Origin of the sequence: Pseudoalteromonas sp. S3431 (assembly GCF_000690035.1) — a bacterium.
GTDB classification, from domain to species: Bacteria; Pseudomonadota; Gammaproteobacteria; order Enterobacterales; family Alteromonadaceae; genus Pseudoalteromonas; species Pseudoalteromonas fuliginea.
In genome coordinates, this window is record NZ_JJNY01000024.1 from 1 (window position 1) to 57,671 (window position 57,671).

Sequence of the window (57,671 nt, forward strand, 5' to 3'; positions counted from 1 at the left end):
CCGCGATTAAATCGCCCCTAGTTTGAACAAATTTTAATCCGCAAAGATCAACAGACCCTAAACAATAAAATTAGCTCTATTGAGTCAATCACTTAACTTTTCAAGCTGTGGTTTTCCACATGTTTTTACGTAACATCACCAATAGTTTCACTTCAATACTTACTCTAGGATAGTTACATACGCAGTTTCTCGGCGTTATTCATTAAAAATGAAAGTGTTAACAATCTTATTTAGCTTAATTGAGGGTACTATCATGGCTTACGCAACAACAAATCCATATACAGGTGAGGTTGTAAAAACCTTTCCTGATGCTACTGATGCTGAAATCACTCAAGCAATAGAAAATGCCGATTCGGTATTCCAATCTTGGAAGCGAACATCTTTTTCTTCACGCGCAAAAATAATGCAAAAAGCGGCCGACTTATTACGCAAAAATGTTATTAAATACGCTAATTTATTAACCCTAGAAATGGGAAAAATAACATCAGAAGCAAAAGCCGAAGTAGAATTATCAGCCGCTATTTTAGAGTACTACGCTAACAACGCTGAAAAACTTCTTGCACCTACAAATTTACCCGTAGCAGAGCCTGCTGAAGGTGAAGCAGTTGTTGTACACGAACCGCTTGGTGTACTACTTGCTGTTGAACCATGGAATTTCCCGTATTACCAGGTTGCTCGTATCATTGCGCCACAATTATCAGCGGGCAATACGATGCTACTCAAGCACGCTGGGATTGTTCCACAATGTGCAGCAGCATTTGAAGCACTTATGCTCGAAGCAGGCCTACCTAAAGGCGCTTTTAAAAACCTGTATGCCGCACACTCTCAAACAGAAATGATCATTTCTCATCCACGAGTTCGTGGGGTTGCACTTACGGGTTCTGAAAGTGCTGGTGTAATAGTGGCTGCAGCCGCTGGTAAAGCACTTAAAAAGTCTACATTAGAGCTTGGTGGAGCCGATGCGTTTGTTGTACTTGCTGACGCTGAAATGGAAAAAACAGTTAATTGGGCGGTATTTGGTCGCCACTGGAACGGTGGACAAGTATGCGTATCATCCAAGCGTATGATCATCGAAGATAGCGTTTATGATGAATTTGTTGAACTTTACACTGCAGGTGTTGCTAAGTTGCAGGCAGGCGATCCGCTTGTTCCCGCCACTACGTTAGCTCCGCTGTCATCACAAAGCGCTGCTGATGAGTTAAAAACAAAAATCAATGAGGCTATTAAGCTTGGTGCAACAGCCACTGAAGTGGGCCCTAAAGTACCGAGTCAAGGCGCCTTTGTACAACCCACCATTTTAACAAATATTAGCGAAGATAATCCTGCGCGCAACTGGGAATTTTTTGGTCCTGTATCAATGCTATTTCGTGCAAAAGATGAAAAAGACGCAATTAAAATTGCAAATGACTCTCCATTTGGCTTAGGTGGATCAGTATTTACCTCAAATCCTGAACATGGCTTAGAAGTCGCTAAGCAAATATCTACCGGGATGATCTTTGTCAATCATCCAACAATGGTTAAAGCAGACCTACCATTTGGTGGCGTTCGTCGCTCTGGTTTTGGTCGTGAGTTAATTGGCCTAGGGATTAAAGAGTTTGTTAATCATAAACTTATTGATGTTGTTGATATTGACGCGCCTTTTTAAAGGCGCTGTTAAATAGCATACAGAAAAATTATTTATATAAATATCTATAAATTCAAGTCTAGAGGACATTTTTATGAAAAATATAAATGACAAAGTAGCACTTGTGACTGGAGCTGGTCAGGGTATTGGACGCGGTATTGCATTACGGCTTGCAAGCGATGGGGCTGATATTGCAATCGTTGATATTAACGAAGAAAAAATGGCAGTAGTCGCTTCAGAAATTGAAAATCTTGGTCGTAAAGTAACGACGTTTAAAGCTGACGTAAGTAACCGCGATGAAGTATATGCTGCCGTTGAACATACTCAAAATACACTAGGTGGATTTGATGTCATGGTTAACAACGCAGGTATCGCACAGGTTAACCCTATTGCCGATGTAGAACCTGAAGAAGTCTCGCGCATCTTAAAAATAAACATTGAAGGTGTGCTATGGGGAATTCAGGCTGCAGCAGCTAAGTTCAAAGCTCTAGGACATTCAGGAAAGATCATTAATGCTTCATCGATAGCCGGACATGATGGTTTTGCTATGTTAGGTGTTTATTCTGCAACAAAATTTGCAATCCGAGCTTTAACACAAGCATCTGCGAAAGAGTACGCCAGCGATGGTATCACCGTAAACGCCTATTGTCCTGGGATTGTGGGTACTGATATGTGGGTAACAATTGATAAACGCTTTTCAGAAGTTACGGGGGCTGCTGTTGGTGAAACCTACAAGAAGTTCGTGGATGGCATTGCGCTAGGCCGCTCAGAAACACCTGACGATGTTGCAAGCCTAGTTTCGTATCTCGCAAGCCCAGACTCAGACTACATAACTGGCCAGGCAATCATTACTGATGGTGGTATCGTCTACCGATAAGGTCGCGGACAAGGTGTTCGATTAAGGAAAATTGGCTTACGGCAGCAAGTGAATGAAATGCAAGCTACATCACCTTGTAGTCAGTGAGATGGGGAGCTGTTCTCTATATTATTTCGTGCAAAAGATGTAGCCGACTTAACATTTAATGTTGTTGATATTGACGCGCCTTTTTAAAGGCGCTGTTTCTAGCTTTTTAATATTATAGGAAAAATTATGAACCAAAAAATGAAAGCAGCCGTTGTAGAGCAATTTGGTAAACCTTTAGTTCTACGTGATTTAGATATTCCATCACCTAATGCAGGGCAAATATTAGTTAAAACAGAAGCCTGCGGTGTATGCCACACCGATTTACACGCAGCAAATGGTGATTGGCCATTAAAACCAACCCCACCATTTACGCCTGGTCATGAAGGTATTGGGCTAGTTACTAAAGTTGGTGAAGATGTTACTAGTGTAAAAGTGGGTGATAGAGTGGGTGTTCCGTGGCTTTATTCTGCTTGTGGACACTGTGAGTTTTGCTTAAGTGCCTATGAACCCGTTTGCCCTGATGCTGAGTTTGGTGGTTACACTAAAAATGGCGGCTTTGCCGAATATATTATCGCTGACCCTAATTACGTAGCGCATATTCCTGATGGTTTATCAGCAGTACAAGCAGCCCCTATAATTTGTGCTGGCATTACAACGTACAAAGGTATTAAAGAGACCGATGCTAAACCAGGTGAGTGGGTTGCAATTTCAGGCTGTGGAGGGCTTGGTCATTTAGCAATTCAGTATGCTAAAGCTATGGGTCTTAAAGTCTGTGCCGTTGATATTGATGATACAAAACTTGAACATGCCACCTCATTGGGCGCAGATGCGGTTGTTAATGCAAAAAAAGCGAATGCCGCTGATACAGTCAAAGAAATAACGCAAGGTGGTGCGCATGGCGTGCTTATTACAGCGCCTTCACTGCCTGCATTTGAGCAAGGGGTTAACATGACCCGCAAACACGGTACATGTGTTTTAGTTGGCTTACCACCAGGCGAGTTTCCGACGCCGCTATTTGATGTAGTAGCAAATTGTATCACTATAAAAGGATCGTTCGTTGGTAATCGCAAAGATATGGCCGAGGCATTGGCTTTTGCAGCACAAGGCAAAGTTAAAGCTGATATTGAATTACAGCCTTTGAGCGCTATCAATAACATTTTTGAAAGGCTCGAAAATGGCAAGGTCCCTTCTCGCGTAGTTATTGATTTTACACTTTAAATAGCAATAAATACGGTGGACACGTGCCAATAAGCAACAACCACCACCGTATTACTGATTCCACGCCCTAAAACACTAATCTCTACTCTTGGCATTAAAATCTGAGGTATAAAATGAAAATCGGTGTTCCAAAAGAAATTCGCACAGGTGAGCGCCGAGTCGCAACAACCCCTGATGCTGTAAGTAAATTAATAAAACTTGGTTTTAATGTCGCCATTGAAGCGGGTGCAGGTATGGCGGCTAATTACACAGATGATGCGTATATCGCAGCAGGTTGTGAAGTAGTTAACTCAGCACAAGATATATGGGCACAATCTGATATTGTGCTCAAAGTACAAGCACCTGAAGTTGATGAAAATACATTACTAAAAAGTGGACAAACATTAATCTGTTTTTTATGGCCTGCACAAAATCCAGAGATACTAAAAGATTTAACTCAACGCGGCATCACCGCCATTGCAATAGATAGCATTCCTCGTATTTCTCGGGCACAAAAAATGGATGCCCGAAGCTCAATGGCTAATATATCTGGCTATCGTGCAATTGTAGAAGCAGCCCAACATTTTGGTCGCTTTTTTACCGGACAAATTACAGCGGCAGGAAGAGTTGCTCCCGCCAAGGTACTTGTAATTGGCGCAGGTGTTGCTGGTTTAGCCGCTATTGGGGCTGCAAAAAGTATGGGCGCAATTGTTCGCTCATTTGACACGCGCGCTGAAGTAAAAGAGCAAATTGAAAGCATGGACGCTGAGTTTTTAATGCTCGACTTTAAAGATGAAGACGGCTCAGGCGAAGGCGGTTACGCTAAAGTAATGAGCGATGAATTTATCGAAGCCGAAATGGCATTGTTTGCAGCGCAAGCTAAAGACGTTGATATAATTGTTACTACCGCGCTCATACCCGGAAAACCAGCGCCTAAGTTGATCACCAGCGAGATGGTTGCATCAATGAACAGCGGCAGCGTAATAGTCGACCTCGCTGCTGAACAAGGCGGAAACTGTGAATTAACAGTCCCGGGAAAGGTTGCCGTGTGTCATGGTGTGTCGATCATTGGTTACACCGATTTACCAAGTCGCCTTGCTACGCAATCGAGCCAATTATACAGTAATAACTTATACAACCTGTTAGCCGAAATGACCCCAGAAAAAGACGGCGAACTCTTTGTTGATATGACAAACGACGTTGTATTAGGTGCAACCATATGCACAGAAGGAAAAACAACCTGGCCGCCACCAGCGACCACACTATCTGCAACCCCTAAAAAGGTAGCCGCAACACCAATTTCTACCCCCACTATTGTTGAGAAGAAGAAATCGGTATTTGGACCTATTATTGGCGCTGCTATCGGTGCATTAGCACTGCTTGGTCTTGGTGGCGTTGCACCCGGTGATTTTATGTCTCATTTTACCGTTTTTGTTTTAGCCTGCTTTGTAGGTTATATGGTTATTTGGAGTGTATCGCCTGCGCTGCATACGCCTTTAATGAGTGTAACCAATGCCATTTCAAGCATTATTGTTATCGGTGCTTTAATTCAAATAAGCTCAACAGACGACACCATTAAATGGTTTGCCGTTTTTACCGTGTTAATTGCGAGTATTAATATTGTTGGCGGCTTTGCTGTAACACATCGCATGCTCAAAATGTTCCGTAAGTGAGGTTGTCATGATCAGTACTGGTATTGTAACCGTGGCATATATTGCTGCGATGGTTCTTTTTATTTTGGCTTTAAACGGCCTATCCAATCAAGAAACTGCCCGTAAAGGTAATTGGTATGGTATTTCAGGCATGGTTATTGCGCTTTTTGCGACTGTTTTGGGCGTTGTTACCAATAACTATATTGAATTGATGATTGCACTATTAGTGGGTGGCAGTATTGGCCTACTTGTAGCCAAACGCGTGCAAATGACTGAGATTCCAGAGCTGATTGCTATTTTGCACAGCCTTGTTGGGCTCGCGGCTATAATGGTTGGCTATGCTAATTTTGCTGACGCTTCCAGCCACTTTTCGGGTATTGATTTAACTATTCATGATATTGAAACCTATGTAGGAGTTTTAATTGGCGCTATTACATTTTCAGGTTCAATTACCGCTTTTGGTAAATTATCTGGTCGAATAGGCAGTAAGCCTTTAACACTACCAGGACGACACATATTTAATCTTGTTTTATTAGTTGCTGTAGCGTGGCTTGGGCAGCAATTCGTTGTGCAGTCTGCTGTTGGTAATGGCATGTTGCCGCTGGTTATTATGATAGCGCTTGCTTTAGTTTTTGGTGTTCATATGGTTATGGCAATTGGCGGTGCCGATATGCCCGTTGTTATATCTATGCTTAATAGTTACTCAGGCTGGGCCGCTGCCGCGACAGGCTTTATGCTAAATAACGACTTACTTATTGTCATTGGCGCATTAGTAGGTTCAAGCGGAGCTATTTTAAGCTACATAATGTGCAAAGCTATGAATCGAAATTTTTTATCTGTCATTGCCGGCGGCTTTGGTGGTGGCAATGTAAAAGCCTCATCTGGTGAGGTTCAAGATCAAGGTGAAGTGCTTACCATAAGTGCAACCGAAACAGCTGCACTACTTATGAGTGCAAAAGAAGTAATGATTATTCCGGGGTACGGGATGGCCGTTGCAAAAGCACAGCAAATAGTATGCGAACTCACAAATAAATTACGTGAAAAAAATATTAATGTGCGCTTTGCAATACACCCTGTTGCAGGACGCATGCCTGGACAAATGAATGTGTTACTCGCTGAGGCTAAAGTTCCTTACGGTATTGTGTTTGAAATGGATGAAGTAAATGATGATTTTCCACAAGTCGATGTTTCACTTGTGATTGGTGCAAACGATATTGTTAACCCATCTGCACTTGATGAACCAAATAGCCCTATTGCGGGAATGCCTGTACTTGAGTGTTGGCAGGGCAAAACATCCATTGTTTTAAAACGTAGTATGGCAACTGGTTATGCTGGGGTACAAAATCCACTATTTTTTAAAGAAAACACTCAAATGCTCTTTGGAGATGCCAAAGATACGTTAGTTGAAGTTGTTGCTGCACTATAAAAGTAACGTTGCAAAGCCGTGGGGGACTCCATGGCTTTGTTATTTTTGCATTACTTATATTTTTGAGATCAGCTTAATTGCCGTGATTACAAATAGTTAAACTACCTACTAAATTTTTGAATCAAAATTGATTTATTATCCAGCTTTTAGATTAGGGCGTGTTGAGTATTATAGTACTTGTTTTTTTTATAAAACCATTTTTTAAGTCAAATGTGGTGGTATTAGGCTTTTATCACTTATCTGGAGCGCTTTAGCGGCTATATTTTATCTACCTAGACTACGCAGTCTTTAAACACTGAATAATAATGCGATATAACTCTGCGGCTTTTGTTGGCTTAGCCACATGCGCATTCATACCTATTGATAGATAATACATAATATCCTTTTCCATAACATTAGCTGTTAAAGCGATGATTGGAATATTGGCAATCGTTTTATCGCTGTCATTTCGTATCATTTTACTCGCTTCAATACCATCCATAATTGGCATATGGATATCCATTAATATTAAGTCGAATTGTTGAGATTTATGGGCTTGAATACATTCAAACCCATTATCGACTAAATGAATTACCACACCTTTTTTCTCCAACATTGCGGTAATAACTAATTTGTTAATCTCGTTATCTTCGGCTACTAACACCTTTAAACCAATTAAAGATGGGTGATTAGCTGAATTTTTTGAATCTAAAATACTGGTTTGAATTGAATTGAAAGAATCTGCAATAACAATTTTCTTATTAACTTTTACTTTTACTGATGCGGTAAATTCACTGCCTAAATGTTGCGTACTTACGACAGAAATATCGCCTTCCATTAACTTACACAAACGTCTACTTATTGTTAAACCTAATCCTGTGCCGCCAAAGTTTCGGGTCGTAGAGCTATCTTCTTGCGTAAATGCATCAAATAAGTGAGATACGTTTTGAGGTGCGATACCAATGCCTGAATCTTTAACAATAAAGTGTATTAATATTGATTCATCATCGTTCAGTATTTGCTCTGCATGAATGCAAACAGACACCTTCCCGTGTGAAGTAAACTTTATTGCATTAGAGCATAAATTTAATAGCACTTGATTAATGCGAACAACATCTCCGACTAAATCAGGTGGAACATTTGACGCTACATTAACTATAAATTTAATGCCCTTGTCCTGAGCTTGGTTTTCAAACGTTGTTTTTATGTAATCTACAACAGCGTTAACCGAAAAAGGAAATTCTTCGAGGTTAGTATTTCCTGATTCAATTTTAGAAAAGTCTAAGATATCGTTTATCACGATTAACAATTGATCCGAAGAGTATTTAATTTTATCTAGGTACTGCCTTTGTTTTAGTGGCAATTCACTTTCAAGTAAAATATTGGTGAGGCCTATAACTCCATTCATTGGGGTTCTTATCTCATGACTCATATTAGCCAAAAACTCTGATTTAACCAAAGCTAAATGCTCCGCTTCATCTTTTGCTGTTAATAACTCTTTGGTTCGTTGCTCAACACGAAATTCTAGTTTTAATTTTTCGCTATCTAACTCTTTTAACAGCTGTACGCGTTTGCTATTCAAAATTAAAAAAAACATTAAAAAACTACTTAGCGTTAATATAATAATAATTGCGCTATAAATAAGCATTTTGTTTTCTTCAAAATAGGTAGGTTCGTAATAGGAAAGCATCGACCCTTGGGGTAAACGTTGAGGATCTATTTTAAACTTTTTTAATTGTCTCCAATCATAATAGTGCGCACTGAGTTTTTCATCATCAATCGGTTTTAAGCTTTTATTTTCCTTAAAAAATATGATTGATTCTGCGATACGATTACCAATGGTTTCGCCCGATAATAAGTACCCGCCAACAATACCAGAACCTAATAACGCATGCCAATAACTAAAAATAGGAGCTTGGTTATCACTTGTTAGCAATTTTACAAACTGAAAAGGACTTAACTGCTTCCCCTTATACTTTCGAAAAATAGGAGTAAACAATACAATGGCATCAGATGGGGCATTATTTATTTTATTTATTAAGGTCTCGGTTGGCACATCAAACCATTTTTCTATCCTCAAATGAGGAAAATCATTACCAATAACCGGAAGAAGATTTTGATAAAAATTACGCCCCATGTCATTCGTCGTATCTAAAATAACAATGAGCTCTTTTGGGTTTATTAAATTAACTGCATCTTGAGTTGCCTGCTTGTAGTCTAATTTAGCATTTATTGTGACCGTATTGATACTCTCAGGTACTGTAAAATTAGCGCCTGGCTCTAGATATATTTTTGGTACATCTGGGAAAAAACCATAAAATTCAGTCAATAACGCTGCAGCTGATACCGATTGAGTAACAATGATATCAATTTTTCTGTTCTGATACTTTTGCTGTAAATACAGTTTCATCACTTTTTTTTGCTGTACTTCATCAAAGCGACCAACATCCATATTTTCAACAAAGAGATCAAAGTCAAAAGCTTGTCTAGTTAATTCTGCACGTAATCCAACCTCAACACTTTTCTGCCATGGCATATCTTGATTTATAGAATTAATTAATAGAACTTGCGTAGTCTCGGATGATACTTGAGCATGCAAATTAGCACTAAAAAGCTGAAAAAATAGAAATACTGTTACGATATGAGTCTTCATATTTCCCATAGCTTCATTTAAAAAAGTCTGTAGAGGATAGATTGCAATCATTTATATATCAACTAATACAAATTACATAAAATAAAATGAGCAACTGATACGATTGGCAAATACTTCTACAACAGAGAAGAAACAAAGTAGATAAGTTATTTAGCTCGCAAGAATGAGTCATATTTTAATAATATTGATATAAACATTAGCTTCAGTTACGTGGCTAATTGTTTAGATAATAGTGACATAGTGTTTTATAGATACACCATGTCATTTTTACATCTTTTTAAAAACAAAAAACCCAGTTTTTACACTGGGCTTGGTTTAACACTTTAATTAAAAGCGATTTATATTTACACTTTTAAATTATACGTAAGCTAGAACGGAATATCGTCATCAAAATCAATGGTTGGTTCCATTGGGTTTGATGCGCCACCTTGCGGAGCACTTTGTGGTTTAGGAGCGAAACCACCTTGTTGCTGCGGTGCACTATTTTGTTGTGGTGCAAAGCCGCCTTGCGGTTGTTGGTATTGGTTATTTTGTTGTGGTGCTGGCGCTGACTGAGGTTGCGCTGCAGGTGCTGCTTGCTGTTGTGGAGCATAACCACCTTGTTGCTGGTTATTTTGGCCTTGATTATTTTGACCGTAACCACCACTTTGTTGAGCACTTTGCGCTTGATTACCTTGGTAACCACCACCTTGTTGCCCACCTTGCGGCTGATTACCTTGGTAACCACCACTTTGTTGATCGCCACCACGTGCGCCCAACATTTGCATTTGACCAGTAAAGCCATCTACAACTATTTCTGTAGTGTATTTTTCTTGGCCTTGTTGATCGGTCCACTTACGTGTTTGAAGCTTACCTTCAACATAAATTTGTGAACCTTTACGACAATATTCACCAACAATTTCAGCTAACTTGCCAAAAAATACAACACGGTGCCACTCAGTTTTATCAACCATTTGGCCAGTGTTTTTATCTTTATAGCTATCTGAAGTTGCTAAGGTAATATTTGCTACACCGTTGCCGTTAGGCATATAACGAACTTCAGGATCTTGCCCTAAATTACCAACCAAAATTACTTTGTTCACACCGCGTGCCATGGAACCATCTCCTATAAATGTTAGATTAAACCAGCTACTTTACGCGCTTGGTCTAGGTCAAATTCTTTATCATTAATCTTTAAATAGCTGCGACTTTCATCGCAAACCACAGTTGCTTCTATTACGCCTGGTAAAGCAACTAACTGAGAAGCAAGTGTTTGAGCATGCTCTTCAGAATCTAATTTGGTCATTAAACTAATAACTTTACTTTTGGGTGGGACTTGCATTTTCCACGCAATAATAAGCCATATTAACCCAACAAGTGCCGCTGCCGCAAACACAGCTTGCGTCGTTGTAGTTTGTGCTACATAGCCACCTAACATACCGCCCAAAAAGGCGCCTAAAAACTGACTAGATGAGTAGCCACCCATTGCTGAACCTTTTTGGCTTGCAGGTGCTATTCGCGATACAAACGCAGGCATAGTGGCTTCTAAAAAGTTGAACGCCACAAAATAAAGCAGCATACACACAGCAATGCCTACTACACTATTAACCCATACCGACATTGCTAACATACTAATAGTTAACAAGGCTACTGAGCCAATGAACGCTTGTTTTTCTTTCTCTTTTTTAATGGCCACAATCATTATTGGTACCATTAATAAAAAGGCTAAAAACAACACTGGGATATATAAATACCAATGCTGGTCGGCAACCAAACCATCTTTAATTAATTGACTCGGCAGTACCACAAAAATTGTGGTTAGCGTTAAATGCAATAACAATACACCTGCATTTAATCGTGCTAACTGAGGGTGTTTAATTAATTTTTTAATGTCGCTAAAGCTTGCTAATGTATCGCCTTTGGGTGCTTTATTTACCGCCTTTGGCACTAGCATGGTCACTATAAATATACCAAAGACAGCTAAAATAGCAGTCAACCAAAATACACCCGCAATACCCCACGAAGCTGCAACAATTGGTCCAAGTAACATAGCAAAGGCAAAGCTCATTCCTATGCTCATACCAATAACGGCCATTACCTTTGGTCGTTGCTCATCGCGGCTTAAATCTGAAGCAAACGCGAGTAGCGCACTGGCTATTGCGCCCATACCTTGTAGAGCGCGGCCTACGGTAACCATTTGTATAGAGTCAGCTAATGCAGCAACTACAGAGCCAATGGCAAATACAACTAAGCCACCAACAATAACCTTTTTACGGCCAATCTTATCGGATAATCGACCCATAGGTATTTGTAATACAGCTTGCGTTAAACCATACGCACCAATGGCAAAACCAATCCAAATAGGCGAAAAACCTTCAAGCGATTGTCCATAAATAGCCAATACAGGCATCAGCATAAACAAGCCGAGCATTCTAAATGCAAACACACTCGCCAGTGATACAGCGGCGCGTTTTTCTCGTGAATTAAGTGAAGATGCGGTCATTATCTGCGTGATCTTACTCTATGAAAAATTGAGGTTGGGATTCTACCATAAGCTTGGCAATAATTAATCGCCTATAAGTAAGGATTTTTCATTGATCAAGGATTAATATTGCTTCGTATTATGCGATACTGAGTAAATAATTTTGGTAATAAACGAGATAGCATGGAAAACATTGAAGTCCGAGGCGCCCGCACGCACAATTTAAAAGACATCAGCCTAACCATCCCACGTGATAAATTAATAGTTATTACTGGCCTATCTGGTTCGGGGAAGTCATCACTTGCATTTGATACACTTTATGCAGAAGGGCAGCGCCGGTATGTTGAATCACTCTCTGCGTATGCAAGACAATTTTTATCGCTTATGGAAAAGCCTGATGTAGATCACATTGAAGGCCTCTCTCCTGCCATTTCTATTGAGCAAAAGTCAACGTCTCATAACCCGCGTTCAACCGTAGGTACTATTACCGAAATTTACGATTACTTACGACTCATGTTTGCCCGCGTTGGCGAACCACGATGTCCTACACATGATTTACCACTTGCTGCGCAAACAGTGAGCCAAATGGTAGATACTGTTTTGGCTCTACCTGAGGGCAGTAAATTAATGCTGCTTGCGCCAATAGTAAAAGAGCGTAAAGGTGAGCATGTTAAGTTATTAGAACAGCTATCTAGCCAAGGTTATATTCGCGCCCGTATAGACGGTGAAGTATGTGACTTGTCTGATCCTCCAACGCTTGAGCTTCATAAAAAACATACAATAGAAGTTGTTGTAGACAGATTTAAAGTAAAAGATGGCTTACAACAACGCTTAGCAGAATCGTTCGAAACTGCACTTGAAATGTCTAATGGCGTTGCACATGTAGCATATATGGATGATAGCAGCGCTGAAGAGATTCTATTTTCAGCAAATTTTGCCTGCCCTACTTGTGGCTATGCAATGACTGAACTTGAGCCGCGTTTGTTTTCGTTTAATAACCCAGCTGGTGCGTGTCAAACCTGTGATGGTTTAGGTATACGTCAATATTTTGATCCTAATCGCGTAGTGCATAACCCGGAATTAAGCCTTGCTGGCGGTGCAATTAAAGGATGGGATAAACGCAGCTTTTATTACTATCAAATGCTGCAAGCGGTTGCGGATCATTACAATTTTGATTTAGACGTGCCTTATCAAGATTTAGACAGCGACTCGAAAAAAATTATTTTAGATGGCTCTGGTAGCACTAAAATTGCGTTTAATTACCGTAACGACCGTGGCGATTTAATTACGCGTAACCATGAGTTTGAAGGCGTTTTAAATAACATGAATCGCCGCTACCGCGAGACCGAGTCAAACTCTGTACGCGAAGAACTTGCTAAATACCAAACAAGCCAAGCGTGTCCTAGCTGTCATGGCTCGCGCTTACGCGAAGAGTCTCGAAATGTATTTATTGGACAAACCAACTTACCTGCAATCACATGCATGAGTATTGGTGAAGCCATGGAATTTTTTGAAGGTTTAGAGTTAACTGGACAAAAAGGCCAAATAGCTGAAAAAATATTAAAAGAAATTCGAGACCGCTTATCGTTTTTAATTAACGTTGGCCTAAATTATTTATCACTTGAACGTAGCGCCGATACATTATCAGGTGGTGAGGCTCAACGTATCCGCTTAGCCAGTCAAATTGGTGCTGGCCTTGTAGGTGTAATGTATGTACTAGATGAGCCATCTATTGGGCTGCATCAACGCGATAACGACCGCTTACTACAAACACTAATTCATTTACGCGACTTAGGTAACACCGTTATTGTGGTAGAGCACGATGAAGATGCTATTCGTGCGGCAGATCATATTATTGATATTGGTCCAGGTGCGGGTGTTCATGGTGGGCATATTATTGCTCAAGGTACGCGCGACGATATTTTAGCAAGCAAAGAGTCTGTTACGGGCCAATTTTTATCTGGCGTACGTAAAATAGAAATACCAAAAGAACGTCACCCAACGAACGATAAATGGCTAGAGCTATTTGGCGCAACGGGTAATAACCTTAAAAATGTGGATTTAAAAATCCCATTTGGTTTAATGACCTGCGTGACAGGTGTATCGGGCTCGGGGAAATCAACGCTAATAAACGACACTTTATTTAAACTTGCTCATACAGAGCTAAATGGCGCAACCACTGCCGAAGCGGCACCGTATAAATCAATTAGGGGTTTAGATCATTTTGATAAAGTAATCGATATTGATCAAAGCCCGATTGGTCGTACTCCGCGTTCAAACCCGGCAACCTACACAGGTATATTTACCGGTATTCGTGAGTTATTTGCAGGCACACAAGAAGCGCGTTCACGTGGCTACAAAGTAGGTCGCTTTAGCTTTAACGTTAAAGGCGGACGCTGTGAAGCGTGCCAAGGTGACGGCTTAATTAAAGTTGAAATGCACTTTTTACCTGATGTGTATGTACCGTGTGATGTGTGTAAGAGCAAACGCTATAACCGTGAAACGCTCGAAGTACAATACAAAGGTAAAAACATACACCAAGTACTTGAGATGACTGTTGAAGACGCTCATGATTACTTTGATAAAATACCGGCTATTGCCCGTAAGCTTAAAACCCTAATGGACGTTGGTTTATCGTATGTCCGCTTAGGTCAAGCCGCTACCACTCTTTCAGGTGGTGAGGCGCAACGTGTAAAACTAGCACGCGAGCTATCAAAGCGTGATACAGGTAAAACACTCTACATATTAGATGAGCCAACAACAGGCTTACACTTTGCTGATATTGAGCAGCTGCTTGTTGTACTTCATCGTCTGCGCGACCACGGAAATACAATTGTTGTTATTGAGCACAACCTCGATGTTATTAAAACAGCAGATTGGGTGATAGATTTAGGACCTGAAGGCGGAGCTGGCGGCGGTGAAATACTCATTGCAGGCACGCCTGAAGAAGTAGCCGAATGTGAGCGTTCACATACTGGGCATTACTTAAAACCTCTATTAAATAAATAGAGGTTCGGTTGTTACAAACCAATCGGCATTAAGGTTATTTAACTGTCGAGGTTACACTTAATTAAAAATGGCGAGAAGACTCACTTCCCGCTATTTTTTTTGCTCTAACTTTTCTTTTATCAACATAACAATCGAAAATGTTATTAAAGAAAAACAACATACTGCAATAAATAAATTAGCGACAAAAATGAGTAATACACTCGCCTTAAAACCAAGATAAGCAAATACGCTGCACAATAAGCCAATAACTAATTCAGTGAGTAGCATTTCCCACTCCATTGCATAGCTAGTCTTAATCGTTTTTGCAGCATAGTGCTTAACTTTAAAGCTCATGTAAATTCCTTTCAATACTGTAATGTTGCATAAAATGAATGTACTACAACATAAAATACCGCTAAGTAGCGGTATTTTATGGGGGTTCAATATTTATAATTTAACCACGAGGTATAAAACCAAGTGCATCGTAAACTGATTTAAGTGTTTTCTCAGCACGTACACTTGCTTTTTCAGCACCTGATTTCATTATGCTATCAAGTAGGTTTTGATCATCTCTGATCTCTTTAAAGCGTGCTTGAATTGGCTCAATCATGTTGACAATTGCATCGGCAGTGTCTTTTTTCAGGTGGCCATACATTTTATCTTCATACTCAGGCACTAGGTCTTCAATTGAACGTTTAGTTGCAACACTCAATAAAGTAAGCAAGTTTGATACGCCAGGCTTTTCTGTGCGATCAAAATAAATACGTGCTTGTTCATCTGAATCAGTTACTGCTTTTTTAAGCTTTTTCACAATTTGTTTAGGCTCATCTAATAACATGATGTAACCATTTGGGTTTTCGTCAGACTTAGACATCTTTTTAAGTGGATCTTGCAAGCTCATTACGCGTGCACCAAACTGTGGAATGTACGGTTCTGGTAATTTAAATACGTCGCCATATAAATTATTAAAGCGTGTGGCTATATCGCGAGTCAGCTCTAAATGCTGCTTTTGGTCATCCCCTACTGGTACTTGATCAGCTTGGTATAATAAAATATCCGCAGCCTGTAATACCGGATATGAAAATAAGCCCACGTTTACGTTATTTGCATGCTTAGATGACTTGTCTTTAAACTGAGTCATTCGATTAAGCTCACCCATTTGCGCGTAACAATTTAATACCCATGCTAACTGTGCGTGCTCAGGTACTTGTGATTGTACAAATAACGCAGATTTTTCAGGATCAATGCCACATGCCGCGTAAAGAGCAATACCATCTAACACGCGAGAGCGCAGTAATTCAGGCTCTTGGCGAACAGTAATAGCGTGTAAGTCTACTAACATAAAGAAACTTTCGTGGTCTTCCTGTAACTTTAGCCACTGGTTAATAGCGCCAACATAGTTGCCTATTGTCATACCACCGGTTGGCTGAATGCCGCTTAAAACTACTGGTTTACTCATGATTTTCCTTTATTTTGCTTAATGAATAATATTTAACGCTGCGTTAGAACAGGTATTATATCTAAGAAGTTATCGCATAGGTACTGTGGATTGTAATCCTTAAGATTTTCACCTTGGTTATAGCCATAACTAAGTGCAATTACGTCTATATTAGCGGCTTTAGCTGCAAGTATATCGCTTTTAGAATCACCTATCATTATTGCTTTATTAGGCTCCGCATTTAGTTTTTTGCAGGCAAATAGCAATGGTTCTGGCGACGGTTTTTTTGCCATGTCGTCACCGCATACAATCACATCAAAATGACTCGTTAGTGCCAGTTTATCGAGTAGTTTCTCTGTAAAAATTCGAGACTTATTAGTGATTAGTGCTTTTGGCATACCACGAAGTGCTGCAAGCCCAGTTTCCACGTGTTGGTACAGCACACTATACTCACCAACTTGTTGTTCATAGTGCTTATAAAACCGTGATATTGCTTTATCACTAAGTGACTCGTCTAAATGTTCACTCACTTGCATATCGCCACTCAAAGCGCGTTTAACAAGGACTTCGACACCATTACCAACCCAGCTTTCAACTAAGCGTTGGCTAACGATAGGAAAAGCGAGGTCACTCAAGGTTAGGTTAATAGCAATATACAAGTCGTAAACGCTATCAACCAAAGTACCATCTAAATCAAATAAGGCGACGTCGTACTTCATTATTTTACACTTCCAAGCTGCTCACGCATTTGATCAATCACCACTTTGTAATCAGGTTGGTTGAAAATAGCGGAGCCTGCCACAAACATATCTGCACCCGCTCGAGCCGCTGCTGCAATATTATCGACTTTAATACCGCCATCTACCTCTAAGCGAATATCACGACCCGATGCAACTATACGTTGCTTAGCTTGTCGTAGCTTTTCAAGCGTATGAGGGATAAAACTTTGTCCGCCAAACCCAGGGTTTACCGACATAAGTAAAATGGTATCTAGCTTATCAATAACATGATCTAAGTAACTTAGACTCGTTGCAGGGTTAAACACTAAGCCTGCTTTACAGCCATGATCTTTAATTAACTGTATTGTACGATCAACGTGTTCACTGGCTTCTGGATGAAAAGTAATAATTGATGCGCCAGCCTCTGCAAACAGTGGAATAAGACTATCTACAGGTTTTACCATTAAATGTACGTCGATAGGTGCTGTTATACCGTAATCTCTGAGTGCTTTACACACCATTGGGCCAATTGTGAGATTAGGTACATAGTGATTATCCATCACATCAAAATGAACCACGTCAGCACCCGCATCGAGTACTTTATCAACATCTTCGCCTAGTTTTGCAAAATCAGCGGACAATATAGAAGGGGCAATTAAATATTTTTGCTCTGGGTTAAACATGATTAACTCCATCAATAAATAGTATATTTCGTTAATGTAACTTAATTAATGAAGTTACCCAAGAACGGATAAAAGATAATGATGGATCCCTAAAATTAAAAAGAATAGTTAAGTTATTATTTTTAATAATTATTCACTATTATCTTAAATATTTAAGTTTGTTATTTAACCAACCTTTGGTATGATTAAAAAAGTAACAAATAATTAGGCCTACATATGCGAGCTTTTAAAACAGGGATATTAATTGCATCGGCATTATTGTTTATTGGGGCGTTTAGTTTCTCTCCAAATTCTGAGCCAGAAATTAGCTCAGTAAATAATTGCCATTATCAAAATCTATCTGTGGTTTCTAAAAATACTGCAGAAGTGTGTATTAAGATAGAAGAGGATTCATCTTGGGTTTCGTGGATTACTGGTGATAGTAGAAGTGCGCAGTTTCATTATTTAGATTTATTAGAACTACTTACCAGCTCAGATGATTCGAAAAAAGCGCCATCTTTAAATCCTCTATTTTAATATAATGCTGCAATTTTTTAGCGCGTTACAAAGTGTGCTAGCAGCATTTTTTGGCGTTCAATCAGAAAGCAAACGCAATTCAGACTTCAAAAAACACTCTCCATATTCAATAATTATAATTGCGATTGTGCTTTTTATAGTTTTTGTATTTTCGATTTACGCGATTGTTGCTTTAGTGGTAAATACATAGCCATTAACTCATCTACTTTATTACGAGAACCGCCTTTAGGGCTAATAGTCCGCTTTACTTGAATTTGATCCAATGATGCCTGGCTATAAATCTTTCGGGTCCATACTGTATCGTGGTTAGATATAAGTACTGGTGTATTATTTTCAAATGCTGCCCGCTCTGCCAAATTAGCTAAGTTAGCCTGATCATCTAAATTAAAGCCACCCTTTGCATAAGAGGTGAATGATGCAGTTTTACTTAAGGGTACATATGGCGGGTCGCAATAGATAACTGCATTCTCGGGTACCAATTTAAATACATCATCGTAATCTAAACAGGTGAAAGTTGCTTGCTGAGCTTTCGCGGCAAAAAAATACATTTCTTTTTCAGGAAAATAAGGCTTTTTATATTTACCGAAAGGCACATTAAAAATACCTTTTAAGTTGTATCTACACAACCCGTTATAACCATAACGGTTCATGTACAAAAATAACATTGATCGCTCATATACATCGCGGCTTTGATTAAACTGTACACGATACTCATAGTAAGCGTCAGGATGGTTATTCAAATCAACAAATAGCTTTTTTGCATCACTAATAAACTCATCTGGTGAATTTCTTAGTTCTTTGTATAAGTTTATTAAATCTGCATTTATATCATTAAGAATATAATGTTTAAAATTACTATTTAAAAACACCGATCCAGCACCAACAAAAGGTTCAACCAAAGTGTCTGCATGCTTGCTTGCTTGGTTTAGTCGCGCGTTAATATCATCAACGAGGCTGTATTTTCCGCCAGCCCATTTAAGGAAGGCTCTACTCTTTTGCTGCATTGGCTCTTTACTTCAATCTGGTGTTACGCGATTTTACACTAAAGCGATTTGATTTACTGATCAACTAGTGCTATTTCTTGTTTTATTTTGCTAATTTTTTTATAAAAAGGTTTATTTTTTAAAATGTCAGAAGGCAATGTTTTCATTGCCAATTTTGCATCCTCTAAACTCGCAAAATTACCAAACGTAACTACCCACCAAATTTTGTTGTTTCTTTTAGTTTGATAAGTATAGGCCTCACCTTCCAGTTCATATTTAGTCATAAACTCAATACTAATTTGCTGCTGTGTTACGGCTAATAACTGAATTACAATGTGGTGAGTAGGCTGTTGTAAGTACCAATTCTTTTCAACATCTGATTGTTCATTCTTCACTTGCGGTTTAGGTGGCTCTTCAGCTATTTTTATATTTGTAGCTAACCGTTCCGTTTCTACGCTCGCTTTTTTTAAGCTTTGCATAATTGCGGGCACATCATTCTGGTGCTCTTTAAGCTTCGTCTCGTTTATTACATCTGGAAGTATTTGGGGGATAGGCGCTTCATTAGGAGACATGAGTCGATTACTTACTTCACTCACTGGAATGGCTAACGTTAGCAACTCAGGTTGCTCCTGCTGATGATATTGCTGCCACCATTGCGTCATATTTGATTTATACAATAAACCTATAATTAAGAACATTATTATCAACAGTAAAGTTAATAAGTGTAATCGCCACGATACTTTATCTTTGACTGTAAAATCTGCCACATGTTCAGTGGGTTGCCATGCCAACAATAAGCTAGGATTCCCTCGAGCTTCAGACAAAAAAGTCTGGAAAACAGGATCCTCGTCATAAGGAAGAGCAGTGAAGTACCAACTCATAAGCTGCTTACTTTCTCGTAGGCTTAAAGGCTCTAAATAAATTTCAACAACATCATTAAAAAACAGTTTTGATTGTGAAGCGACCATAATATACAAGGTACTTGGACTCATTTTAGCCAATGACTCAAGCTCAATGAGTATTTCTTCTGAGAGATGTCTACCACCGTCAAGCACCCACAAACAAGGCCCACATGTTTGCTGTTGAAGCAATTGATAATAGTTTTCAGATAAGCTTAAATTATGATCCACCAAAGGAGCATTAAAGCTTTGTTCTAATAACTGACTCATAAGCTGAGTATCAGTCATTTTTCCTGTTACTTGTACAAAAGCTTTATTGAAGTCATTATATTTATCGGTAATGAAGGTTTCGAGCATATAACTTTTACCTAGCCCTGATGTGCCAAGTAAAACGATAAGGTTTTGCCCGTATTCAAATTGCAATGCGATTCTATCCACCAAAGCCGCACGGCTTGGTAAAATTTGTGACTGCATTTATTGCTCGATTAAGGCTCGAACTTGGTCGTCAGATACATCATCAACTAATGCGCATTGACCAAATTGGGTTGGTAAAATAAACCGAATTGTACCTTTTTTATTCTTTTTGTCTTTACGCATATGCGTTAAAAACTGCTCGCTTGTCATTTCTGTAGGTATTTTAGTTGGTAAGTTATATTGCGTAATAACATCAATAATACGTGCCACTTCATCAGCACTCAAGTCTTTGCGTGTATGAGCAAGTTGTGCGGCAAGCACCATTCCTGTTGCAACAGCTTCACCATGTAGCCAAATACCGTAACCCATTTGCGCTTCAATCGCATGGGCAAATGTATGACCCAGATTCAAAAGTGCCCTAAGGCCTTGCTCTTTTTCATCTTGAGCAACAATTAAAGCTTTAATTTCACAACATCTAAAAATAATATGCTGTAAACACGCTTCATTTAATTGCTGTAAGTCTTTTACGTTTTTTTCTAAATAACTAAATAATTCAGTATCATAAATCAATCCATATTTTATAACCTCAGCCATACCGGCAGCAAATTCTCTTGCTGGTAGCGTATGCAAAGATTTGGTATCAATAAAAACCGCTTGTGGCTGATAAAATGCCCCAATCATATTTTTACCTAAAGGATGATTTACAGCTGTTTTACCACCAACTGATGAGTCTACTTGCGATAACAATGTGGTTGGTATTTGAATAAATGGCACACCGCGTTGGTAACATGCAGCTACAAACCCAGTTAAGTCACCTATAACACCACCACCTAATGCAATTAAGCACGTATCACGACCGCAGTTATTTTGGAGTAAAAAAGCAGATATTTTTTCAAACCATTCTAGTGATTTGTATTGCTCACCGTCAGGTATGACAAAAGAGAGTGGTTTTAGCTCAGCTAACGAATCAAGTAGCCCTTGTAGATATAAAGGTGCAACTGTGTCATTAGTAATGATGATAGGCCGACAATCACCAATGTAGTGAATTAGGCGGCCATTATCTTGAAGTGCAGATTGACCAATATATATAGGATAACTTCGCTCGTCCAAATTAACAGTTAATTCAAGCATGCTCAGTCTTCCTTTATTATTGGTTTTTAAAAATCTAATTTCTCGATGATTTGGTTAGCAACAACTTTAGCGCTTTGCTCATCAGTGCGTACAACAAAATCAGCCACTTCTTTATATAACGGTTCGCGTTCTTCTGCTAAGCGCTCTAGTACATCACGAGGTGCTTCTTCAGTTTGCAGCAATGGGCGACGCTTGTCGCGTTGTGTGCGTGCAACTTGCTTTTCTATAGGTGTCTCTAGGTATACTACTATACCGCGAGCAGAAAGCTTGTTTCGAACTTCTTTACTCATTACTGAACCACCACCAGTTGCAAGTACAATACCTTGCATCTCAGTTAAGTCGCCAATAACAGATTCTTCACGAAGTCTAAAGCCTTCTTCACCTTCAAGATCAAACACCCAGGCAATATCTGCACCGGTACGGCGTTCGATTTCTTGATCAGAATCAACAAATTCAAGGTGTAATTGATCGGCAATGTGACGACCAATTGTGCTTTTTCCAGCCCCCATGGGGCCAATTAGAAATATATTACGTTTCTCAGCCATATCTTTTAGTACAAACGAACTCTAAAATTTGAAATAAAACCCCGCCTAACGACCTGGCCCCAAAATTAAGGAGGGGATTATCTCAGTAATTGCTGGGGTATTTCAAGTCAATTAGAATAAAAAGCCATATAACGAGCAATTAATCTGAATAATCGCCCATTGGTTAACAAAAACACGCCTAATTTTAGTCTATTTGTATTTTTGGTGTTACAAAAATAAGTAATTCTCTCTTTTCGTTAAACTCACTTGTACTCTTAAACAGCCTTCCTAAGTACGGAATATCACCAAGTAGAGGTACTTTTTTAGTCGAATTTATGATTTGCTGCTGAAAAATACCGCCGAGCACGATTGTTTGCCCATTTTCCACTAGCACTTGTGTCTGAATTTGCTGAGTATCAATTGCAACAGCTGGCCCAGTTCCTGTTTGAACTGTATCTCCTCGCGTATCTTGAGTAATAATTAAATCCAAAATAACTTTATTATCTGGAGTTATATGAGGGGTTACTTGTAAACTCAGTACTGCTTTTTTAAAGCTAACCGTTGTCGCACCACTAGAAGCTGACTCAACATAAGGGATTTCAGTACCTTGCTCTATTCGTGCTTGTTGTTGGTTTGCAGTAGTAATACGAGGGCTCGCAATAATCTCACCTTTGTTTTCTTCCTCAAGAGCTGTTAACTCTAAATCAATCAAAGTACCGTTAGCTAACTTGGCGATATGCATGCCGATACTTGCTGATGGGTTTGTCACGGGTAAATTCACGTTTAAACGATCAGAGATATCAGGAATGATACCATTTGATATTGTATTAGCGCCTTCAAGTGTACCTGATATGCCATCACTGCCCTGCTGGTCGCTAAACCCCCAGCGCACACCTAAATCTTCGGTTACATTATCACGCACGGTTACCATACGTGATTCGATTACAACCTGTCTAACCGCTATATCAAGTGTTTCGACCATGCGTCGCACGCTCTCAATACTTTTGGCCGTATCTTTGAGCAATAATGTATTAGTACGCTTATCAACAGATACGCTACCACGTTGAGTGATAATACTATTTGTATCTGTTTTTAATAAATCAGCAAACTCTTCTGCTTTTGCGTAGTTTAAACGAATGTATTCACTGTAAAGCGGTTCTAAGTTTTCTACGTTCTGCTTTGCTTGTAAATCTTTAGCTTCACGTGCAGCAAGCTCTTCTGATGGCGCAACCATCAAAATAGAACCATCCATACGCTTGTCTAAGCCTTTAATTTTAAGAACAACATCAAGCGCCTGATCCCAAGGCACGCCATCTAAGCGCAATGTAATATTACCTGTCACCGAGTCACTAGTGACTAAATTAAAATCATTATAGCCCGCTATGATTTGTAACACTGCACGAACAGAAATATCTTGAAAATTTAATGTCATTAGGCGGCCTTGGTAATCTTTACCGCCATCTAAATATGCATTTTGCGTTTCGTCTCTTTCCACCGTTAAAGTAAGAATATTATCTATTTGTTGGTAGGTAAAAGTAAAAGCGGCATTTGGTTCAATAACAACGCGGCTTAATCCATCTTCTTTAAAAGTTTCAATGCTGCTTACTACGGTGCCAAAATCGAGCACATCTAACTCATACAGTAAGTCATCTAAAATATCTGTATGATGAAAATCAGCAATAATTTTACCACCACTTTCATGCACTTCTATTGCGGCTTGCGTATCTTGTAAGAACACCAGTATTTTTGCCTCGCCCTTCTCCCCCCGACGAAAGTCAATAGACTGAATCCGATTGATATAATTTCCAGACACTGCATCAGAGCTAGTTGCTTCATCATCAACGTCTTGCTCTGTTAATGGGTTATCAGAAACACGTAAAGACACTAAATTATTATTAACTTCCGTCTCATAGATTTTCAAACGAGTAAGATTTATTGTTACTTTTAATCCCTTATCAGTAAGTACATTAGTAACATTGTTAATGCCAGCTTGGTTTACCTGTACATTTTCAAGACCTTGCTCTAATTGTGCCGAATCAAACATCATTTCAATTCGTGCCGGGCTATTAAATACTTGTATTTTTGGTTCTTGCGTTAACTTTTCATCAAATACCAGCTGCAACTCGGTTTCACCCTTGAGTAATGGGTTATAACGAATATCATAGAGCAACGGCGCTGCAATAGCTGAATTGGCTATAACCAGAGCTAAAGTTGCAAATAGAGCTCGTTGAATACGGTTGTGCCAAAGTACACCCTTATGCATTTTGTTCTTACCTTTTTTGTTATTAACCTGCGCCATTGGTTGCCGCCTCTAACATTTCTAATTTAGTCAGGCGCTCTTTCCAACAACCAGACCCATCTGGGATTAATTCTATTAACTCAATATAATCATTATTTACTGATTGTACTTTGCCATCATAGCTACCTAAATAATTACCGACTGTAATACGATGTAAAGTATCGTCTGTAGCTGTAATGAGCGCCCAAGCTTGTCCACTTGATCCGATTGTTCCTTTCATAGATAAATTATCCAGTGGGTATTTTTCTAAGGTTTCACGTTGGCGTTCAGGATCCGGATGTAAACAATTTTTAACTTGAGTTAATTTGTTTTGGATTATTTCAGGCTGCGGGGCCACAAAAGGACTCCTTAGCTGCCCAGCGTTATATTCAAAATGCTCGAACTTTGTTAATTCAGGAATTGCTTCAACTCTAGCAGTCGTACTCGCTTTAACTTGATCTATAAACTCTTTTTGTTCTGAGGTATCGTCGTTACAACCACTTAGCAGGAGAGCAACTATAGGAATAAAGGAAAAATGCTTCACTTTACCTCCCCTTCTTCATAGCGATAAGTTTTTGCCACCACACTAAATGTTAACTGCTTTTCGCCTGAGGATGAAATAGAAAAGTCATGTAAGCTCACAATACGCGGCAATTGAGCCACTTTTCCCACAAATTCACCAAACTCATGATAAGTACCTACAACCTCTATTTTAATAGGTAGCTCAGTATAAAATTCTTTTTCAACTTCTGGCAGCCAGCCAATCTTTAAAAAAGTTAAACCACTTGTAGTTCCAACATAAGATAAATCATCTAACAAACCAGGGGTTTCATTTGAGGTAGGTAAACGCTTTAATAATTGAGAAAATTTCTCCTCCATTTTAAGCATTTGTTCACGATAAATATCAAGCCTGCTGGCTACAGCATATTTGGTACGATAAGTTGTCCGTAATTCAACTTCTTTTGTAACCGCATTATGGTAACTATCAATTTCATCAGATACCAATAAGCTATAACTAAAAAACAGCACTAAAGCAGCAACAAATGTAGCGCAAATAACCTTAACAGCAATTGGCCATTCGCCAATATTATCAAGTTCAATCTCATTCCAATCAATATCACTAAACGCTTTTAAATCAAGGTTCATTTGGAACCTCACCAATTTTATCAAATGGTTTAACGTAAAACTCCATATTGAAATCACTAAGTAAACGAGAAGATTGATTGCCAGCAACAATGCCTTGCATTGTTGGGCGCTCTAATAAATATGAGTTTTGTACTTCTCTAAGCATGTTGGAGAGGCGGTTATTTGATTCACTGCGCCCTAATACATGAATTCTATTGCCTCGACGTTCTAACTTAGTTAAATAAACACCAGCGGGGACTATTTTAGCAACTTCATCCATTATTTGAGTGCCTAAATTACGACTGCTCTGTAATTCTTCAATTAGGTGCATACGTTGTTGTAAGTTTTCTTTCCTATAATCTAAATCTCTAATATCACTAATTTTCTTATCTAATAGACTAATTTCTGAACTGAGGTAGTTATTTTTTAAATTCTGTCCATCCTTCAAAGCAGTATAGAACGAGTTCAATACATACATACTTGCAAAACAAACAATAACAACAGCAATTAAAATAGTAACAAATTTCTTTTTTGACTCTTCGCGTTGCAATTCACGCCAAGGTAATAAATTTATATGTGGCATGATGAAAAATTCCTTAATGCCAGTCCTGTCGCAATAGCAAACTGTGTTCTATGGCGTTGCATTACATTACGGTCTACCTTGGGAGAAATCTCCATATTCGTAAACGGTTCTACAACAATGGAGTGGATACCAAGTTCTTCTATTAATAAACGATCTAGCCCATTTATCATGGCCGTTCCACCGGTTAGAACAATATAATCAATTTGGTCTTTACCGCTGGTAGTCAAAAACATCTGTACCGCTCGACGTACTTGTTGAAGTAATGATGTTTGAAAAGGAGCAAGTACTTCAAAAGTGTAATTTGGCGGAAGATCACCCGATGTTTTTCCAATTTCAGCTTCATCGAACCCTTTATTATAGTAAGCAACAATACTATTGGTATATTGATCGCCGCCAAAAACTTGATCGCGGGTATATATTGTTTCACCGGCTTGTACAACACTCACCAACATCAACACAGCACCAATATCAACTACAGCAACACACTTATTAAAGGCATCGCTTGGTAACTGCTTGTAATAAACATCCATCGAACGGCTCAATGCATAGCTTTCTACATCAACAACTTTCGCTTCTAAATTTGCAACTTCTAAAGCGCCAACTCGCGCTTCGACACTTTCTGTACGGGCTGCAGAAAGTAACACATTCATTTTACTTGGATCGGCTTCATTTGTTGATAATTTTTCAAAATCTAAGCTAACTTCATCAAGGGGGTATGGAATAAGACTATCAGCCTCAATTTCAATTTGTGATTCAAGTTCAGCGTCAGTTAATGACACATCCATAAAAATAACTTTAGTAATAACTGTTTGGCCAGAGACGGCTACAGCAGCAGATTTTAGTGATTTTGGTAACTTTCTTTTTAATTTTGATATTACATTACCAATTGCTTCAATATCTTGAATAATACGTTCGCTCATTGCACCCTTAGGCATTGGTTCAATCGCTAATGCTTCAAGACGAAATCCAGTTTCAATTTCACTTAAAAGTACCGCCTTGATAGAGTGCGATCCAATATCAATTCCTACCATCATTTTTGACGGCTTTTGAAATAGTTGACTTAGCATGTTTGAAACTTGGCCTTTGTTTTAATAATAAACAAGTTATAATTTTTATCTTAAAAAATATTATTCATTTTTTAATCAATATATACTAGCAGTCTCCATACATAATTGGGAGTCCATTTAGGGAAATATAAGTGATTTTATTAAAACGAACTTTACAATTTTTTATCATTTGCACATTACTTGGGCTGATTACTTTAATCAGTCTTTATTACTACGTTAAACCTGATATTCCAAGTGTGCAAGTTTTAAAAGATGTGCAATTACAAACTCCTATGCAAGTATTCACTAAAGATGGCCTTCTGATCAATCAATTTGGTGAAAAAAGACGGATCCCCGTAACGATTGACGAAATACCAAAACCTTTAATAAATGCATTTTTAGCAACTGAAGATAACCGTTTTTATGACCATGTGGGAATAGACCCTATTGGTATTGTTCGTTCTGCATTGGTTTTGATTTCAACAGGCGAAAAAAAGCAAGGTGCAAGTACAATAACAATGCAGCTAGCTCGAAACTTCTTCTTAACTCGTGAAAAAGCTTATATTCGTAAAGTTAAAGAAATTTTTATAGCGCTTCATATAGAAAATTTACTAACGAAAGACGAAATTCTTGAACTCTATTTAAACAAAATAGAACTAGGTAACCGTGCTTTTGGTATTGGCGCTGCTGCACAGGTATATTACGGAAAAGAATTAAAAGATCTTACACTTGCCCAAATGGCGATGATTGCCGGCTTACCCAAAGCGCCATCAGCCTTAAACCCGATCCGTAACCCAACTCGCGCAAAATCTCGTCGCAATGTTGTTCTTGGCCGCATGTTAACAGAAAACTACATAACACAAACACAATACAACGATGCCATCAGGCAACCTATTACAGCTTATTTTCACGGTGCAGAAATTGATCTGTATGCTCCTTATATTTCTGAAATGGTGCGTGCAGAAATGGTGGCACGTTACGGAATCGATAAAGCCTATAACTCAGGTTATAAAATATTTACTACTGTTGAGTCAAAAGTTCAAAAAGCGGCACAAACAGCACTCATCAATAATTTACACAATTATGATATGCGCCATGGTTATAGAGGCTCTGTTAAAACGTTGTGGGATCCAGAAACACAGCCTGTATTTAGCAAGTCTCAAATGCTCAGTGAGCTAAAATCTGTAAATGAGTTTGGCCAATTAAAAGCGGCCGTTGTAATCGCAGTGAATGACAAAACAGCTGATGTATTACTTAAAAGTGGCGAGCAAACCACACTGACTTGGGATAACCTAAAGTGGGCTCGTAAATACATTACGCGTTATCGCCAAGGCTTTGCACCTAAAGCAGCCAATGAAATACTCGCACCCGGCGAACAAATTTGGTTACGTAAAAATACCGACGGTAGCTATTTACTTAGCCAAATTCCTGAAGCATCTAGTGCCATCGTTTCTCTTGACCCACAAAATGGGCGCATTAAAGCGATTGTGGGTGGTTATAGTTTCGAACAAAGTCAATATAACCGAGCAGTACAAGCTAAGCGCCAAGTAGGCTCTAATATAAAACCTTTTATTTACTCTGCTGCACTGGAAAAAGGCTACACCTTAGCCTCAATATTAAACGATGCACCAATTAACCAATGGGATAAAAGCCAAGGTGTTGCATGGCGACCAAAAAACAGCCCCGCTGTGTATAATGGACCTATTCGTATTCGTCGTGCTTTAGCACAATCTAAAAACGTTATTTCGGTGCGCTTGTTACGCGGAGTTGGCCTACAGCGTACGGCAGAGCACCTACTAAAATTTGGCTTCAAAAATTCAGATATTAATCGCAGTGAATCACTTGCGCTTGGTAGCGCTTCTATTACGCCGCTTGAACTTGCACGCGGTATGAGTGCTTTTGCAAATGGCGGGCATTTAATAGAACCCTACTTTATTTCTGAAATTCAAGATGCTTATGGTGACGTGTTATTTAAAACAAATCCAACAGAAGCTTGTGACGATAGCGATAGTACGTTAAGCGTATTGAACAACGATGTAACAATGCAGAATTTCGAAACTGAAAAGCAACAAGAAAAAAAATGCGCACCACGGATTATCTCTAAACAGAATGCATTTTTAATTGCTGATGCAATGCATAGTGGTATTTGGGGCGGTGGTAGTTGGGCACATAAAACAGGCTGGAGCGGAACAGGCTGGCGTGCTCAAGCATTAAAGAGACGTGATCTCTCAGGTAAAACAGGCACGACTAATGACTCTGTAGATACTTGGTTTAGTGGCTTTAATCGTAATGTACTAACGTCTGTATGGGTTGGGTTTGATAACCCCGGTAACTCGTTAGGCCGCTCAACATATAATAACAACCTTGATAGCAGTCAAATCTCAGGGGCAGAGTCAGGGGCTAAAACGGCGCAACCAGCATGGATTGAGTTTATGAAAGTGGCACTTGAAGATGCACCAGAAGCGCCTATAGAACCACCCGAAGACTTAGTATCTATTCGTATTGATTTAGCAACAGGTTTACTGAGCCACAAAAACGATTACACAAGCCGCTTTGAATATTTTGACAAAGGTACAGCCCCAACTAAGTATGTACTTTCCCAACCTACCGATATATTTGAGGAAGATACAAAAACAGAAGAAGAGCTATTTTAAATAGCGTTAAATAAAAACGGCAGCCACTTTAGGCTGCCGTAATACTACCTTAAATTTTGGACCAGCCAATACAAATCAGAATGTACACCCGCTGCAGTGACCTCTTTACCAGCACCAGGGCCTTGGATAACGAGCGCGTTATCGCTATACCACTTACTATTTATAACAAAAATATTATCTCCTGGCGTTAAACTAGCCAAAACATCACTTTGTAATACATACGCGATACCGACTTTCGCTATTACTTCATTTTCTGCGATTTCGAGCAAGCCTGTATAACGAAGCACCGAATTTTGTGCCTTAGCTCTCTTTGCATGCTCTTGAATAAAGCTATCTAACTGGGACTTTTTACTTAAAAAATCATCCCAACTCCCTTGCGCAAGTTCATCAGGCATCAATGCCGAAAGACTAATATCCTCAAGATTTAATTCAACCCCCAACTCTCTGGCTAAAATAAGCAATTTTCGCTGCATATCACGCCCAGATAAATCCTCGCGAGGATCGGGCTCCGTAAAACCCATTTTTTGCGCTTCAAGCACTAAATCTGAAAATATAATCGAACCATCATACTTACTACACAACCACGATAACGTCCCAGAAAATACGCCCTCAATACGTGTTATTTTATCGCCACTATTTTGTAAATCAGCAAGCGCAAAATTAATGGGTAAACCAGCCCCCACACTGGTGTTATAACGCCAATGTAAGTTGCGTTCAGAGATACTTGTACGTAGTGCTTTATACCAATTAGTAGGAGCTGTACCTGCATACTTATTAGCGCTTATTAAATGACAATCCATTTCTACAAAATCAGGATATAACCGGCTAAACTTTTCACTCGCTGTTATATCTACAATCACTTTATGTTCGTAATCAAGTTCATCAATTGCATTTAATAATGTTTGGTTTTGATAATCAGACGCTTCAAGTTGAAACTGGGTTTTCCATTGCGATACACCAATCCCATTAGGATTAAAAAGCATTTTTTGAGAGCGCACTAAGCCAACAAGCTTAATACTAAAGTCATCTGACAAGCGCTCAACTTGAGTAGATAACTGTTCAATAAACACCTCACCTACATTACCAAGTCCAGCGACTATTAAAGCAATTTCCTGCCCTTTGTTAATCAGCTTATCGTGTAATATGCTAAGTATATCGCTATCAATCACTTGATCAGTAAGTAATAAAATATAGCCGCTATCTTGGTGTGCAAATCGTGGTTCAATCGCATGTGCATTTAATAAATTAATCGCCAATAAGTGCAATTTACTAATATCTTGCTCTGGCGCAATCACAGCACACCCGTGTAAGCTCGATTCGTTAATATTAGCTCGACCTTCAAAATAGCTAATAACCTGATGCGTCGAAATAGCTGGCACAACTAAGTACGTCTCACCATTTTGACTAAAGTGATGCAAGCTATGCTGAATAAGCTGACTCACATGCGCAATATCTCCTTCACTTAAGTTTTCAACTATTAATAAATCAATATTTTGTAACGTTGTTATAAAGCGCTTTTGCTTGGCACTACCTTCTTTAACGATGTCAGTAGAGCTAGCTTGTACATCAAAGCTACTTCGTACTGATAATTTTATATCCGTATTTTTAAGAGGAGATAATGTTTTAGCATGCAATACGGGGTTACCTAGTCGTGCTAACAAATTGGCCTGTCCACGACACACCTTCGCGTATTTAATCGCTTTACTAACTTTACGAGGGTCGGTACTAAATACACCTTGTGTGTCAGTCCAAATACAGACTTGTTTTGCATGACAATAATTAGCGAGTAAGGTCGCACTATAATCACTTCCATTACGACCAAGCGTTACAGTATCCCCTGCTGTATTAGCTGCAATAAATCCAGTTACAACGTTAATTTTATTATGCGCAATTAAGTTTGCGCACTGTTGAGTATTTTGTTCATGTAATAACTGCCCATCATTTAATGTAAATAAAGCACGCGCATCGTGAACACACGCATCAACATTAAGCTCCTGCAGGTAAGCAGCGAGTACGCGTGCTGACCATAACTCTCCATGAGCAAGCAATTGGGCTTCTTGTAGCTGCCCTGTTTGCGCTAACAGCGTTATTGTTGATAGCTCTTCATTCAATTTTTTTAGAGCGTTACACTTTGTATTAGCTTGTAATAACTGCTCTATTAAATCTATTTGATGATTATTTAACTGTAATAAAATATCAGCAATTACATGTGTATCTTGCTGCTGGTAACTTTGCCATAACTTAACTAGTGTATCGGTTGTTTTCCCAGCTGCTGATACCACAACGCAATCACCAGGTTGTGTGTGCTCTAATATAATACCCGCAACACTTTTGTAACGCTGTGCTGAACTTAAACTCGAACCGCCAAATTTATGTATATTTTTAGTCATGTTAGTTACCAAAGCGCGGGGTAAGCGGCACTTAACTTAGCATCACCGCTCGATGTTCCCGCACCTTTAGTTAATCGATTTGTATTGTTTTTTCTGCCAGGTTTTACAAGTGTAAATACACGTTCAAGATCTGCTAATAAATCTTCAATGTCTTCTATTCCGACAGAAACACGAATAAGCGTATCACCAACGCCGGCTTCTAAGCGCGCTGTTGCATCCATCCCTGCATGCGTCATGGTCGCAGGGTGGCATATTAAGCTCTCAACGCCGCCTAGCGACTCAGCTAAACTAAAGTTATGTAGACTAGTTAAAAATGCCGCTGCATCGTTTATGTCGCCTTTAATATCAAAGCTAACCATGCCACCAAAACCAAGCTGCTGTGCTTTCGCTAATTCATGTTGGGGGTGCGACTCAAGCCCAGGGTAATAAACTTGGCTAACGAACTCAGATTCTTCGAGATACTGAGCTATTGCTAATGCATTTTCTTGATGCTGCCTTAAGCGCACATTTAAAGTACGTAAACCACGAAGCGTTAAATAGCTATCAAAAGGTGCCCCTGTGATACCAATGTTATTAGCCCACCAAGCAAGCTCGTCACCGATCTCTTGTGTTGCAGCAATAACAGCACCGCCCACTACATCTGAGTGTCCGTTAATATATTTAGTGGTTGAATGCACCACAATATCTACACCAAACTTAATCGGATTTTGTAAAGCAGGCGATAAAAATGTATTGTCAGCGGCCACCAGTGCGCCACACTGCTTAGCAATATCAGTAACCGCTTTAATATCAGTTAAACGTAGTACAGGGTTACTTGGTGTTTCAATCCAAATGAGTTTTGGTTTAATTACTAATATTTTTTGAAGACTTTCTGGTTTTGTTAAATCTAAAACCTCAAGCTTTAGCAAGCCACGCTTTTGCAGGGACGTAAATAAACGGTAGCTTCCACCGTAGCAGTCGTGTGGGATCACTAACGTGTCGTCGTGATTAAGCAGCTGAGTTGCTAAATGTACAGCCGCCATGCCTGTGGCTGTAATTATGCCGCGTACTCCCCCTTCGAGCTCAGCAAGGGTCTCAGCTAAGATATCGCGGTTAGGATTACCGCTGCGGCCATAATCATATTGGCGTTTAGTATCAAAATCGGCAAACGAATAAGTAGTCGATAAATAGATTGGCGCGACAACTGCACCGTGGTGTTTATCGGCTTCAACGCCACTACGGACCGCAATGGTTGCTTTGTTTTTTTCGCTCATATTCGTCACCTGATTAATTTGGATGTTTAGACGTCTAAAAGAGTAGTTTATTCAATTTGAGATGTCAAAACATTTAAACAGCTAGATGGCCAAACAACTAGTATTTGACTATCTTTTTTAAATCGATAGAATTTCACGCATATTCACACGCATTTTAGCGCATGTGAGCAATTAATAATCTGAGGCAACGATACATCTTATGGCTAAATGGAATGGTGAGTATATTCACCCATACGCAGAACACGGGAAAAAATCAGAACAAGTTAAGAAGATCACCGTTTCGATCCCACTGAATGTATTAAAGGTATTAACTGACGAACGTACTCGTCGTCAAATTAATAACCTGCGTCACGCAACAAACAGTGAGCTGCTATGTGAAGCGTTTTTACATGCATTTACAGGCCAACCTTTACCTAATGACGATGACTTACGTAAAGATAACGCTGAAAAAGTACCAGAAGAAGTGAAAAAAATAATGCAAGAAATGGGGTTAGAAGTCCCTGTTTTAGATGACGAATAAATAGATAAAGTAAAATAAAAAAACCTCAGTAATTACTGAGGTTTTTTTATGATTAAATTTTACGGTATAGATTTACTGCATATAGCTTTCTGGCAAATCAATTTGTGCCACACCCGACTCAACAGCAGCAAGAGCAACCGCTCTTGCTATACGTGGTAATAAACGTGGATCCATCGGTTTTGGAATAATATATTGAGCACCAAATTCCAGCTTATCAACACCGGCAGCTTTTAGGACCTCTGCTGGTACAGGCTCTTTTGCAATACTACGAATCGCTTCTACTGCTGCTATTTTCATTTCATCGTTAATTGCACTTGCGCGCACATCTAGTGCACCACGAAAAATAAACGGGAAACACAAAACATTATTCACTTGGTTTGGATAATCAGAACGCCCTGTCGCCATAATTAAATCGTTGCGCGCGCTGTGTGCTAGTGCGGGGTCAATTTCAGGGTCGGGGTTTGAGCACGCAAACACAACCGGCTTATCAGCCATCAGTTTTAAATCATCGGCTGCTAACAAATTAGGCCCAGATACACCAACAAATACATCAGCATCAGCAATAACATCTTGCAACGTACGCTTATCCGTATTGTTAGCGAATAGTTGTTTGTACTCGTTTAAATCATCACGACGAGTATGAATAACGCCTTTACGGTCAAGCATGTAAATGTGTTCACGCAGTGCACCACACTTAATTAACAGTTCCATACAGGCAACGGCAGCCGCACCAGCACCTAAACATACTATAATAGCCTCTTCTATCGATTTCTCTTGCACTTCAAGTGCATTCAACATACCGGCGGCTGTTACAATTGCAGTGCCGTGTTGATCGTCATGAAAAACCGGAATACTACAGCGCTCAATCAATGCCTTTTCAATTTCAAAACACTCTGGGGCTTTAATATCTTCAAGATTAATACCACCAAATGTATCGGCAATATTAGCAACCGTGTTAATAAAGTCTTCTGTTGTTTTATGCTTCACTTCGATATCAATAGAATCAAGGCCTGCAAAGCGCTTAAATAACAGCGCCTTGCCTTCCATTACAGGCTTTGATGCCAAAGGGCCTAAATTACCCAAGCCCAAAATTGCAGTACCATTAGTGATAACTGCAACCATATTACCTTTACCGGTATATTTATAAGCATTTGCAGGATCAGCAGCAATTTCACGCACAGGTTCAGCAACACCTGGGCTATATGCTAAAGCTAAATCTTGAACCGTTTCGGCAGGCTTGGTTAGCTCAATGCTGATTTTTCCTGGAACGGGATGAGAATGGTAATGTAGTGCTTGTTCACGAAAGTCTGACATAACGCGATTGTATCCTGCAATTTAAGTTAAAGTGAGAGGTGTTGTCTGGGTTACGATACCCTTATTATTTTTAAATTCCAAGCAATATCAGGTCTATCCTGTTATATGCTAGATTCATTAATTTTAAGAGGTTTTTCAGTAACTTTGCGAAGATATAGCGACATTTCATAAATAGAAATTCATATAAAAAGCATTTTTAGAGGTACTTTTAGCCGCGAGCCATTTTCTCTAAAAACGACTATCAAATTTTTAGTATAAATAACTATAAACAGCTTAATAGTCTACTTTAAAAACATTTATCTTCACGTTAGCTACATTTAACAACTTAGTTAAAAAATGAACACTTCAAAATATAGAGACTATTACGTACTTTGTCTGCAAAGGTTTATGCATACTCAGAATAAGAACAAGAAATAGTTATGCAAAGGAGATAACGTATAAATAGGCAGGAAAAGCACGTAAAGATAAATTTCAGGCACAAAAAAAGCACCCTAAGGTGCTTCTTTTAACTAAATAGCAAAAATTACTTCTTGCTACCAAGTGCACCGAAACGCTTGTTGAAACGATCAACACGTCCGCCAGTGTCTAAAACTTTTTGCTTACCAGTGTAAAACGGGTGACACGCAGAACATACGTCTAAGTGAATGTTTTTACAAAGAGTAGAGCTTGTTTCGAATTCATTTCCGCATGAACATGTTGCTGAAATTACTTCGTACTTAGGGTGAATACCTTCTTTCATAGAAACCTCTAGTTAAGGCCGCATCGCTCTCCAAACCCGTAGTTTGGTACCATACGTCGTTAAAACAAATTTGTTGGTGGCGGATTTTATCCAACAACTACCGAGCACACAAGGTTTAATTATAATTTTTTGCTAAAAAAGTAACCAAATAATAAAATGACTATAATTTGCTAGTAGGTTTTTAACTGTATATTTAGTACATTACACCATTAATTTTATTGGTTGAGTTGTTATGCGTTTTGTTGAAGTTGCTATTAAAGTCCCATTACCGCGCACCTTTGATTATAAAGTAGATGAACAGCTCTCAGGCTTGGTTTCTGATCTGAAGCCCGGAATGCGCGTTTTGGTACCCTTTGGTAATCAGCGTAAAGTGGCTGTTATATTAGCAGTAAAAAAGAGTACTGAAGTACCCGAGAGTAAAATTAAAAGCATTTTTGAAGTTATCGACGATACCCCAATATTATCTAGCGAACATTTAGATCTCCTTAGTTTTACAGCGCGTTATTATTGTTACCCACTCGGCGAAACGATTCATATAGCTCTGCCTAGTGCACTACGCCAAGGTGAATCACCAGACAAAACAAGCATTAACATGGTAATGCTTACCGAAAAAGGCGCTAAAGTACCGTCATTAAAAGCTAAAACTCAACTCAACTTATTAAAGCAGTTATCACAATCAGGTAAGTCATCGTTAACCGAACTAAAAGCACTTGGCTTTAGTAAAAAAACAATAGATAGCCTCATTGCTAAAGAACTCATCACACAAACTATCGAACACGATAACCAATGGCAAAGCGTTGCGCCAACCGTCGGTAGTAAACCTGTACTTAATAAAGAACAAGCAGTGGCCTGTACAGCAATCAATCAAAGTACCGGTTTTAGCAGCTTTTTATTAGAAGGCGTAACGGGCAGTGGTAAAACTGAAGTGTATTTACAGTGCTTAGAAGAAGTATTAAAACGTGGCGAGCAAGCCCTCGTACTCGTGCCCGAAATCGGCCTAACACCGCAAACGGTAAACCGTTTTCGTCGCCGCTTCCCAGATACACCTGTTATGCTTTGGCACTCAGCACTTACCGACAACGAACGCCTACAAACATGGCGATTTTGTGAAAAAGGCAGTTGTGCGATAGTTATTGGCACACGTTCGAGTATTTTTCTGCCATTTTTAAAACTCGGTATGATTGTTGTTGACGAAGAACACGACTCGTCATTTAAACAACAAGATACCCTTCGTTACCATGCTCGTGATTTAGCCGCTTATAGAGCTTTTCAGCATAAAATTCCGCTTATATTAGGCAGCGCCACACCCGCGCTTGAAACGCTCCACAAAGCACTTAATAACAAATATCAGTTATTAAGCTTAACCGAGCGCGCGCAAACAGCCACCGACAACCAGTTTAAGTTACTCGATATGAAAGGTCAGCCCGACCAAGCAGGTATTGCACATGCTAGCCTTGCCACTATGCGACAGCATTTAAACCGCGGTAAACAGGTTATGGTGTTTTTAAATCGTCGAGGTTTCTCACCCACTCTTATTTGCCATGAGTGTGGCTGGCTAAGTGAATGTAAACGCTGCAGCACCAGCGCCACTTTTCACAAAGCGATTGGGCAAATGATCTGCCATCACTGTGGCGACCAGTACCCTGTTCCTCACCAATGCCCTGATTGTGGCAGCACGCAAATATTTCCTAACGGCAAAGGCACAGAGCAAATTGAAGAATTTTTATCAACCGAATTCCCTGATACACCCGTTACTCGCATAGACCGCGATTCAACTCGCCGTAAAGGTAGCCTTGAAAAGGCACTCGATGAAATTAACTTAGGGGGGGCGCGTATTTTAGTAGGCACACAAATGCTTGCTAAAGGTCATCACTTTGCAGATGTAAGCCTCGTTATAATTTTAGACGTTGATAGCGGGTTATATTCATGCGATTTTAGAGCGACAGAGCATTTAGCACAGTTAGTTACTCAGGTAGCTGGTCGTGCAGGACGTTCAGGGGAGCCTGGCCAAGTATTATTACAAACACACTTTCCAGAGCACCCACTTTTACAAGACTTAGTTAATAACGGTTATCAGGATTTTGCCCGTTTTGCCCTTAGTGAGCGCGATGATGCGGACTTACCACCCATTACAAACATGGCCATTGTCCGTGCACAAGGACATAGTATTAAACTAGTCGTCGATTTTTTGACGGATTTGGTTCCTGTGAATGGGGTATCTGGTATACAATTGCTCGGTCCGATCCCTGCACCTCTTGAAAAAGTCGCAGGTATGTATCGCTTTCAATTACATATTCAAGCGCAAGATCGTCGCATATTACATCAGTACCTTGCGCAAATGGTTGATTATTTAAGCTCAAGCAAACTTGCACAAAAAGTGCGCTGGAGCTTAGACGTAGACCCTATAGACATGATTTAGGTTAAGGCCAAAATAACGCTATGGCACAGCACGATTACATTAACAAAAAACCAGCAAATAGAAAAAACACTAAAAAAGCACCCACTAAAAAACCATTTCCAATTTTTTTAGTGAGCATTGCTATTTTACTTGTAGGTGGTTTCGTTTACGGATTATGGTTTATTAAAAGTAATGCCGATCCAAAACTTGTCGAAAAGCAAGCTCACCCAACTGCGCCTGAAAAAGTAGAAGTTGTTATTCCACGCACGCCGGAATTTATTAAAGAAATTAGAAACCACGAGATTCAAGTTGAAGTAAAAGAACTTGAGCAAAAAGGTCCTTATGTTATGCAATGCGGTTCGTTCAGAACTCATGCACAAGCTGAATCGTTAAAAGCTAAAATCGCATTTGCAGGGCTCATTTCTGAGATAAAACAGGCTGAAGGCAGCAATGGTACTTGGTATAAAGTACGTTTAGGCCCTTATAAAACCAAACGCCAAGCCGAAAGCGATAAAAACAAACTTAAACGTGTAAAAATAGTCGGCTGCGGAATTTGGGGCTGGACTTGAAAATAAACCATTCACCCATATAACCTCATCATAATCGTTTTTTACGAGCTGCCTCTGCAACTCGATGATGAGGAATAACATGACTACTATCGTAAGTGTTCGCCGCGGCGACAAAGTTGTAATTGGCGGCGATGGCCAAGTGTCCCTTGGTAACACCGTAATGAAGGGCAACGCCCGCAAAGTTCGACGCCTTTATAATGGCAAAGTAATCGCTGGTTTTGCCGGCGGTACTGCTGATGCCTTCACTCTTTTCGAACGCTTTGAAAGCAAATTAGAAATGCACCAAGGAAACCTAACTAAAGCCGCAGTAGAAATGGCTAAAGATTGGCGAAGTGACCGTGCACTTCGAAAACTCGAAGCGCTGCTCGCTGTAGCAGACGAAACAGCCTCTTTAATTATTACCGGTAACGGTGATGTGGTTCAGCCAGAAAACGACCTAATTGCAATTGGCAGTGGTGGTAACTTTGCCCAATCAGCAGCAACAGCCTTATTAGAAAATACCGACTTAAGCGCTCGTGAAATAGTAGAAAAAAGTTTAACTATTGCAGGCAACATCTGCGTATTTACTAATAACTTCCAAACAATCGAAGAATTATAATAGGAACTATTATGTCTGATATGACCCCAAGAGAAATTGTTCACGAGCTAGATCAGCATATTATAGGTCAGGCTAAAGCTAAAAAAGCAGTAGCTATCGCGCTTCGTAATCGCTGGCGTCGTATGCAATTAAATGAAGATTTACGCAGCGAAGTAACACCAAAAAATATTTTAATGATTGGTCCAACCGGCGTAGGTAAAACAGAAATTGCACGCCGTTTAGCAAAATTAGCGAATGCGCCATTCATTAAAGTAGAAGCTACTAAGTTCACTGAAGTTGGCTATGTTGGTAAAGAAGTTGAGACAATCATACGCGATTTAGTCGATGTATCAATTAAAATGACTCGCGAACAGCAGACTAAAAAGTTTAAACATCGCGCCGAAGAAGCAGCAGAAGAGCGCATTTTAGATGCCCTTTTACCTCCTGCAAAAGACCAATTTGGCGAAAGCCAACGCGACGATAATTCATCAACACGCCAAACATTCCGTAAAAAGCTACGTGAAGGTCAGTTAGATGATAAAGAAATTGAAATCGATTTAGCACAAGCACAACCAAACGTAGAAATTATGGCGCCTCCTGGTATGGAAGATATGACCAACCAGCTACAAAGCATGTTTCAAAACATGGGCGGCGATAAGCGTACTAAACGTAAACTAAAAATCAAAGAAGCCTTCAAACTATTAACGGAAGAAGAAGCCGCTAAATTAGTAAATCCTGAAGAGCTAAAAGAACAAGCTATTTTTGCAGTAGAGCAAAACGGTATTGTGTTTATTGATGAAATAGACAAAATTTGTAAGCGCGGCGATTCTTCAGGCCCTGATGTGAGCCGAGAAGGTGTTCAGCGCGACTTGCTACCGCTAATTGAAGGCTCAACAGTAAACACTAAACACGGCATGGTTAAAACTGACCATATGTTGTTTATTGCCTCTGGTGCGTTTCAGATGGCAAAGCCATCAGATATGATCCCAGAGCTACAAGGTCGCTTACCGATTCGAGTAGAACTTGAAGCACTCACTGCAGATGACTTTAAACGCATCCTTACAGAGCCTCATGCATCGCTTACTGAGCAGCAACGCGAGCTACTTAAAACTGAACAGGTATCAATTGAGTTTAGTGATGATGCAATTGAGCGTATTGCTAAAGCCGCTTGGCAAGTTAACGAAAAAACCGAAAACATCGGTGCTCGTCGTCTTCATACTGTAATGGAAAGATTGATGGAAGAGATTTCATACGATGCTTCTGAAAAAGCAGGTTCGTCTTTAGTAATCGATGCCGCTTATGTTGAAAAACACTTAGGTGCACTTGTTGAAGATGAAGACTTAAGCCGCTTTATTCTATAAAACGAATATAAACGTTATACTAAAAGCCTCCATATTGGAGGCTTTTTAATGGGATATATTAAATGAAACACGTAACAAAAGTGCATTACCACAGTGTGAGTAAAAACCTAGATGTTTACTTTGATGATGACAGCCAAGCCGTCTTTAGCTGTGAATTTTTACGTGTTCACTCCCCTTCTGCTGAAGTGCAAGGCCATGGCTCTGGTCCAATGAAGCTAGTACTTAATAAGCAAGATGTAGGAATAAAAAGTATTGCACCTGTTGGACACTATGCCTTGCGCTTAGATTTTGATGATGGCCATAATAGCGGGTTATTTAGCTGGCACTATTTTGTAAAACTGCAAGAGCAGCACGATACATTGTGGACTGAATATTTAGAGCGTGTAATTGAGCTCAAGCAAAGTAAAGACAGTGTACCAATAAAGTTTATTCCTTAAACTTTATTGGTTATTTTTTACAAGCTTTATTTATACCTTAAACTTATCAATCGCGCTAAATAACACACGAGCCTGCTCAGATACTTCTTCACTTGTTTGTGCATTGTTCGCGGCATGCCCTGATGCATCTTGAGCAATATCACGAATACGCACTACATTTTTATTAACCTCTGACGCCACTTGGCTTTGCTCGTCAATTGCGACGGCTATTTGAGTACTCATTTCCATTATAGTTTGTACATCTTCCGTAATTGCACCTAATAATTCTCCAGCCTTAATCGCTTGCGAGGCACTTTCATCGCCTTGTGAACGACACTGATGCATAATACTCACAACTTCTTGAGTGCGCTGTTGTAATGTATTAATAATCCCTTCAATCTCGCTAGTAGACTCTTGTGTACGTTGTGCAAGTGAGCGGACTTCATCTGCTACTACGGCAAAACCACGACCATACTCACCAGCTCGAGCAGCTTCAATTGCAGCATTAAGTGCGAGTAAATTTGTTTGCTCAGCAATACCACGGATCACATCAAGCACAGAACCAATTGTCTCCCCATCTTTTTCGAGCTGTGATACCACACTCGATGCATTCCCAAGGGATTCAGATAGGTCTCTAATATGCTTAACCGTTGAATCCACTTCATTACGCCCTTGCTGTGCACTTAAGTTGGTCGATTCCGCTTTTTTGGCTGCTGCTTCGGTATTATGAGAAATATCTTGAATAGTCGCCTGCATTTCAGTTGCCGCGGTTGCTACCATATCTGCTTCATGAAGTTGCTCTTGCATACCTGAACTTGTTGCTGCAGTGCTTTCTGATAAATGCTCAGTGGCTACATTAAGCGTATTTAAAGCCGTGTTGACTTCATTTATTAAGTTTCTAAAGTCACCAATGAGGCTATTAAAATCGATTGTCATGGTGGTAATTTCATCTTTACCTGTTTGCTCTATCATCACACTTAAATCATTATTACGACGAATGTCGTTAATGGTGTGATAAACACGCTCTATAGGTACAATGATTGAGTGACTGGTAAAGTAAACAAGCGCTAGAACAATCACACCTGCAATTACAAAAACCAAAATGGCTAAAAATTGTGCTTGCTCTACACTCTTTTCAACTTGTAGTTTTGTTTCTTTAACAATTTGAGTAACAATTACATCGCTTTTATTGACGCTTTCTCGCATCACACCTAACGCACCAGAATTAAGGTCTAAACCTAATGCTGTTTGCGCTTGTACAAGTGTTTCAAACTCATTTTGATACATATCAATCAAAGGGGTTATTTTTGCTTTGTAGCTGCTTAGCAGATCAGTCGATGCTATCTGTTGCTTAAACGTATTTATGCCTTCATTAAAACGCCCTAGGTATTTAATATCAAATCTCAGCATGAAATCTTTTTCTGAGCGCCTAAGTTGCAACATAGATGATAAAAGCTTGTAGTTTTGCTGCTCTTTCAGCAGTACTTCGACTTCATGCACAGCAGCTCTGAGCTTACCATATAAGCCATCTTTAGGATTCAGCCCAATCTCTTTTTGTAATTTAACAACAGTATTAAAATCATTGTTATAACTATTAATTAGTTGCTCAAAATGCTCAACCTGAGCAGCAGAAATACCTTGTTGGCTCATTGATTGCTTTAATTTTGTAATTTTACTACTTAACTGCTTAAAATCAGTTTCAAATTCAGTTAACGCTTCTTCGTGCTTATAAAATAGAAAATTTTTCTCATGTTTACGCAGTGCTAGTGCATGTACATTAAGCTCTTCTGCTAATTGAATAGTCTTATTTAAATTTAAGGTTGTACGTGATTCAAAAATGATCACACATAAAAGAATCACCATAGCTAAACCAACAACGACTGCGTTTAATTGCAAACGTCGTTTAATAGTTAAATTTTGTAAAAAAATCATCGCAAACGCCTTTATTAAATATGCTTTAATATTATAGCTTATTGAGTCAAAGCAACTAATTAAATTAATAAATTTTTATTTTATATAGTTATTTAGTGTTGTTAATTTTAGTTTTCATCATTATAAATTCACACTTCCCCATAAACCTTTATGTAATGAGTGTGTATTATTCCATTGTTTTTTAAGCAGCCAAAAAATTAAAGGAGCGGGATCACTGGGGTAATTAATCTGTTTATTTTGTGGCGCAGTATTCCAATCATCAAGCGCTTGAGGATTTAAATAACTCATTACATGTGCCATACCCATTGCAAGTAGCGTTTGTGCATTAGCGCCTTGCTCAAACTGTCCGTCTAAAGGTTTTAATAATAATTTTTTTCCTAATTTTAATGCTTCACTAGCAAGCTCAAACCCTGCGTTTCCTATTACGCCACTTGTATTTGCTAAATCATTTAAAAAGCCAGTGCGTGAAGGGGAACGCAAATGTATATGCCCAATAGATTGATTACAGGCGTGCGGGTGATAACAATAAAACTCTTTTTCGGGGAAGTCTTTTAAATAATCTATAATGCTGTCTAAATTTTCGAAAGGTAAATACACCAATACTTTATTCATAACCGCCACTGGATTGCCATGTTGATGATTAGCAATAAAAGGGGGAATAATATTATGCGCGAAAGGCTGCCAATGAACACCTAAATACGTATTGGCTGGTGCGTAGTATTTAATAAGTGACTTACGTAAAATCCCGCGACTAAACATAGGCACACTACTGGACAAAAATGCGGCCTGATGGCTAATTCCAACAACCGGAATTCCAGCTCTTTTTGCAGCCCATGCAGAAACTGGCTCAAAGTCATTGAGTACAAAATCATACTGTTTTACATCGAGCGACTTTATATCTGCAAGCAATTTACAAGGGCGCGCATTGCTAACTGTTCGATAGCTTTTTACTTGACCATTTTCTGTATCAAAAGATAACCCCCGAAAACTTTTATACTGCCCAAACTCTTGCATATCAAAGTAGTCTTTTTTAGCACGTCCCGAAAAAATATAATCAACATCAATTCCTAATTCCTTAAAACCACTAGCCATGACCCGAGCGCGAGTAATATGACCATTCCCAGTACCTTGAATACCATATAATATTTTCATTCAGGCACCACTAATGCTAAAGAAAATATCGCACATGAACTACCAACCACAGCACCTAGAATAATATCCGCGGGAAAATGAACCCCGAGTACAACTCGAGAAATTGCCACTCCCGAGGCCCAGCCAAATAGTAGCCAAGTATATTCAGGAAAAAAATGGCTTAAGATCATCGCGACTAAAAATGCAGCTGCACTGTGTCCTGAAGGTAAACTAAATTTATCACTAGGTACTATGTAAGCGTTTGTAACTAAACAATCGCACGGCCGAACCCGAGCAAAACGATTTTTAGCTAAAAAGTAGATAGGTCTTTCTATCGCAAATCCGAGTAGCAAAGTTACTGGTAATAACTGATATGGTTCATTGTTACTTAACCACCATACAGCCCCACATATGAGTAGATAAAGGCCACCATCACCACTTTTTGATAGTCCAAATGCGATTACTTTCAGCCATGAAGGCGATTTACAATTAAACAGAGTTAAAAATAATTGCTCATCTATTTGAGCTACTTTTTTAAGCATATTATTACCATCCATCACTTACTCCTAGCTGCATAATATATGAACACTGTTTTAGCTTAGGTGTTGTAAATAACAATTGCGTGACGCTTTTAAGACACTATTGTTGCTTTTATTGATTCCCTTCTTATTTTGCCTAAATTTACTGCGATTAAGTCGTTGTTATTGCTTATGAGGAGGGTATACTGAGGTATAAATTAATGTACCTTTTGAGGATAAAATAATGGATTACAGCACTTCTGATTTATGCGACCACTTTGCTGATGTGGTTGACGTGCTAGAACCAATGTTCATCAACTTTGGTGGTCGCCACAGTTTTGGTGGTCGCATTAAAACGGTTAAATGTTTTGAAAATAATGAACTGATCCGCGAATTACTTTCTCAAGATGGTACTGGCTTAGTGCTTCTTATTGATGGCGGTGGTTCAACTCGTCGTGCGCTTATCGACATCGAAATAGCCGAACTTGCACTCGAAAACAACTGGAATGGCATTGTTGTATACGGCGCAGTACGTCATGTCGATGAGCTTGAAGAACTTGATTTAGGTATTCAAGCAATTGCCTCAATACCGGTTGCTGCCGACAGCGAAGGTGCTGGCGAAGACGCAATAGGTGTTAACTTTGCTGGTGTATCATTTTTTGATGACGACTTTATTTATGCTGACAGTACTGGCATTGTTTTATCTGCTGAAGAACTAGAATTGGAAATCGTAGAAGCATAACGTGACCAAGCATTTAAAGGTATATGATGAAAGCGCGGTTAAAGCGATTTGCTCTATCCGCGCAAACGAAAAAAAAGCTTGGCAAGCAATGGCCTTGCTCGATACTCAAGTTAATGTGCAACAAGCACTTATTGATGCCGGACAGTTTGGTATTCGCTATGTATTACTCGGTATTTGCGAAGATATTGGCCCCAAAGCAAACCTAGGAAATGGCGGTGCAGACGAAGCGTGGCCGGCTTTTTTAAAGCGTTTTTTAAACCAACCTCATAATCAATTTATTGCTACACAAAAAGTACTTTTATTAGGTGAAGTCAATGTTGATGATCTAATGGCAAAAAGTAAGCAGCTTGATAATCAACAGCCTAAACAGTTAAATCAATTACGAAATTTATGTCAGCAACTCGATGAACGAGTAGAGAATGTATTATCCCTTGTATTTAAAGCAGGTCTTGAGCCAATTATTATTGGCGGGGGGCATAATAACTGCTTAGGTATTATTCGTGCTTTAAGTAAATATAAAAATACACCGGTTAATGCCATAAATTTTGATCCTCATGCCGACTTTAGAGACTGTGAAGGCCGTCACAGTGGCAACGGTTTCCGGTATGCGTACAACGAACAACTCTTAAATAATTATCACGTGATTGGTTTACACGAACTGAAAAACAATCAAGCTATTCTTGAAGCTATGGCTAACGCTAATTTTAAATTTAATAGCTACCAATCGATAAAAGTGAGACGGGATATTACACTCACTCAAGCCGTTAATAATGCACTAAATAGCTTTGATAACTTACCACTTGGAGTTGAAGTAGATTTAGACAGCATTTCTTACATGCCAGTAAGTGCCTATACGTGCAGTGGGTTTAACGTGGACGACAGTGAGCACTTTGTGCATTTAGCCGCTAAAAACCGTCAGTCTCAGTATTTACATTTATGTGAAGCTGCACCAAATCAGCATCCAAATAACGTTGAGAATGGCATACAACACTGTGGGCAAGTAATTAGCGCGCTAGTGAATACCTATTTACAAGCTAAAGAAGGCCTTTAGTAAACGCCTTACTTTTATTGAAATAAAATTAATACTGCTATTTACCGTGAAGTAGGAGGAATATATTCCCCTTGTGTTAACTGCCACTGCTTTAGCCAGCTCATTAAACCAATACTACTCAATGGATGACCAAAGTAATAACCTTGTGCAGCATAAGCATTTAAACTTTTAACAAATCTCAGTTGCTCAAACGTTTCTACGCCCTCAAAAATAACTTTAGTCTTTTGCTGGTTATGCATTTCAACCATGCCACTAATTAAACTACGTATATTATTTTGATTGCTAAAATCAGCAGTTAACGACGGTGCAACTTTAATATACTCAACAGCTAAATTGGGTAATTTAGACAGTAGTACTGGATTATCACCGAGCCCATCAACACAGACTTTTAATCCAATGTTATTGAGCCTAGCAATCATCGCCCTACCTTTATTATCTAAATTGGTAAAAATGTGTAACGGGCATTCAACAATTAAATCCCCAGCCTCAAGTTGATGTTCACTTGTGATGCGGTCAACAAACTCAACAAACTCTTCATTAAGCATTTCAGGACCAAATACATTAATACTAAGCGGTATTGCTATCCCTTCTATACGCAATGCCATTGCGAGTTCTGCCGCACGCTCTATCACAAAAGTAGCTAATGGATAAGCCAATCCTGCAATTCTAATATCATCAATAAATCTATTTGCAGATAAAATACCTTGCTTTGGATGCTGCCAACGTAACAACAGTTCTAAAAATTCTATTTTTCCATCATCATTACGAATAATTGGTTGAAAATAGAGCTCTAGTTCACTTGAAAAGTCGATATTAGCTAACTCTTTTAAGCGTGCTTGTTGCTCTAGTTGCTCTACCATCATTTGCTGATGATACGGGACCACCTTTCGTTGAGGGTGACTATCAAGCGCTAAATATGCGTAGGAGATTAAATCATCAAAATTATTTTCTTGTGCCCCGCAATCCACATAACTTGCTCGTGCGTTAACCTCTACGGTACAGTTTGCAACGTTGAAAGGTTTTAATGTTGCACCAAGAATGTGCTCTATAACGTGCTCATGAAGATGATTTTGAGTCGCCAAACTACAAATAAAGGCAAAGTTAAGTCCACCTAAATGCGCCAGTTTTTCTTGTGACCCTAAATCAACAATCTCATCGTTTTCTAATAGTTTTTTTATTCTATTTGCTGATTGAGTCAGTAATAAGTCACCGAAATCTCGCCCTATTTGCTGGTTAACTTGTTCAAAGCCCTCTAGGCGAATAATGACTAGTGCTGCCTTTATGGGTGTATCATCACACCAGGCATAATAGCCTTCTCGTAACTTTTTTCTGTCTGCAAAGCTAGAAAGTGGTGAATTTTCAATAAATATTTCTTGTGCTTTATCTTCGACAATCACTTCCTCAGCCAATTCATCTTCACTGATAAAACCGGCAACAGCTAAGAATAAAATAGCGATAACAATCCAAAATAAAGGGATTGCTAATAATAAATGTGCAGAAAATAGTACAACAAATAACAAACTAGCAAACGAGCTGATGATGATCATAGTCCAATTACTACGCTCAAACGCCTGCCACAAATGAAAACAAAACCCAAAGGCAAGTAAAATAGCTAACCAAGCAGTACCCAGACTTAAAATTGCTAAACCAACAGCAGCAATGCATAGGTAGCTAAACTTCATACCGCTATTTTTTATAGTAAATAAGGACGCGATCATCGCCATTAACAAGGCACCACTAAAAAATATCGGGAAGTTACTGTCGGTTAAAAAACTCAAATTAGCACCACTTGTACTCGCTAAAAAATTCAATAAAAGCATGTTTATTATGGACGAAATTAATACTAACTAAGTTTACCCAAAATCCATAAGTTTAACAGTCTATTTACGCCAAATTGGTAACTTAATTGTGACGGATGATTTATTTGCCAATGCGCAATGTCAGCTCTTGCGCCAACCTTTAAAACACCACGCTCATCTAACGCTAGAGCCTTAGCTGCATTTCGAGTAACACCAGCTAATGCTTGCTCAGGTGTTAATCTAAATAATGTGCACGCCATGTTCATCATTAAGTGCACTGAACATAGGGGAGATGTACCGGGGTTAAAATCACTCGCAATAGCTATCGGTACTTTATATTGATTAAGTAATTCAATAGGTGGGAATTTAGTTTCTCTTAAAAAATAAAATGCGCCTGGCAATAACACCGCTACCGTCCCAGCGTCTGCCATAGCTTTTACACCCTCTTCACCTAGATGCTCTATATGATCCGCCGAAAGGCCATTGAACTGCGCCACCAGCTCAGCACCATGCTGATTAGATAACTGTTCAGCATGGCATTTTACTGGGAGGTTATGCTTTTTAGCTGCTTGGAAAACACGTTTGGTTTGCGAATAACTAAAGCCTACATTTTCACAAAATACATCGACTGCATCAGCAAGATTATTAGCCACTACCTGATCAAGCATGTCAGTACATACCAAATCAATATATTCATCAGCACGGCCTTTGTATTCAGGCGGTAGAGCATGCGCCCCTAAAAAAGTAGTTTTAATATCAATAGGGTGATGTTCACCTAATAAACGAGCGACTTCTAATATTTTTATCTCGTTTTCAGTATCTAGTCCATAGCCTGATTTTATTTCAACGGTGGTTACACCTTCTTTTAACAACGTATTTAAGCGATCTTTTGCATCAACAAATAGCTGTTCACGATCGGCTGCTCTTGTGGCTTTAACCGTACTTGCTATGCCACCGCCTTGTGCTGCAATTTGCTCATAACTTACACCCTGCAAGCGCTGTTCAAACTCTTGCGATCTTGAACCTGCAAATACTAAGTGCGTATGACAGTCTATTAGGCCCGGCGTTAACCATTGTCCTTTTACACTCAATGTCGGCGTTGCAAACACATCAAAACTAGGCAATGTTGATTGCTCTCCAATCCACGCAATTTTACCATTTTTAATGGCTATAGCAGCATTTTCAATTGCGCCATAAGGGGCATTTATATTGCTATCCATAGTGGCAATATTGGCATCAGTTAAAAGTAAGTCGATTTCTTCTAACTCATAATTTTGTGTTGTGCTTTGCATGTTGCAGCCCTTTTTACACCGTGAATAATGAAAATATAGTCTAACAACCCATCTTGTATATACAAGGTAATTGTGTCATCTTATTTATATAGTTTATTTTTAATGTAACCATAAATTTAATGACGACACCTAAATTTGCGCAAATAAAACAATTCATTGTTGATAAAATTCGCAGCGGTACGTGGCAAGAAAACCAACGTGTTCCCTCTGAAAACGAACTAAGTAGTCAATTTAATGTAAGTAGGATGACAGCCCGCCGAGCACTAAGCGAACTAACCGAGGCAGGTATTTTAACCCGCAGCCAAGGGTTAGGTACATTTGTAGCTACATTTAAATCGCAGTCATCATTACTTGAAATAAAAAATATTGCTGATGAAGTAAAAGAGCGTAACGGCAACTACACCTGTAGCGTACTCATACTCGAATCAATAAATGCAGTCGCACCTATTGCCATTGCACTTGGTGTTGAGGTTGACAGTGTTGTATATCGAAGTGTACTTGTGCATAACGAAAACGACAGCCCTTTGCAGCTAGAAGAGCGTTTTGTAAACCCTGCCCTTGCGTCTGGCTACTTACAACAAGACTTTAGCATGCTTACACCACATGAATATTTATCTAGTGTTGCCCCACTTACCCAAGCAAGGCATACAGTAGAGGCCATTATGCCAAACAGCGAAATGTGCCAATGGTTAAACTTATATAATGAAGAGCCATGCTTACAAGTGATCCGACGCACCTGGTCTGTTAAAGGCATTGTGAGCTTTGCGCGCCTTGTATCACCAGGCAGTAAATATCGCTTAGGTGGCCACTTAACATTTAAAAAATAACAAACAATAGCGCTTACTGCGCTTTTTTTATAACAAATCACCTTGTATATACAACAGGAGCAAAACATGAACAACCGACTCGACACAAGTCGCGTAATACGTGCACCTCATGGCGATAAAATAAGTGCTAAAAGCTGGCAAACAGAAGCTGCTAAGCGCATGCTAATGAATAACTTAGACCCTGAAGTTGCAGAGCATCCTCATGCACTTGTTGTATATGGTGGTATTGGCCGAGCAGCTCGTGATTGGCCAAGTTATGACAAAATTATAGAAACCCTCAATAGGCTCGAAAGCGACGAAACCCTGCTTGTACAATCAGGAAAACCCGTTGGTGTATTTAAAACCCACAGTAATGCTCCTCGCGTGCTTATTGCTAACTCAAATCTTGTTCCACACTGGGCAAATTGGGAGCACTTTAACGAGCTCGATAAAAAAGGCTTGATGATGTACGGGCAAATGACGGCGGGTTCTTGGATCTATATTGGCTCGCAAGGCATAGTACAAGGAACTTACGAGACCTTTGTAGCTATGGCAAAGCAACATTTTGCAGGTAGCGCTAGTGGTAAATGGGTATTAACAGGTGGTCTTGGTGGTATGGGCGGTGCGCAACCACTTGCAGCTACAATGGCTGGGTTTAGTGCACTGGTTGTTGAATGTGATGAAAGCCGTATCGATTTTCGTATAAAAACAGGCTACGTTGATGTAAAAGCAACAAGTCTTGAACACGCACTGCAATTAGTAACCAATGCATGTGTTAAAGGTAAAGCCCTCTCAGTGGGTTTACTAGGTAACGCTGCCGATGTATTTAGTACACTGGTTAAAACAGGCATTACCCCTGATGTAGTCACAGATCAAACATCTGCTCACGATCCATTAAATGGTTACTTACCACAAGGCTGGACAATGGAGCACGCTGCAAAAATGCGTGAGCAAGATCCAAAAGCCGTAGTAAAAGCTGCTAAACAATCAATGGCAGTCCAAGTTAAAGCTATGCTGGCACTACAAAAAGCCGGTGCCGCCACTACTGATTACGGTAATAATATTCGTCAAATGGCGTTTGATGAGGGTGTTACCAACGCATTTGATTTTCCTGGATTTGTACCTGCCTATATTCGCCCTTTATTTTGTGAAGGTATTGGACCATTTAGATGGGTCGCATTATCGGGCGACCCTGAAGATATATATAAAACCGACGCTAAAGTAAAAGAGCTTATTCCTAATGATGCACATTTGCATAACTGGCTTGATATGGCGCGGGAACGCATACAATTCCAAGGTCTACCTGCACGTATTTGCTGGGTTGGGCTAAAAGATAGAGCACGCCTTGCATTGGCCTTTAATGAAATGGTTAGAAATGGCGAACTTAAAGCCCCTATAGTTATTGGTCGCGATCACCTCGACTCTGGCTCAGTTGCCAGCCCTAACCGCGAAACAGAGAGCATGAAAGATGGCTCAGATGCAGTATCAGATTGGCCATTACTCAACGCACTGCTTAATACCGCAAGTGGCGCTACTTGGGTGTCACTTCATCATGGTGGCGGTGTAGGCATGGGATTTAGTCAGCACTCTGGTGTAGTTATTGTTGCCGATGGTACTGATGAAGCTAAAGAGCGTATTGCTCGCGTACTGTGGAATGACCCTGCAACGGGTGTAATGCGCCATGCTGATGCTGGATACGACATAGCAAAAAACTGCGCTAAAGAGCAAAATTTAGACCTACCTATGTTAAACGAGGAATGATCATGTTCGAACTTACTCTCACTCCCGGAACACTTGATTTAAACACACTAAGAAAAATTAATAATTCAGCGGTAAAGTTAAGCCTTGCAAAACATGCCGAGTCGCAAATAGCAGCAAGCGCGCAAACCGTTCAAAACGTTATTAATGAACACCGCACTGTATACGGAATTAACACCGGCTTTGGATTATTAGCCAATACCAAAATTGCCGACGACGAACTTGAATTATTACAGCGTTCCATTGTGCTTTCACACGCTGCAGGTATTGGCGAATACATGGATGACAGTACAGTAAGGTTAATGATCACCTTAAAAGTAAATTCGCTTTCGCGCGGCTACTCGGGTATTAGCCTGCAAGTAATCCAATTTTTTATGCAGCTGCTTAGTAGCGAAGTATATCCATGCGTGCCTAAAAAAGGATCCGTGGGGGCATCGGGAGATTTAGCCCCTCTTGCGCATATGTGCCTACCTTTATTAGCTGAAGGTCAAATGCGACATAAAGGAGAAATAATTAGCGCAGCACAAGGGTTAAAAATAGCGGGACTTGAACCCCTAACACTTGCAGCCAAAGAAGGCTTAGCATTATTAAATGGTACACAAGCGTCGACTGCGTTTGCACTTCAGGGGCTATTTAGAAGCGAGAACCTATATGCACAAAGCTGCGTTATCGGCTCAATAAGCATAGAAGCCGCAATGGGCAGTCGCGCGCCATTTGATGCACGTATTCATGATATTCGTGGTCAGCGCGGACAAATAGACACCGCTCAAGTATTTAGAGACCTACTCGATACGCACTCTCAAATTAGTGATTCCCACGTCAATTGTGAAAAAGTACAAGATCCATACTGCCTTCGCTGCCAACCTCAAGTGCTAGGTGCTTGCCTAACTCAGATACGCCAAGCTGCAGAAGTGTTGCTATGCGAGTCGAACGGTGTAACCGACAATCCGCTAGTTTTTGCCGATGTAGGCGACATAATATCGGGAGGTAACTTTCATGCAGAGCCCGTTGCAATGGCCGCCGATAACTTAGCTATCGCAATTGCCGAAATTGGCGCATTAGCAGAAAGGCGAATTGCATTACTTATCGATTCAAACCTATCCAAATTACCGCCATTTTTAGTTGAAAACGGCGGTGTAAATTCAGGATTTATGATTGCCCAAGTTACCGCAGCAGCGCTTGCGTCAGAAAACAAATCATTAGCGCATCCGGCTTCGGTCGATAGCTTGCCTACATCTGCAAATCAAGAAGATCATGTTTCTATGGCAACCTTTGCAGCAAGGCGCTTAGATGAAATGGCCAATAATACCCAAGGTGTTTTGGCAATAGAATGGTTAGCATCGGTTCAAGGGCTAGAATTTAGAAAGCCGCTTGAACCATCAAATAAAGTGCAAAGCGCTAAAGCGTTGTTACGCGAACATGTGAGTTATTATGATAAAGACCGCTACTTTGCTCCCGATATCGAAGCTGCTAATACATTACTAAGTGAAGGTAAGCTATGCGACTTCATAGAGAGCAGTCCCCTGCCTTCAGCATATTAAATACCGTGCTGATAGCTAAACCCTAAGGCTTCAATGGCTGAGCCTAATACTTTGCGCTCAGCCGAATCAGTTCCTGTAAACGTTGGCATTTCACCACCATGTTGCTGACACTTCATCGCGTAATATTCAGCTTTTGTGGGGTGCGCAGGATTAACCACATTATAAATATTTTGCCCTACTTGCCAGTGCTCTATCACCGCAAAAATAGCATTAATTACATCTTGTTGATGCACCATATTTACTACTTGCTCACTTGATGTATTGAGCTCTTTGCCTGCCACAAAACGCCCCGGTTCTCTATTAGGCCCTAGTAATCCAGCTAAACGAAGTACTTTGCCATCTTGTTCAAGCACTTGCTCTTCAGCTTCATAGAGCTTTATTTGGCGCTCGTTTGTGCATGAAATATCGCTACTTTCGCTATACACACCAGGCTCTTGATCGTATACCCCGGTTGATGAGCACAATAAAAAGCCCTTTGCGTTTAACTCCCTTGAAAGCTTAAGCGCTGCGGTGAGTGCTTCAGGATAATTACTTTCACTGTGCCTGCTACGTGGTGGAATAGCACATACCCAATAAGCATCTTGTAAATCAATTTGATGTGTTAGTTGCCCATCTTCAAGTGCAAACTGACGCTCAAAATCAAACTCGTGTATATCTGTTCTATGCGTTCCTTGTACTTGCCAATCAGCTTTTTGCGCACTTACGCATAAAGCATGTCCTAACCAACCTGCACCTAATACTACCAATTTATTGCTTTTATTTTTCATTTCCACCTAAGCCTTTATTTTATAAGGAAAACAAGTGTAAAAACCTAACTTTAATTCAAATTAAAACTAGATATGATTATAACCACTCTACTAAATCAAAAGCGTATGTGCACTGATGTAAAAAATTATTTTACAAAAACCAATCAATCATTTTTGAAGTATTGTTGTTGGTTAATCAAATAGATTAGGTGCAAAAATAGCGCGTTTAGAATTCATATCCATGCGTTAAATTTAAGCATGAATGCCCCCCCTTGTTTTTAATTTATTTAGCACCATATCTTTACAGTTCGCTACTATTTTTACTGTAATTGGGTAATACAAAGTTATTTTTACGAACCAGATCAAATTTTTCGATTTTATATACAGATCTTTTTATTGAGATAGTTTGTTGTTTGGCAGAGTCTGGTATAGTAGCGCACGTAATAAACAGTGCTTTTTAGCGGTTTAATACAAAATTGCTAATTAATATGTTCTAAGTGTTACTTAAAAGCATATATTAATTACCAATTATTAAAAATGGGTTAGCCGATACTCGGCTGACAAAGAATACATTGTAACGGTTTTATCATGATATCTAATTTATTTACCAAGCTTTTTGGTAGTCGCAATGACCGCACTATTAAAAACTTTAGAAAGACGGTCGCGCTAATTAATGCGCTAGAAACGCAACTTGAAGCGCTTTCTGATGAAGATTTAAAAGCTAAAACAGCCGAGTTTAGAGAACGTTACGATAACGGGCAAAGTCTAGACGATATTTTACCTGAAGCCTTTGGCGTGGTGCGTGAAGCGTCAAAACGCGTTAATGGCATGCGCCATTTTGACGTACAGCTATTAGGCGGCATGGTTTTACATGAAGGCCGCATCGCAGAAATGCGTACTGGTGAAGGTAAAACACTTACAGCGACTTTACCTGCTTATTTAAATGGTTTAACCGGTAAAGGCGTTCACGTAATTACCGTGAATGACTATCTTGCTAAGCGTGATGCCGAAACAAACCGTGCGTTGTTTGAATTTTTAGGCCTTACTGTAGGCTGTAACGTACCTGGTATGATGCCACAGCAGAAAAAGTTAGCGTACACTGCTGATATTACTTACGGTACAAATAACGAATTTGGTTTTGACTATCTTCGTGACAACATGGCTTTTAGCATTGATGAACGAGTTCAACGTCCATTATTCTATGCTGTAGTCGATGAAGTGGATTCAATCTTAATTGATGAAGCACGTACTCCCCTTATTATTTCAGGCCCAGCTGAGGATAGCTCTGAGCTATACACTGAAATAAACACCATCGTGCCTTTACTTGAGCTTCAAGAGAAAGAAGACGAAGAAGGCATTGAAGGTGACGGCGATTACACGATTGATGAAAAGTCTAAGCAAGTTCATTTAACAGAACGTGGTCAAATTAAAGTAGAAGAGCTACTTACTGAGCGCGGCTTAATTGAAGAAGGCGATTCGCTTTATTCAGCAGCAAGCATTACGCTACTAAGCCATGTTTATGCCGCCCTTCGTGCTCATAAGCTATACCAAAAAGATGTTGATTACGTTGTAAAAGAAAACGAAGTAATCATTATCGATGAGCATACGGGTCGTTCAATGGAAGGTCGACGTTGGTCAGAAGGTTTACACCAAGCTGTTGAAGCTAAAGAAGGTGTGAAAATTCAAAATGAAAACCAAACGCTTGCCTCTATTACGTTCCAAAACTACTTCCGTTTATACGAAACATTAGCAGGTATGACAGGTACTGCCGATACTGAAGCATTTGAATTTCAGTCAATCTACGGCCTTGATACCGTTGTTATGCCAACTAATAAGCCGATGGTTCGTGACGATCGCGCCGATTTAGTTTACCTAACGCAAGAAGAAAAATACGAAGCTATTTTAATTGATATTAAAGATTGCCAAGAGCGCGGACAACCTGTGCTAGTTGGTACTATTTCAATTGAAAGCTCTGAGTATCTATCGCAGTTTTTACGCAAAGAAAAAATTAAGCACAACGTACTTAATGCTAAATTCCACGCACAAGAAGCCGATATTGTTTCAGACGCTGGCCTACCAGGTACAGTAACAATTGCAACAAACATGGCCGGTCGTGGTACCGATATCGTGTTAGGTGGTAACTGGAACAGTGAAGTTGAAAAACTTGAAAACCCGACTGATGAACAAATAGCTGAAATTAAAGCCGCTTGGAAAATTCGCCATGATGCAGTAATTGATGCTGGTGGTTTACATATCATTGGTACTGAACGTCACGAATCTCGTCGTATAGACAACCAATTACGTGGTCGTTCTGGTCGTCAAGGTGATGCTGGTTCAAGCCGTTTTTACTTATCGATGGACGATGCGCTAATGCGTATATTTGCCGGTGAGCGTATGACTAACATGATGCGTAAATTAGGCATGCAACGCGGTGAAGCAATTGAACATCCATGGGTTAACCGTGCGATTGAAAATGCACAGCGTAAAGTAGAAGCACGTAACTTTGATGTACGTAAGCAACTACTTGAGTACGATGATGTAGCAAACGATCAACGTCGTGTTGTTTACTCTCAGCGTAACGAACTACTTGAAGAAGGCGATATTTCAGAAACTATTACTGCAATTCGTGGTGACGTACTTAGCAATACAATTGATCAGTACATTGCACCGCAAAGCCTTGCTGAAATGTGGGATATTCCTGGCCTTGAAGAGCGTTTAAAACAAGACTTCTTAATTGAGTTACCTATTACTCAGTGGTTAGCAGATGACAATAAGCTATACGAAGAAAAGCTTCGTGAGCGTATTGAGCAGGCGGTTGAGCAGTCATACAAGCAAAAAGAAGAGCAAGTTGGCGATTCTGTTTTACGTCAATTCGAAAAAGCGATTATGCTACAGAGCCTTGATCAGCATTGGAAAGATCACTTGGCTGCTATGGATCATT

The 57,671-nt window shown here is 39.6% G+C and carries 47 protein-coding genes (1 of these 47 running past the window's edge); 21 read left to right on the forward strand and 26 right to left on the reverse strand.

Translation table 11 applies throughout. The features are described from left to right. Positions 1-253: 253 nt before the first annotated feature. The 5 genes from DO88_RS12905 (at position 254) to DO88_RS12885 (ending at position 6,803) form a co-directional block, all read left to right on the forward strand. The gene (locus DO88_RS12905; RefSeq protein ID WP_033038486.1) at positions 254-1,645 is read left to right on the forward strand and encodes an NAD-dependent succinate-semialdehyde dehydrogenase; all 1,392 of its coding nucleotides are present in this window, start codon (positions 254-256) and stop codon (positions 1,643-1,645) included. Between the two features lie 73 nt (positions 1,646-1,718). Beyond that, on the forward strand, positions 1,719-2,501 hold the full coding sequence (locus DO88_RS12900; protein WP_008135217.1) for an acetoin reductase: 783 nt from the start codon (positions 1,719-1,721) through the stop codon (positions 2,499-2,501). 225 nt (positions 2,502-2,726) lie between these two features. Further along, a complete protein-coding gene (gene adhP / locus DO88_RS12895) occupies positions 2,727-3,746 on the forward strand; it encodes an alcohol dehydrogenase AdhP (protein ID WP_198022401.1) in 1,020 nt (339 codons plus the stop codon). 113 nt (positions 3,747-3,859) lie between these two features. After that, the gene (locus DO88_RS12890; protein ID WP_033038489.1) at positions 3,860-5,398 is read left to right on the forward strand and encodes a Re/Si-specific NAD(P)(+) transhydrogenase subunit alpha; all 1,539 of its coding nucleotides are present in this window, start codon (positions 3,860-3,862) and stop codon (positions 5,396-5,398) included. Positions 5,399-5,408: 10 nt separating this feature from the next. Next, positions 5,409-6,803: an NAD(P)(+) transhydrogenase (Re/Si-specific) subunit beta gene (locus tag DO88_RS12885; RefSeq protein WP_033015439.1), complete on the forward strand. Its 1,395-nt coding sequence runs from the start codon at positions 5,409-5,411 to the stop codon at positions 6,801-6,803. Positions 6,804-7,080: 277 nt separating this feature from the next. Here the strand turns inward: DO88_RS12885 and DO88_RS12880 are convergent, their stop codons facing one another. The 3 genes from DO88_RS12880 to DO88_RS12870 all read right to left on the reverse strand — a co-directional run bounded on the left by DO88_RS12880 (position 7,081) and on the right by DO88_RS12870 (position 11,917). Continuing rightward, entirely contained in the window at positions 7,081-9,486 is a 2,406-nt protein-coding gene (locus DO88_RS12880; protein ID WP_232224789.1) for an ATP-binding protein, read from the reverse strand. A gap of 317 nt (positions 9,487-9,803) precedes the next feature. Then, entirely contained in the window at positions 9,804-10,529 is a 726-nt protein-coding gene (gene ssb, locus DO88_RS12875; RefSeq protein WP_007378609.1) for a single-stranded DNA-binding protein, read from the reverse strand. 20 nt (positions 10,530-10,549) lie between these two features. Continuing rightward, positions 10,550-11,917 (reverse strand): MFS transporter, encoded by a 1,368-nt coding sequence (locus DO88_RS12870; protein WP_033038493.1) that lies wholly within the window; start codon positions 11,915-11,917, stop codon positions 10,550-10,552. Positions 11,918-12,079: 162 nt separating this feature from the next. On the opposite strand from DO88_RS12870, the gene uvrA reads away from it, so the two are divergent. After that, positions 12,080-14,905, forward strand: coding sequence for an excinuclease ABC subunit UvrA (gene uvrA, locus DO88_RS12865; protein ID WP_033038495.1), 2,826 nt, complete (start codon positions 12,080-12,082; stop codon positions 14,903-14,905). Between the two features lie 90 nt (positions 14,906-14,995). Here uvrA and DO88_RS12860 read toward each other — a convergent pair whose 3' ends face one another. From DO88_RS12860 to rpe, 4 genes are all read right to left on the reverse strand, one after another. Continuing rightward, entirely contained in the window at positions 14,996-15,238 is a 243-nt protein-coding gene (locus DO88_RS12860; RefSeq protein ID WP_033038496.1) for a hypothetical protein, read from the reverse strand. A gap of 100 nt (positions 15,239-15,338) precedes the next feature. Beyond that, on the reverse strand, positions 15,339-16,343 hold the full coding sequence (trpS, locus tag DO88_RS12855; RefSeq protein ID WP_007378668.1) for a tryptophan--tRNA ligase: 1,005 nt from the start codon (positions 16,341-16,343) through the stop codon (positions 15,339-15,341). 32 nt (positions 16,344-16,375) lie between these two features. Next, positions 16,376-17,041, reverse strand: coding sequence for a phosphoglycolate phosphatase (locus tag DO88_RS12850; protein WP_007378667.1), 666 nt, complete (start codon positions 17,039-17,041; stop codon positions 16,376-16,378). Continuing rightward, positions 17,041-17,724: a ribulose-phosphate 3-epimerase gene (gene rpe / locus DO88_RS12845; RefSeq protein WP_007378666.1), complete on the reverse strand. Its 684-nt coding sequence runs from the start codon at positions 17,722-17,724 to the stop codon at positions 17,041-17,043. The genes DO88_RS12850 and rpe overlap by 1 nt, the downstream gene beginning before the upstream one ends. Before the next feature lie 216 nt (positions 17,725-17,940). Between rpe and DO88_RS12840 the strand changes: the two genes are divergently transcribed. Continuing rightward, complete coding sequence (locus DO88_RS12840) at positions 17,941-18,240, forward strand: hypothetical protein (RefSeq protein ID WP_007378665.1); 300 nt, start codon at positions 17,941-17,943, stop codon at positions 18,238-18,240. A gap of 4 nt (positions 18,241-18,244) precedes the next feature. Then, entirely contained in the window at positions 18,245-18,430 is a 186-nt protein-coding gene (locus DO88_RS18690) for a DUF2970 domain-containing protein (RefSeq protein WP_081824543.1), read from the forward strand. Here DO88_RS18690 and DO88_RS12835 read toward each other — a convergent pair. From DO88_RS12835 to DO88_RS12795, 9 genes are all read right to left on the reverse strand, one after another. Next, entirely contained in the window at positions 18,375-19,244 is an 870-nt protein-coding gene (locus DO88_RS12835; protein ID WP_007378664.1) for a Dam family site-specific DNA-(adenine-N6)-methyltransferase, read from the reverse strand. The genes DO88_RS18690 and DO88_RS12835 overlap by 56 nt on opposite strands. A gap of 53 nt (positions 19,245-19,297) precedes the next feature. Next, complete coding sequence (locus DO88_RS12830) at positions 19,298-20,596, reverse strand: AAA family ATPase (protein ID WP_033038498.1); 1,299 nt, start codon at positions 20,594-20,596, stop codon at positions 19,298-19,300. Beyond that, positions 20,597-21,667: a 3-dehydroquinate synthase gene (gene aroB / locus DO88_RS12825; protein WP_033028836.1), complete on the reverse strand. Its 1,071-nt coding sequence runs from the start codon at positions 21,665-21,667 to the stop codon at positions 20,597-20,599. A 26-nt stretch (positions 21,668-21,693) separates the two neighbouring features. After that, entirely contained in the window at positions 21,694-22,212 is a 519-nt protein-coding gene (gene aroK / locus DO88_RS12820) for a shikimate kinase AroK (RefSeq protein WP_006793103.1), read from the reverse strand. Positions 22,213-22,396: 184 nt separating this feature from the next. Then, on the reverse strand, positions 22,397-24,490 hold the full coding sequence (locus DO88_RS12815) for a type IV pilus secretin PilQ (protein ID WP_033023843.1): 2,094 nt from the start codon (positions 24,488-24,490) through the stop codon (positions 22,397-22,399). Continuing rightward, positions 24,477-25,013, reverse strand: a complete 537-nt coding sequence (locus tag DO88_RS12810; RefSeq protein WP_007378658.1) for a pilus assembly protein PilP — start codon at positions 25,011-25,013, stop codon at positions 24,477-24,479. The genes DO88_RS12815 and DO88_RS12810 overlap by 14 nt, the downstream gene beginning before the upstream one ends. Next, the gene (locus tag DO88_RS12805) at positions 25,010-25,615 is read right to left on the reverse strand and encodes a type 4a pilus biogenesis protein PilO (protein ID WP_007378657.1); all 606 of its coding nucleotides are present in this window, start codon (positions 25,613-25,615) and stop codon (positions 25,010-25,012) included. Before DO88_RS12805 ends, DO88_RS12810 begins: the two co-directional genes overlap by 4 nt. Further along, the gene (locus DO88_RS12800; protein ID WP_007378656.1) at positions 25,605-26,177 is read right to left on the reverse strand and encodes a PilN domain-containing protein; all 573 of its coding nucleotides are present in this window, start codon (positions 26,175-26,177) and stop codon (positions 25,605-25,607) included. The genes DO88_RS12805 and DO88_RS12800 overlap by 11 nt, the downstream gene beginning before the upstream one ends. Beyond that, positions 26,165-27,244, reverse strand: coding sequence for a pilus assembly protein PilM (locus tag DO88_RS12795; RefSeq protein ID WP_007378655.1), 1,080 nt, complete (start codon positions 27,242-27,244; stop codon positions 26,165-26,167). The genes DO88_RS12800 and DO88_RS12795 overlap by 13 nt, the downstream gene beginning before the upstream one ends. Before the next feature lie 131 nt (positions 27,245-27,375). On the opposite strand from DO88_RS12795, the gene DO88_RS12790 reads away from it, so the two are divergent. After that, positions 27,376-29,877 (forward strand): penicillin-binding protein 1A, encoded by a 2,502-nt coding sequence (locus DO88_RS12790; protein WP_033038501.1) that lies wholly within the window; start codon positions 27,376-27,378, stop codon positions 29,875-29,877. Positions 29,878-29,921: 44 nt separating this feature from the next. Here DO88_RS12790 and metL read toward each other — a convergent pair whose 3' ends face one another. Continuing rightward, positions 29,922-32,267, reverse strand: coding sequence for a bifunctional aspartate kinase/homoserine dehydrogenase II (gene metL / locus DO88_RS12785; RefSeq protein ID WP_033038504.1), 2,346 nt, complete (start codon positions 32,265-32,267; stop codon positions 29,922-29,924). 5 nt (positions 32,268-32,272) lie between these two features. Then, a complete protein-coding gene (gene metB / locus DO88_RS12780) occupies positions 32,273-33,520 on the reverse strand; it encodes a cystathionine gamma-synthase (RefSeq protein ID WP_033028833.1) in 1,248 nt (415 codons plus the stop codon). A gap of 199 nt (positions 33,521-33,719) precedes the next feature. Between metB and metJ the strand changes: the two genes are divergently transcribed. Further along, the gene (gene metJ, locus DO88_RS12775; RefSeq protein ID WP_007378651.1) at positions 33,720-34,040 is read left to right on the forward strand and encodes a met regulon transcriptional regulator MetJ; all 321 of its coding nucleotides are present in this window, start codon (positions 33,720-33,722) and stop codon (positions 34,038-34,040) included. Between the two features lie 72 nt (positions 34,041-34,112). On the opposite strand, the gene DO88_RS12770 is transcribed toward metJ, so the two are convergent. After that, the gene (locus tag DO88_RS12770; RefSeq protein WP_008137651.1) at positions 34,113-35,354 is read right to left on the reverse strand and encodes a malic enzyme-like NAD(P)-binding protein; all 1,242 of its coding nucleotides are present in this window, start codon (positions 35,352-35,354) and stop codon (positions 34,113-34,115) included. A 523-nt stretch (positions 35,355-35,877) separates the two neighbouring features. Next, positions 35,878-36,093, reverse strand: coding sequence for a 50S ribosomal protein L31 (rpmE, locus tag DO88_RS12765; RefSeq protein WP_007377245.1), 216 nt, complete (start codon positions 36,091-36,093; stop codon positions 35,878-35,880). A gap of 232 nt (positions 36,094-36,325) precedes the next feature. Between rpmE and priA the strand changes: the two genes are divergently transcribed. From priA to DO88_RS12740, 5 genes are all read left to right on the forward strand, one after another. After that, positions 36,326-38,512, forward strand: coding sequence for a primosomal protein N' (gene priA, locus DO88_RS12760; protein ID WP_033028831.1), 2,187 nt, complete (start codon positions 36,326-36,328; stop codon positions 38,510-38,512). A gap of 20 nt (positions 38,513-38,532) precedes the next feature. Beyond that, a complete protein-coding gene (locus tag DO88_RS12755) occupies positions 38,533-39,060 on the forward strand; it encodes an SPOR domain-containing protein (RefSeq protein ID WP_007377247.1) in 528 nt (175 codons plus the stop codon). Between the two features lie 79 nt (positions 39,061-39,139). After that, positions 39,140-39,658: an ATP-dependent protease subunit HslV gene (gene hslV, locus DO88_RS12750; protein ID WP_002958366.1), complete on the forward strand. Its 519-nt coding sequence runs from the start codon at positions 39,140-39,142 to the stop codon at positions 39,656-39,658. An 11-nt stretch (positions 39,659-39,669) separates the two neighbouring features. Continuing rightward, positions 39,670-40,998: an HslU--HslV peptidase ATPase subunit gene (gene hslU / locus DO88_RS12745; RefSeq protein ID WP_007377248.1), complete on the forward strand. Its 1,329-nt coding sequence runs from the start codon at positions 39,670-39,672 to the stop codon at positions 40,996-40,998. 62 nt (positions 40,999-41,060) lie between these two features. After that, positions 41,061-41,435, forward strand: a complete 375-nt coding sequence (locus DO88_RS12740; protein ID WP_033038506.1) for a gamma-butyrobetaine hydroxylase-like domain-containing protein — start codon at positions 41,061-41,063, stop codon at positions 41,433-41,435. 30 nt (positions 41,436-41,465) lie between these two features. Here DO88_RS12740 and DO88_RS12735 read toward each other — a convergent pair whose 3' ends face one another. From DO88_RS12735 to DO88_RS12725, 3 genes are all read right to left on the reverse strand, one after another. Then, a complete protein-coding gene (locus DO88_RS12735) occupies positions 41,466-43,346 on the reverse strand; it encodes a methyl-accepting chemotaxis protein (protein ID WP_007377250.1) in 1,881 nt (626 codons plus the stop codon). A gap of 120 nt (positions 43,347-43,466) precedes the next feature. Further along, the gene (locus DO88_RS12730) at positions 43,467-44,498 is read right to left on the reverse strand and encodes an MJ1255/VC2487 family glycosyltransferase (protein ID WP_007377251.1); all 1,032 of its coding nucleotides are present in this window, start codon (positions 44,496-44,498) and stop codon (positions 43,467-43,469) included. Further along, positions 44,495-45,034 carry a phosphatase PAP2 family protein gene (locus DO88_RS12725; RefSeq protein WP_007377252.1) on the reverse strand — a complete coding sequence of 180 codons (540 nt, stop codon included), beginning with the start codon at positions 45,032-45,034 and terminating at the stop codon, positions 44,495-44,497. Before DO88_RS12725 ends, DO88_RS12730 begins: the two co-directional genes overlap by 4 nt. A gap of 205 nt (positions 45,035-45,239) precedes the next feature. Here DO88_RS12725 and rraA point away from each other — a divergent pair, with 205 nt between their 5' ends. Next, the gene (gene rraA, locus DO88_RS12720) at positions 45,240-45,737 is read left to right on the forward strand and encodes a ribonuclease E activity regulator RraA (protein ID WP_007377253.1); all 498 of its coding nucleotides are present in this window, start codon (positions 45,240-45,242) and stop codon (positions 45,735-45,737) included. A 1-nt stretch (position 45,738) separates the two neighbouring features. Further along, on the forward strand, positions 45,739-46,788 hold the full coding sequence (locus tag DO88_RS12715) for a formimidoylglutamase (RefSeq protein ID WP_033038507.1): 1,050 nt from the start codon (positions 45,739-45,741) through the stop codon (positions 46,786-46,788). Between the two features lie 41 nt (positions 46,789-46,829). On the opposite strand, the gene DO88_RS12710 is transcribed toward DO88_RS12715, so the two are convergent. Together DO88_RS12710 and hutI are read right to left on the reverse strand one after the other, a co-directional pair. Then, the gene (locus tag DO88_RS12710; RefSeq protein ID WP_198022402.1) at positions 46,830-48,512 is read right to left on the reverse strand and encodes a bifunctional diguanylate cyclase/phosphodiesterase; all 1,683 of its coding nucleotides are present in this window, start codon (positions 48,510-48,512) and stop codon (positions 46,830-46,832) included. Positions 48,513-48,631: 119 nt separating this feature from the next. Further along, the gene (gene hutI / locus DO88_RS12705; protein WP_033038508.1) at positions 48,632-49,879 is read right to left on the reverse strand and encodes an imidazolonepropionase; all 1,248 of its coding nucleotides are present in this window, start codon (positions 49,877-49,879) and stop codon (positions 48,632-48,634) included. Between the two features lie 119 nt (positions 49,880-49,998). Here hutI and hutC point away from each other — a divergent pair, with 119 nt between their 5' ends. The 3 genes from hutC to hutH all read left to right on the forward strand — a co-directional run bounded on the left by hutC (position 49,999) and on the right by hutH (position 53,984). Then, the gene (gene hutC / locus DO88_RS12700; protein WP_033038510.1) at positions 49,999-50,706 is read left to right on the forward strand and encodes a histidine utilization repressor; all 708 of its coding nucleotides are present in this window, start codon (positions 49,999-50,001) and stop codon (positions 50,704-50,706) included. A gap of 66 nt (positions 50,707-50,772) precedes the next feature. Next, a complete protein-coding gene (hutU, locus tag DO88_RS12695; RefSeq protein WP_033038512.1) occupies positions 50,773-52,446 on the forward strand; it encodes a urocanate hydratase in 1,674 nt (557 codons plus the stop codon). Positions 52,447-52,448: 2 nt separating this feature from the next. Beyond that, positions 52,449-53,984: a histidine ammonia-lyase gene (gene hutH, locus DO88_RS12690; protein ID WP_033038514.1), complete on the forward strand. Its 1,536-nt coding sequence runs from the start codon at positions 52,449-52,451 to the stop codon at positions 53,982-53,984. On the opposite strand, the gene DO88_RS12685 is transcribed toward hutH, so the two are convergent. Continuing rightward, on the reverse strand, positions 53,981-54,751 hold the full coding sequence (locus DO88_RS12685) for an NADP-binding protein (protein ID WP_033038516.1): 771 nt from the start codon (positions 54,749-54,751) through the stop codon (positions 53,981-53,983). The two genes, hutH and DO88_RS12685, sit on opposite strands and share 4 nt — an antisense overlap. Before the next feature lie 567 nt (positions 54,752-55,318). Between DO88_RS12685 and secA the strand changes: the two genes are divergently transcribed. Continuing rightward, on the forward strand, positions 55,319-57,671 hold the 5' portion of the coding sequence (secA, locus tag DO88_RS12680; protein ID WP_033028829.1) for a preprotein translocase subunit SecA. The gene runs 356 nt beyond the window's last position; only the first 2,353 of its 2,709 coding nucleotides appear in the window; it begins with the start codon at positions 55,319-55,321; the stop codon falls past the right edge of the window.

Excerpts from the sequence above, each read along its gene's own strand:
- DO88_RS12735 (WP_007377250.1), bottom strand. The coding sequence starts at position 43,346 with ATGATTTTTTTACAAAATTTAACTATTAAACGACGTTTGCAATTAAAC.
- DO88_RS12835 (WP_007378664.1), bottom strand. The coding sequence starts at position 19,244 with ATGCAGCAAAAGAGTAGAGCCTTCCTTAAATGGGCTGGCGGAAAATAC.
- DO88_RS12805 (WP_007378657.1), bottom strand. The coding sequence starts at position 25,615 with ATGAACCTTGATTTAAAAGCGTTTAGTGATATTGATTGGAATGAGATT.
- hutU (WP_033038512.1), top strand. The coding sequence starts at position 50,773 with ATGAACAACCGACTCGACACAAGTCGCGTAATACGTGCACCTCATGGC.
- DO88_RS12870 (WP_033038493.1), bottom strand. The coding sequence starts at position 11,917 with ATGACCGCATCTTCACTTAATTCACGAGAAAAACGCGCCGCTGTATCA.
- hutI (WP_033038508.1), bottom strand. The coding sequence starts at position 49,879 with ATGCAAAGCACAACACAAAATTATGAGTTAGAAGAAATCGACTTACTT.
- DO88_RS12795 (WP_007378655.1), bottom strand. The coding sequence starts at position 27,244 with ATGCTAAGTCAACTATTTCAAAAGCCGTCAAAAATGATGGTAGGAATT.
- DO88_RS12755 (WP_007377247.1), top strand. The coding sequence starts at position 38,533 with ATGGCACAGCACGATTACATTAACAAAAAACCAGCAAATAGAAAAAAC.
- DO88_RS12880 (WP_232224789.1), bottom strand. The coding sequence starts at position 9,486 with ATGATTGCAATCTATCCTCTACAGACTTTTTTAAATGAAGCTATGGGA.
- trpS (WP_007378668.1), bottom strand. The coding sequence starts at position 16,343 with ATGAGTAAACCAGTAGTTTTAAGCGGCATTCAGCCAACCGGTGGTATG.
- DO88_RS12905 (WP_033038486.1), top strand. The coding sequence starts at position 254 with ATGGCTTACGCAACAACAAATCCATATACAGGTGAGGTTGTAAAAACC.
- DO88_RS12740 (WP_033038506.1), top strand. The coding sequence starts at position 41,061 with ATGAAACACGTAACAAAAGTGCATTACCACAGTGTGAGTAAAAACCTA.
- rpe (WP_007378666.1), bottom strand. The coding sequence starts at position 17,724 with ATGTTTAACCCAGAGCAAAAATATTTAATTGCCCCTTCTATATTGTCC.
- hutH (WP_033038514.1), top strand. The coding sequence starts at position 52,449 with ATGTTCGAACTTACTCTCACTCCCGGAACACTTGATTTAAACACACTA.
- DO88_RS12800 (WP_007378656.1), bottom strand. The coding sequence starts at position 26,177 with ATGCCACATATAAATTTATTACCTTGGCGTGAATTGCAACGCGAAGAG.
- aroB (WP_033028836.1), bottom strand. The coding sequence starts at position 21,667 with ATGCTTGAATTAACTGTTAATTTGGACGAGCGAAGTTATCCTATATAT.
- aroK (WP_006793103.1), bottom strand. The coding sequence starts at position 22,212 with ATGGCTGAGAAACGTAATATATTTCTAATTGGCCCCATGGGGGCTGGA.
- metB (WP_033028833.1), bottom strand. The coding sequence starts at position 33,520 with ATGAGCGAAAAAAACAAAGCAACCATTGCGGTCCGTAGTGGCGTTGAA.
- DO88_RS12725 (WP_007377252.1), bottom strand. The coding sequence starts at position 45,034 with ATGGATGGTAATAATATGCTTAAAAAAGTAGCTCAAATAGATGAGCAA.
- uvrA (WP_033038495.1), top strand. The coding sequence starts at position 12,080 with ATGGAAAACATTGAAGTCCGAGGCGCCCGCACGCACAATTTAAAAGAC.
- rraA (WP_007377253.1), top strand. The coding sequence starts at position 45,240 with ATGGATTACAGCACTTCTGATTTATGCGACCACTTTGCTGATGTGGTT.
- hutC (WP_033038510.1), top strand. The coding sequence starts at position 49,999 with ATGACGACACCTAAATTTGCGCAAATAAAACAATTCATTGTTGATAAA.
- DO88_RS12850 (WP_007378667.1), bottom strand. The coding sequence starts at position 17,041 with ATGAAGTACGACGTCGCCTTATTTGATTTAGATGGTACTTTGGTTGAT.
- DO88_RS12840 (WP_007378665.1), top strand. The coding sequence starts at position 17,941 with ATGCGAGCTTTTAAAACAGGGATATTAATTGCATCGGCATTATTGTTT.
- DO88_RS18690 (WP_081824543.1), top strand. The coding sequence starts at position 18,245 with ATGCTGCAATTTTTTAGCGCGTTACAAAGTGTGCTAGCAGCATTTTTT.
- DO88_RS12770 (WP_008137651.1), bottom strand. The coding sequence starts at position 35,354 with ATGTCAGACTTTCGTGAACAAGCACTACATTACCATTCTCATCCCGTT.
- DO88_RS12860 (WP_033038496.1), bottom strand. The coding sequence starts at position 15,238 with ATGAGCTTTAAAGTTAAGCACTATGCTGCAAAAACGATTAAGACTAGC.
- DO88_RS12815 (WP_033023843.1), bottom strand. The coding sequence starts at position 24,490 with ATGGCGCAGGTTAATAACAAAAAAGGTAAGAACAAAATGCATAAGGGT.
- DO88_RS12685 (WP_033038516.1), bottom strand. The coding sequence starts at position 54,751 with ATGAAAAATAAAAGCAATAAATTGGTAGTATTAGGTGCAGGTTGGTTA.
- DO88_RS12710 (WP_198022402.1), bottom strand. The coding sequence starts at position 48,512 with ATGGCGATGATCGCGTCCTTATTTACTATAAAAAATAGCGGTATGAAG.
- rpmE (WP_007377245.1), bottom strand. The coding sequence starts at position 36,093 with ATGAAAGAAGGTATTCACCCTAAGTACGAAGTAATTTCAGCAACATGT.
- priA (WP_033028831.1), top strand. The coding sequence starts at position 36,326 with ATGCGTTTTGTTGAAGTTGCTATTAAAGTCCCATTACCGCGCACCTTT.
- DO88_RS12900 (WP_008135217.1), top strand. The coding sequence starts at position 1,719 with ATGAAAAATATAAATGACAAAGTAGCACTTGTGACTGGAGCTGGTCAG.
- metL (WP_033038504.1), bottom strand. The coding sequence starts at position 32,267 with ATGACTAAAAATATACATAAATTTGGCGGTTCGAGTTTAAGTTCAGCA.
- hslV (WP_002958366.1), top strand. The coding sequence starts at position 39,140 with ATGACTACTATCGTAAGTGTTCGCCGCGGCGACAAAGTTGTAATTGGC.
- adhP (WP_198022401.1), top strand. The coding sequence starts at position 2,727 with ATGAAAGCAGCCGTTGTAGAGCAATTTGGTAAACCTTTAGTTCTACGT.
- DO88_RS12830 (WP_033038498.1), bottom strand. The coding sequence starts at position 20,596 with ATGCAGTCACAAATTTTACCAAGCCGTGCGGCTTTGGTGGATAGAATC.
- DO88_RS12730 (WP_007377251.1), bottom strand. The coding sequence starts at position 44,498 with ATGAAAATATTATATGGTATTCAAGGTACTGGGAATGGTCATATTACT.
- hslU (WP_007377248.1), top strand. The coding sequence starts at position 39,670 with ATGTCTGATATGACCCCAAGAGAAATTGTTCACGAGCTAGATCAGCAT.
- metJ (WP_007378651.1), top strand. The coding sequence starts at position 33,720 with ATGGCTAAATGGAATGGTGAGTATATTCACCCATACGCAGAACACGGG.
- DO88_RS12890 (WP_033038489.1), top strand. The coding sequence starts at position 3,860 with ATGAAAATCGGTGTTCCAAAAGAAATTCGCACAGGTGAGCGCCGAGTC.
- ssb (WP_007378609.1), bottom strand. The coding sequence starts at position 10,529 with ATGGCACGCGGTGTGAACAAAGTAATTTTGGTTGGTAATTTAGGGCAA.